45 protein-coding genes and 1 pseudogene (1 of these 46 running past the window's edge) are annotated in these 57671 nt (G+C 70.5%); 28 read left to right on the forward strand and 18 right to left on the reverse strand.

Going from position 1 to position 57671, the window contains the following annotated elements:
- From LY13_RS18795 to mftR, 4 genes and pseudogenes are all read right to left on the reverse strand, one after another.
- A pseudogene (locus tag LY13_RS18795) lies at positions 1-199 on the reverse strand (IS5/IS1182 family transposase); the annotation flags it as partial.
- A 780-nt stretch (positions 200-979) separates the two neighbouring features.
- Positions 980-2803: an NPCBM/NEW2 domain-containing protein gene (locus LY13_RS18800; RefSeq protein ID WP_253829911.1), complete on the reverse strand. Its 1824-nt coding sequence runs from the start codon at positions 2801-2803 to the stop codon at positions 980-982.
- Positions 2804-2996: 193 nt separating this feature from the next.
- Positions 2997-3830 carry an alpha/beta fold hydrolase gene (locus LY13_RS18805; protein WP_253829912.1) on the reverse strand — a complete coding sequence of 278 codons (834 nt, stop codon included), beginning with the start codon at positions 3828-3830 and terminating at the stop codon, positions 2997-2999.
- Positions 3821-4435: a mycofactocin system transcriptional regulator MftR gene (mftR, locus tag LY13_RS18810; RefSeq protein WP_253829913.1), complete on the reverse strand. Its 615-nt coding sequence runs from the start codon at positions 4433-4435 to the stop codon at positions 3821-3823. Before mftR ends, LY13_RS18805 begins: the two co-directional genes overlap by 10 nt.
- Positions 4436-4514: 79 nt before the next feature.
- Between mftR and mftA the strand changes: the two genes are divergently transcribed.
- From mftA to mftE, 7 genes are read left to right on the forward strand one after another with little or no spacing between them, the layout of a single operon-like run.
- Positions 4515-4613, forward strand: coding sequence for a mycofactocin precursor MftA (gene mftA / locus LY13_RS18815; RefSeq protein ID WP_183655698.1), 99 nt, complete (start codon positions 4515-4517; stop codon positions 4611-4613).
- Positions 4603-4884: a mycofactocin biosynthesis chaperone MftB gene (mftB, locus tag LY13_RS18820; protein ID WP_253829914.1), complete on the forward strand. Its 282-nt coding sequence runs from the start codon at positions 4603-4605 to the stop codon at positions 4882-4884. Before mftA ends, mftB begins: the two co-directional genes overlap by 11 nt.
- Positions 4885-6102 (forward strand): mycofactocin radical SAM maturase, encoded by a 1218-nt coding sequence (gene mftC, locus LY13_RS18825; RefSeq protein WP_253829915.1) that lies wholly within the window; start codon positions 4885-4887, stop codon positions 6100-6102.
- Positions 6102-7274 (forward strand): pre-mycofactocin synthase MftD, encoded by a 1173-nt coding sequence (gene mftD / locus LY13_RS18830; protein WP_253829916.1) that lies wholly within the window; start codon positions 6102-6104, stop codon positions 7272-7274. Before mftC ends, mftD begins: the two co-directional genes overlap by 1 nt.
- A 6-nt stretch (positions 7275-7280) precedes the next feature.
- Entirely contained in the window at positions 7281-8072 is a 792-nt protein-coding gene (locus LY13_RS18835) for a mycofactocin-coupled SDR family oxidoreductase (RefSeq protein ID WP_253829917.1), read from the forward strand.
- Complete coding sequence (gene mftF, locus LY13_RS18840; RefSeq protein ID WP_253829918.1) at positions 8069-9403, forward strand: mycofactocin biosynthesis glycosyltransferase MftF; 1335 nt, start codon at positions 8069-8071, stop codon at positions 9401-9403. Before LY13_RS18835 ends, mftF begins: the two co-directional genes overlap by 4 nt.
- Positions 9400-10104, forward strand: coding sequence for a mycofactocin biosynthesis peptidyl-dipeptidase MftE (gene mftE, locus LY13_RS18845; RefSeq protein WP_253829919.1), 705 nt, complete (start codon positions 9400-9402; stop codon positions 10102-10104). Before mftF ends, mftE begins: the two co-directional genes overlap by 4 nt.
- Here mftE and LY13_RS18850 read toward each other — a convergent pair.
- Positions 10092-10325 carry a hypothetical protein gene (locus LY13_RS18850; protein WP_253829920.1) on the reverse strand — a complete coding sequence of 78 codons (234 nt, stop codon included), beginning with the start codon at positions 10323-10325 and terminating at the stop codon, positions 10092-10094. The genes mftE and LY13_RS18850 overlap by 13 nt on opposite strands.
- A gap of 323 nt (positions 10326-10648) precedes the next feature.
- Between LY13_RS18850 and LY13_RS18855 the strand changes: the two genes are divergently transcribed.
- From LY13_RS18855 to LY13_RS18875, 5 genes are all read left to right on the forward strand, one after another.
- A complete protein-coding gene (locus LY13_RS18855; protein ID WP_253829921.1) occupies positions 10649-11500 on the forward strand; it encodes an SAM-dependent methyltransferase in 852 nt (283 codons plus the stop codon).
- A gap of 282 nt (positions 11501-11782) precedes the next feature.
- On the forward strand, positions 11783-13177 hold the full coding sequence (locus tag LY13_RS18860; RefSeq protein WP_253829922.1) for an FAD-binding oxidoreductase: 1395 nt from the start codon (positions 11783-11785) through the stop codon (positions 13175-13177).
- Positions 13178-13184: 7 nt separating this feature from the next.
- On the forward strand, positions 13185-14516 hold the full coding sequence (locus LY13_RS18865) for a class I SAM-dependent methyltransferase (RefSeq protein ID WP_253829923.1): 1332 nt from the start codon (positions 13185-13187) through the stop codon (positions 14514-14516).
- A gap of 151 nt (positions 14517-14667) precedes the next feature.
- Positions 14668-15498, forward strand: a complete 831-nt coding sequence (locus tag LY13_RS18870; RefSeq protein WP_253829924.1) for an alpha/beta fold hydrolase — start codon at positions 14668-14670, stop codon at positions 15496-15498.
- 148 nt (positions 15499-15646) lie between these two features.
- Positions 15647-17695, forward strand: coding sequence for a neutral/alkaline ceramidase (locus LY13_RS18875; RefSeq protein WP_253829925.1), 2049 nt, complete (start codon positions 15647-15649; stop codon positions 17693-17695).
- Between the two features lie 229 nt (positions 17696-17924).
- Here LY13_RS18875 and LY13_RS18880 read toward each other — a convergent pair whose 3' ends face one another.
- Both LY13_RS18880 and LY13_RS18885 read right to left on the reverse strand, forming a co-directional pair.
- Positions 17925-18953, reverse strand: a complete 1029-nt coding sequence (locus LY13_RS18880) for a serine hydrolase domain-containing protein (protein ID WP_253829926.1) — start codon at positions 18951-18953, stop codon at positions 17925-17927.
- Positions 18954-19190: 237 nt separating this feature from the next.
- Entirely contained in the window at positions 19191-20117 is a 927-nt protein-coding gene (locus tag LY13_RS18885; protein ID WP_253829927.1) for an NADP-dependent oxidoreductase, read from the reverse strand.
- A 143-nt stretch (positions 20118-20260) separates the two neighbouring features.
- On the opposite strand from LY13_RS18885, the gene LY13_RS18890 reads away from it, so the two are divergent.
- The 4 genes from LY13_RS18890 (at position 20261) to LY13_RS18905 (ending at position 24505) form a co-directional block, all read left to right on the forward strand.
- Complete coding sequence (locus tag LY13_RS18890) at positions 20261-20872, forward strand: TetR family transcriptional regulator (RefSeq protein ID WP_253829928.1); 612 nt, start codon at positions 20261-20263, stop codon at positions 20870-20872.
- 64 nt (positions 20873-20936) lie between these two features.
- A complete protein-coding gene (locus LY13_RS18895; RefSeq protein ID WP_253829929.1) occupies positions 20937-22601 on the forward strand; it encodes an MFS transporter in 1665 nt (554 codons plus the stop codon).
- Between the two features lie 177 nt (positions 22602-22778).
- Entirely contained in the window at positions 22779-23885 is a 1107-nt protein-coding gene (locus LY13_RS18900; RefSeq protein ID WP_253829930.1) for an LLM class flavin-dependent oxidoreductase, read from the forward strand.
- Positions 23882-24505 carry an FMN reductase gene (locus LY13_RS18905; protein WP_253829931.1) on the forward strand — a complete coding sequence of 208 codons (624 nt, stop codon included), beginning with the start codon at positions 23882-23884 and terminating at the stop codon, positions 24503-24505. Before LY13_RS18900 ends, LY13_RS18905 begins: the two co-directional genes overlap by 4 nt.
- A gap of 75 nt (positions 24506-24580) precedes the next feature.
- Here the strand turns inward: LY13_RS18905 and LY13_RS18910 are convergent, their stop codons facing one another.
- The 6 genes from LY13_RS18910 to LY13_RS18935 form a co-directional block, all read right to left on the reverse strand.
- On the reverse strand, positions 24581-25642 hold the full coding sequence (locus tag LY13_RS18910) for a polyhydroxyalkanoate synthase family protein (RefSeq protein ID WP_253829932.1): 1062 nt from the start codon (positions 25640-25642) through the stop codon (positions 24581-24583).
- Between the two features lie 24 nt (positions 25643-25666).
- A complete protein-coding gene (gene map / locus LY13_RS18915; RefSeq protein WP_253829933.1) occupies positions 25667-26449 on the reverse strand; it encodes a type I methionyl aminopeptidase in 783 nt (260 codons plus the stop codon).
- Between the two features lie 109 nt (positions 26450-26558).
- Positions 26559-27713: an acyl-CoA dehydrogenase family protein gene (locus LY13_RS18920; protein ID WP_253829934.1), complete on the reverse strand. Its 1155-nt coding sequence runs from the start codon at positions 27711-27713 to the stop codon at positions 26559-26561.
- Positions 27710-29704, reverse strand: a complete 1995-nt coding sequence (locus LY13_RS18925; protein ID WP_253829935.1) for an acetyl/propionyl/methylcrotonyl-CoA carboxylase subunit alpha — start codon at positions 29702-29704, stop codon at positions 27710-27712. The genes LY13_RS18920 and LY13_RS18925 overlap by 4 nt, the downstream gene beginning before the upstream one ends.
- Positions 29705-29724: 20 nt before the next feature.
- A complete protein-coding gene (locus LY13_RS18930) occupies positions 29725-31338 on the reverse strand; it encodes a carboxyl transferase domain-containing protein (protein WP_253829936.1) in 1614 nt (537 codons plus the stop codon).
- Between the two features lie 101 nt (positions 31339-31439).
- A complete protein-coding gene (locus tag LY13_RS18935) occupies positions 31440-32237 on the reverse strand; it encodes an SGNH/GDSL hydrolase family protein (protein ID WP_253829937.1) in 798 nt (265 codons plus the stop codon).
- 156 nt (positions 32238-32393) lie between these two features.
- Between LY13_RS18935 and LY13_RS18940 the strand changes: the two genes are divergently transcribed.
- The 3 genes from LY13_RS18940 (at position 32394) to LY13_RS18950 (ending at position 35285) form a co-directional block, all read left to right on the forward strand.
- Complete coding sequence (locus LY13_RS18940) at positions 32394-33059, forward strand: SACE_7040 family transcriptional regulator (RefSeq protein ID WP_253829938.1); 666 nt, start codon at positions 32394-32396, stop codon at positions 33057-33059.
- Positions 33060-33132: 73 nt separating this feature from the next.
- The gene (locus LY13_RS18945; RefSeq protein ID WP_372493858.1) at positions 33133-33621 is read left to right on the forward strand and encodes a hypothetical protein; all 489 of its coding nucleotides are present in this window, start codon (positions 33133-33135) and stop codon (positions 33619-33621) included.
- Positions 33622-33725: 104 nt separating this feature from the next.
- On the forward strand, positions 33726-35285 hold the full coding sequence (locus LY13_RS18950) for a PucR family transcriptional regulator (RefSeq protein ID WP_253829973.1): 1560 nt from the start codon (positions 33726-33728) through the stop codon (positions 35283-35285).
- 112 nt (positions 35286-35397) lie between these two features.
- Here LY13_RS18950 and LY13_RS18955 read toward each other — a convergent pair whose 3' ends face one another.
- On the reverse strand, positions 35398-36363 hold the full coding sequence (locus LY13_RS18955) for a zinc-binding dehydrogenase (RefSeq protein ID WP_253829939.1): 966 nt from the start codon (positions 36361-36363) through the stop codon (positions 35398-35400).
- A 199-nt stretch (positions 36364-36562) separates the two neighbouring features.
- Between LY13_RS18955 and ald the strand changes: the two genes are divergently transcribed.
- From ald to LY13_RS18980, 5 genes are all read left to right on the forward strand, one after another.
- Positions 36563-37669 carry an alanine dehydrogenase gene (gene ald, locus LY13_RS18960; RefSeq protein WP_253829940.1) on the forward strand — a complete coding sequence of 369 codons (1107 nt, stop codon included), beginning with the start codon at positions 36563-36565 and terminating at the stop codon, positions 37667-37669.
- A gap of 764 nt (positions 37670-38433) precedes the next feature.
- Positions 38434-39513 carry an ABC transporter ATP-binding protein gene (locus tag LY13_RS18965; RefSeq protein WP_253829941.1) on the forward strand — a complete coding sequence of 360 codons (1080 nt, stop codon included), beginning with the start codon at positions 38434-38436 and terminating at the stop codon, positions 39511-39513.
- On the forward strand, positions 39513-40403 hold the full coding sequence (locus LY13_RS18970; RefSeq protein WP_253829942.1) for an ABC-2 transporter permease: 891 nt from the start codon (positions 39513-39515) through the stop codon (positions 40401-40403). Before LY13_RS18965 ends, LY13_RS18970 begins: the two co-directional genes overlap by 1 nt.
- Before the next feature lie 126 nt (positions 40404-40529).
- Positions 40530-44318 (forward strand): ABC transporter ATP-binding protein, encoded by a 3789-nt coding sequence (locus tag LY13_RS18975; RefSeq protein WP_253829974.1) that lies wholly within the window; start codon positions 40530-40532, stop codon positions 44316-44318.
- A 245-nt stretch (positions 44319-44563) separates the two neighbouring features.
- Positions 44564-48382, forward strand: coding sequence for a multifunctional oxoglutarate decarboxylase/oxoglutarate dehydrogenase thiamine pyrophosphate-binding subunit/dihydrolipoyllysine-residue succinyltransferase subunit (locus LY13_RS18980; RefSeq protein ID WP_253829943.1), 3819 nt, complete (start codon positions 44564-44566; stop codon positions 48380-48382).
- A gap of 217 nt (positions 48383-48599) precedes the next feature.
- On the opposite strand, the gene LY13_RS18985 is transcribed toward LY13_RS18980, so the two are convergent.
- Positions 48600-50087: a S8 family peptidase gene (locus LY13_RS18985; protein WP_253829975.1), complete on the reverse strand. Its 1488-nt coding sequence runs from the start codon at positions 50085-50087 to the stop codon at positions 48600-48602.
- A 729-nt stretch (positions 50088-50816) separates the two neighbouring features.
- On the opposite strand from LY13_RS18985, the gene LY13_RS18990 reads away from it, so the two are divergent.
- Complete coding sequence (locus LY13_RS18990) at positions 50817-52244, forward strand: bis-aminopropyl spermidine synthase family protein (RefSeq protein WP_253829944.1); 1428 nt, start codon at positions 50817-50819, stop codon at positions 52242-52244.
- Between the two features lie 87 nt (positions 52245-52331).
- Here the strand turns inward: LY13_RS18990 and LY13_RS18995 are convergent, their stop codons facing one another.
- Complete coding sequence (locus tag LY13_RS18995) at positions 52332-53540, reverse strand: NAD(P)-dependent malic enzyme (RefSeq protein ID WP_253829945.1); 1209 nt, start codon at positions 53538-53540, stop codon at positions 52332-52334.
- A 383-nt stretch (positions 53541-53923) separates the two neighbouring features.
- Between LY13_RS18995 and LY13_RS19000 the strand changes: the two genes are divergently transcribed.
- Positions 53924-54535: a dTDP-4-dehydrorhamnose 3,5-epimerase family protein gene (locus tag LY13_RS19000; RefSeq protein WP_253829946.1), complete on the forward strand. Its 612-nt coding sequence runs from the start codon at positions 53924-53926 to the stop codon at positions 54533-54535.
- Between the two features lie 32 nt (positions 54536-54567).
- On the opposite strand, the gene LY13_RS19005 is transcribed toward LY13_RS19000, so the two are convergent.
- Together LY13_RS19005 and LY13_RS19010 are read right to left on the reverse strand one after the other, a co-directional pair.
- Positions 54568-56202: a GMC oxidoreductase gene (locus LY13_RS19005; RefSeq protein ID WP_253829947.1), complete on the reverse strand. Its 1635-nt coding sequence runs from the start codon at positions 56200-56202 to the stop codon at positions 54568-54570.
- A gap of 187 nt (positions 56203-56389) precedes the next feature.
- Positions 56390-56890, reverse strand: coding sequence for a hotdog fold domain-containing protein (locus LY13_RS19010; protein WP_253829948.1), 501 nt, complete (start codon positions 56888-56890; stop codon positions 56390-56392).
- Between LY13_RS19010 and LY13_RS19015 the strand changes: the two genes are divergently transcribed.
- Together LY13_RS19015 and LY13_RS19020 are read left to right on the forward strand one after the other, a co-directional pair.
- Entirely contained in the window at positions 56889-57530 is a 642-nt protein-coding gene (locus LY13_RS19015; protein ID WP_253829949.1) for a histidine phosphatase family protein, read from the forward strand. The genes LY13_RS19010 and LY13_RS19015 overlap by 2 nt on opposite strands.
- A 51-nt stretch (positions 57531-57581) precedes the next feature.
- Positions 57582-57671 carry the start of a GNAT family N-acetyltransferase gene (locus LY13_RS19020; protein WP_253829950.1) on the forward strand. 387 nt of this gene lie beyond the right edge of the window, so the window shows 90 of its 477 coding nt (coding positions 1-90); the start codon lies at positions 57582-57584; its stop codon lies off the right edge, out of view.

A 57671-nucleotide genomic window follows, 5' to 3' on the forward strand; every position in this document is an offset into this window, starting at 1 on the left:
CGACGCCATTGTCTCGTGCCAGGCGCGCGACCTGTGTGGACTCACGAAACCAGCGCAGCACCAGAACCGCCTGGCTGAACACGCCCAGCGCCCGCCGGCCTCGACGTGTGCCCCGTTCACCCCGTTCGAGCAGCAACAACCGGGCCAGGTACTGGGCAAGTGCGCGCGGCACATCGAGCGTGGCACGATAAGTAATCACGTAGAGCCTCTGGTTCTCGGACTTGATCTTCGCAAATCCAGTCCTACCAGGGGCTCTACGCCTATCCACAGCCAGGCTTGACCCCAGCCGGTCGACGACAGCCAGCAAAGATCAACTTACCGAGAAAACCTCAATACCGGACCTTCCAGCAGTGCCCGATACTCGTTATCGACTCGGAGCGACCCGAATCCCGACGATGACCAGCGAAAACGGTGGCAAACTGCAGTGACTTCGCCGACCCTGTCACGCCCAGACGCGTCGTGTAGCCGAGATCACGTAACAGCACGGGTCTGCACGAGAAATCCAGAGACGCAATGCGTCCGCAAGCCGCCGATGTCCGTACCCGTAGTGCTCCGTTCAGCGGATCCGCCGTCCCGCAACGGATTCTGTCCTCCTCAAGACGGACTCAAGCTCGTGAACGTCGTAACGATCATGTGACGGCGCGTAGCTCCAACGTTCCTGTGGAGGGGTGGCGTGGTTCTGACGGCGCTACTCGCCTGGCCGGAGTGCCAAACGTGCCCCCAACCGTCACCCCTGACTGCGAGGGACTCGTTCCCTCGATGGGCAGCAGCGGCGACTGCTACGACAAGGCGATGATGGAGTCCTTCTGGTCCCCGCGGCACCACCGCGGCCGCGGGCGTCGTTGCCACGGAATGAGCCGGCCCGGTCCCCGCCACCGCTGTCGCGGCAGGGGAACCGGGCCGGCTCACCGGGTTCTGTCGACCGGACCCGCGCGGCCCTGGCGGTGTGGCTCCGGCGGTGTAGCCCTGGCGGTGTGACTCAGCCTGCGCAGGTCAGGGTCGCTTCACCCCAGTCGGCGTAGTCCCAGGACGACGAACCGTCGGCGTCCTCGGCGATCAGCCGCACAGTGTCGGCACCGTCGATGGCCGCATCCACCGTCACCGCGGCCTCGCCCTGCCGGACCACGCCGCTGCGATACACCTCCTCGCCGTCGGCCTCGACGACGAACTCGACATCCCCGACATCGTCGCCGGGGAGCGGACGCCGCTGCGAACCCTGCGGGATGTTGTCGTCCAGCCCGGCCTCCGCGGTCAGCCGCGAACACCGGCCACCCGCGTAGACCGTGGCCGAAGCCGGGGCGAGCATGCCGAGACCGTGCTCGTAAGTCTCGCCGTCGATCGTGATCGCGCCGCGGTCGGCGGGCGCCGGGCCGCCGTTGGTGCGGTCACGCTCGACCGGACCGTGGGTGTTGTTCTCGGCGAGGAAGGGCAACGCCGAGACGCGGGTCTTGCCGCTCGGTGCCTCGGCGACCGCCACGTCCAGCGACGTTCCGGCGACCTGTCGGCCCGCCCGGTCCCGTGTCGCGACGTCGATGCGCGCGGTCCCGGACGTCTCCGGCGCCTGCAGTGTCCAGGTCAGCCGCTTGCGCTCTCCCGACTTCACGCGGCCGACCGAACGCGTCGTGTCCGCGTCGGTCGCCCAGCCGTCCGGCAGGTCCAGGTCGACGGTCCCGCCGCCGAGCGCTCCGTTGCCCAGCCGGGCCACCGTCGCCGTGACGTCCACCTGCCGTCCCGGCGCCACGGCCTCGGTCGGCGTGTCCAGCGTGACCGTTGTCCGCCCGGCGCCCTGTTCCGCCTTCGGCACGGTCAGCTCGTTGATCACCGTGCCGTTCTGCGCATCGCGTGCACGGACGACGGCGCCCTGGGGGCCGGTCGTGACCTGGATGTACTGCCGGTTCAGCACTGCACCGGTGTCGACCGCCGTGAAGCCGTCGGGGTGACCGCCGGGAACGTGGACCCGCTCGGCCCACCAGTCCTGGCCGATGTCCGCGTGGGTGTGGGACGTGAAGAGCACGGCCTGGGGATAGTCTCCCAGGATCTCGCGGATCTGCTCCTCCATCAGGTGGTAGCGGCCGGCGTCACCGTCCGACTGGGTGACGGTGTTCGACAGCGGGTAGTGCGTGAAGACGAAGAACGGCTCGCCGGAGCGGCCGCGGGTCTCCACCCGGTCCCGGAACCACTCCAGCTGCTCCTCGCCGATGTGGACGTGGTCGTCGAGGTTCGCATCCTCCCACCACATCAGCTTGTCCGGGCCGATGCCGATCAGCGGAACCCCGTTCACGACGCGCTCGCCGTACACCTTGTCGGTTCCGGCGAAGTCGAAGTACGTGCCGTAGAGGTCCTCGGGCGTGAAGCCGTTCGGCCAGCTGGGCTGGCACAGCGTCTGCTGGTCGCACCATGCGGGTGCGTACGCCTCGTGGTTGCCGAACGACGTCAGCAGCGGTTGGTCGCGCTCGTGGGCATCCATGACGTCGCGGACCTCGGCGTACTCCTCGGCGTAGCCGCGGTCGACGATGTCGCCGTTGATCACCGTGGCGGCCGAGTCCGGTGCGGCCTGCTCGGCGTCGGTGAGCACCGCGTCCCAGTCGTCGATGTGTCCCTGGATGTCGCTGAAGACGTCGAAGGTGGTCGTGCCCGGGTCGCCGGGCCGGTGGTCGGCCGCGGCGGGAGCCGCGGCTCGCTCCGGTTCGTCGGCCGCGGCGAGACCGGGCTGTGCCAGCAGGGTCGCGCCTGCGGCCACGGCGAGCAGGGCACGCAGCCGGGGCCGGCGTGTCGGGGTTCGGGGAGTGTATTGCTGGGCCATGTCGTCAGCATGGCTAACGAACGGGACCGGTTACCGACGTCGAAACGATCCGGCGGCTACCACCGGGTGAACGGAGAGGTTCGTTCCGATCGACCGGTATGCCCGGCCGACGGGTACGGCCGCACCCGAGGTCGGCGGCGGCCGTGGGCTGCGCCGGTCGCGACGCGTGCACCGGTCGCGACGCGCGCGCCGATCACGCCGTCCGGCCGATCGCCTGCGCGGCGAGCCACCGGTGCAGCCGGGTCGCCAGGCGCGCGGGCTGGTCGAGCTGGACGAGATGCCCCGCGTCGTCGACGAGCTCCAGCTCCGCGTCCGGGATCGTGGCGGCGAGCCGGTGGGCCCTGTCGACCGGGATCCACGTGTCCTCGCGCCCCCAGACGACGAGCACCGGCAGGTCGAGTTCGCCGTACCGGGGCTGCACGGCGTCGGTGTAGGCCTGGTCGGCCTCCGCCATCTGCCGGTAGAAGGCCTGCTGTCCGACCCCGCCGAGCCACGGCGTGACGAGCGCCGCGAGGTCGGCGTCGCGCAGCCCGCGATGGCTCGCCCCGCCGATGTAGGTACGGACGAGGCTTTCGTGAATGTCCGGGGTGAGGGTCGTGAACGCCTCGGGGGTGTCGCGCACCTGGCGGAAGAACTCCGACCCCCACGGGGCGAGCGCGACGACGTCGATCAGCGCGAGGGAGGCGTAGGCCGAGCCGTGCAGGAGGTGCGCCCGCAGGGACACCGCCCCGCCGTAGTCGTGGGTGACCAGGTGCGGGCGGTCGAGGTTCCAGTGGTCGAGCAGGTCGGCGAGCAGCTCGCCCTGAACGTCGAGCGACACGGCGTGTTCGGGGAGTTTCGACGATGCCCCGTAGCCCGGCATGTCCCACAGGTAGACGGTGAACTCGGCCGACAGCGCGTCCGCGAACGGCTCCCACAGCCTCGACGACCACGGGGTGCCGTGGCAGAACACCACGGGCGGGCCACTGCCGCGCGAGGCCCAGCGGACGGTGCGGCCCCGCCAGTCGAACGTCTCGGTCAGCTGCATCGGGACTCCTCTCCGAAACCAACGGCCAGCTCGGCGAAGGCGGTGTCCAGCACGGCGCACAGGTCACTTCCCGGGTCTCCGAGCCAGTGTTCGTACGCTGCGAGCGCGGTGCCGAGCGCCGCGTGGGCGATCGCCTGCGGTCGCAGGTCGCCGGGGTGCGCGCCGGTCCGGTGTGCGGCGAACTCGGCGACCACCGCGCGCCAGTCCGCGTAGCGCAGCGTCGAATGCGCCTGGAGTGCGGGAACCCGCAGGATCAGTTCGAGACGTCTGCGATGCCGGTCGGTCTCACCCTCGTCGACCCGGTTGAAGTCGACGACCACCGCACGCAGCGATTCCATGACCGGCTCACCCGCGGGCCGGGCGGCGAACCGCTCGCGCATGTATTCGAGGTGGCCGGTGAAGGCACCCCACACCACGTCGTTCTTCGAGTCGAAGTACCGGAAGAACGTGCGCCTGCCGATGCCCGCTGCCTTCGCGATGTCGTCGACGGTGGTGGCGTCGAACCCGTCCCGCTCGAACAGGCGGAACGCGACGTTCTCGAGTTCGACCTGACTGGTCGAAGGGCGGCGACCCGGCCGTCCGGGTGGACTCGCGGCGGTACTCACCTGACCCCTTCCATTTGACACCGGGTGCCATTAACCTCGTGTGCGCTGTCCCACACAACGACGTGAAAGGTAGCGTGCCATGTCCGAGAACCACACGGTCACCACCGCCGAGGCGGACATCGAGGAGGACCTGCTCGTCGAAGAGGTCTCCATCGACGGAATGTGCGGTGTCTACTGAGACATTCGCCCCGGACCGGCCGTACCGGCTCTCACCGAGTGTCGCTCTGCGGCCGGAACCGTTCGGGGCGCTCGTCTACGACTTCACCACGCGGAAGCTCTCCTTCCTGAAGACCCGACTGCTCGTCGACGTCGTCCGCGCGCTGGACGACGCGCCGGACGCACACGCGGCGCTGCGGTCGGCCGAGGTACCCGACGACGACCACGACCGGTACCTCGACGCCCTCGCGGGGCTCGTCTCCGCGGGCACGATCGAAGTCAGAGGTGACTGAATGAAACTCGTCGAGCATTTCCAGCACGGACTCGACGCACCGATCTGCCTGACGTGGGAACTGACCTACGCCTGCAATCTCTCGTGCGTGCACTGCCTGTCCTCCTCCGGCCGCCGCGATCCTCGTGAACTGTCCACAGAGGAATGCAAAGCGGTGATCGACGAACTGCAGCGGCTGCAGGTGTTCTACGTGAACATCGGCGGCGGCGAACCCACCGTGCGCTCCGATTTCTGGGAGATCGTCGAGTACGCGGTCGACCACCAGGTCGGTGTGAAGTTCTCCACCAACGGGGTGCGGATCACGCCGGAACGCGCCCGATGGCTGGCCGAATCGGACTACGTCGACGTGCAGCTCTCGCTCGACGGCGCCACTCCCGAGGTCAACGACCCGGTCCGGGGCGACGGCTCGTTCGAGACGACCATGACCGCGATGCGCAACCTGCGCGACGCCGGGTTCACCGGGTTCAAGATCAGCGTGGTCATGACCCGGCACAACATCGGCCAGCTGGACGAGTTCAAGCGCATCGCCGACGAGTTCGACGCCCAGCTGCGGATCACGCGGTTGCGTCCGTCCGGGCGGGGCGCGGACACCTGGGACGAGCTGCACCCGCTGCCGGAGCAGCAGCTCGAACTCTACGACTGGCTCGTCGCCCACGGTGAGGACGTGCTCACCGGCGACTCGTTCTTCCACCTCAACGCGCTGGGATCGACGCCGCTGCCGGGACTGAACCTGTGCGGCGCGGGACGCGTGGTGTGCCTGATCGACCCGGTCGGCGACGTGTACGCCTGCCCGTTCGCGATCCACGAGGAGTTCCGCGGCGGCAACGTGCGCGACGAGGGCGGCTTCACGGCCGTATGGCGGGGATCGGACCTGTTCGCCCGCCTGCGCGAGCCACAGACCGGCGGCGCGTGCAGTTCGTGCTCGGCCTTCGACTCGTGCCAGGGCGGCTGCATGGCGGCGAAGTTCTTCACCGGCCTGCCGCTGGACGGCCCCGATCCCGAATGCGTCAAGGGCAACGGCGAGCGCGCGCTCGAACTCGTGGGAGCGGGCGCGCCGAAACCGACGCCCGACAAGGACCACTCCCGCACGGGCAAGAAGAAACAGACGGGCGTGCCGGTCGCGATCGGCTGGGGCCCGCCCGAACCCGAACGGCTCCCCGACCGTGCGTGTGACACGAGCCCGCTGGCCGGCATGCCCGCACCGAGGGAGGTCCGCTGATGGCCAGCACGAAGGACTGGTTCGAAACCGTCGCCGAGGCACGCGAACGTGCGCGCAAACGGCTGCCCCGGTCGGTGTTCCTGGCCCTGCACGCGGGGTCCGAGGCGGGCGGAACACTGGCCGACAACACGGCGGCGTTCGCCGAACTCGGCTTGCGCCCGCGGATCGCCGACCTGCCGCCCGAACGGGAGCAGGCGACCAGAGTCCTCGGCAGCGACATCTCGTTGCCGGTGATCGTCTCGCCCACGGGTGTGCAGGCGGTGCACCCGGACGGCGAGGTGGCGGTCGCCAAGGGCGCGGCGCAGTCGGGCACGGCGATCGGGTTGAGCTCGTTCGCCTCCAAACCCGTCGAGGACGTCGCGGCGGTCAACGACAACACGCACTTCCAGGTGTACTGGCAGGGCAGCCGCGACGACATGCTCGCGCGCATGGAGCGTGCCAAGCGTGCAGGCGCGACGGCGCTCATCGTCACGCTGGACTGGGTGTTCGCGACCGCCCGCGACTGGGGGTCGCCGCCGATCCCGGAGAAGGTCGATCTGAAGACCGCCGTGAAGTTCGCCCCGGAGGTGCTGCGCAAACCCGGTTGGCTCGGCACGTATCTGCGGTCGGGGTCGCTGCCGGACCTGACCACGCCGAACATCGTGCCCCAGGGACAGCAGGGACCGCCGTTCTTCGGCGCCTACGGTGAGTGGATGGGCACCACGCCGCCGTCCTGGGACGATCTGGCGTGGCTGCGCAGCCAGTGGGACGGCCCGTTCGTGGTCAAGGGCGTCTACCGGCCCGACGACGCGAAGCGTGCCGTCGACATCGGGGCGAGCGCGATCTCGGTGTCCAACCACGGCGGCAACAACCTCGACTCGACGCCCGCGACGATCCGCACCCTGCCCGGTGTCTCGAAGGCCGTCGGCGGACAGGTCGAGGTGCTGCTGGACGGCGGTATCCGCCGGGGCAGCGACGTCGTCAAGGCCCTGGCGCTCGGTGCGAACGCGGTCATGATCGGCCGTGCCTACCTGTGGGGCCTGGCCGCGGGCGGTGAGCGCGGCGTGCACAACGTGCTCGAGATCCTGCGTCAGGGCATCGACAGCACGCTGTATGGGCTCGGCAAGAAGTCGGTGCACGACCTGGAGCCGAGCGACGTGGTCGTGCCGGACGACTTCACGCGAGGCATGTGACCCGCCGTGGGGGTCGCGCTGGTGACGGGGGCGGCGCGCGGGATCGGCGCCGCGGTGGTCCGCAGGCTCGCCTCGGCGGGCTGGCGGGTCGTGGCGGTCGACATCGCCGCCGAACCCGGCGGTGATCCCGCCGCGCTGCCCGACGTCACGTATCCCCTCGGCACCCGGGAACAACTGTCCACTCTGGCCGGCGAGTTCCCCGATGCCGTCGTCGACGTCGTGACGGACGTGCGTGACGCCGACGCGCTGCGCTCGGCCGTCGCCACCGCCGAGGCCGAGTTCGGCGGACTCGACGCGGCGGTCGCGTGCGCCGCGGTGATGGCGGGCGGCACACCGCTGTGGGAGACCACCGACGCCGAGTGGTCGGCGCTGTTCGACACCGGCGTGACGGGGGTCGCCAACCTGGCCAGAGCGGCCGTGCCCGCGCTGCTGCGGTCGCAGCAGGGCCGGTTCGTCGCGCTGGCGTCGTCGGCGGCCCACCACGGCCTGTGGCATCTGGCGGGCTACAACGCGGCCAAGCACGCCGTCGTCGGGCTGATCAAGGGGTTGGCGGAGGACCTGCGGGGCACCGGCGTGTGCGCGACCGCCGTCTCGCCGGGGTCGACCCGCACCGACCTCCTCGACGCCACGGCACGCCTCTACGATCTGGGGAATATGGACGAGTTCGCGAGCCACCAACTGCACGAGCGCCTCCTCGACCCCGACGAGGTGGCCGCGGTCGTGGCGTTCCTGTGCTCGGCCGAGTCGTCGGCGGTCACGGGAACCGTCGTGCACGCGGACGGCGGGTTCCGGCCGTGAAGCCCGGCACCCGGTTCACGCTGGACGTCTCCGCCCGCCGCACCGGCGCCGTCGTGATCGGCGGCTCGCCGTTGCGCCTGGTGCGGCTCGGCTCCGCCGGTACGCGGATGCTCGACCGCTGGACCTCGGGCGAGCCGCTCACCGAGTCGCCCGGCCAGGTGCGCCTCGCGCGCAAACTGGTCGACGCGGGCATCCTGCACCCGAAACCGCCCGCGGGTCCGACGCCCGCCGACGTGACCGTCGTCGTGCCGGTGAAGGACGATGCCACCCGCGCGCGGCGGCTGCGGGAGGCGACGGGCGAGTGCGGCGGGCACGTCGTCGTCGACGACGGCTCGGCCGAGCCCGTGCCGGGCGCCGACGTCCGCCACGAGTCCCCTCGCGGCCCGGCCGCGGCGCGCAACTCGGGAAGCCGCCGCGCGACCACGGAGTTCGTGGCGTTCCTCGACGCCGACACGGTGCCCGAAGCGGGCTGGCTCGAAGCACTGCTCCCTCACTTCAGCGACCCGTCGGTGGTGGCGGTCGCGCCGCGGGTGCGCAGCTCCCCCGGCGACGGCCTGCTCGCGCGATACGAACTCGAACAGTCCAGTTTGGACCTCGGCGCCAAGCCCGCCCCGGTCCGCCCGATGAGCAAGGTCAGTTATGTGCCCACGGCCGCGCTCGTGGTGCGCCGCGGCGCGCTGGCGGCCGCGGGCGACTTCGACGAGCAGCTGCGCTACGGCGAGGACGTCGACCTCGTGTGGCGGCTGCTCGACGTCGGCGCGGTGCGGTACGAGCCGGCGTCGGTGGTGCGGCACGAACCCCGCCCGACGGTGCGGTCGTGGCTGCGGCAGCGGTTCGACTACGGCACGTCCGCGGCCCCACTGTCGCAACGGCATCCGGAACGCCTCGCCCCGGCGCGCGTGTCCGCGGTCACGACGGCCGCCTGGGCGTTGGCCGCCGTGGGACGCCCGCTGCCTGCGGCCGCCGTCGCCGCGGGCGCGACCGCCCTGTTGGCCCGGAGGCTGTCGACCTCCACGCGCGACGTGCCCACCTCCGAAGTCGTCCGGCTCGCCGCCCGCGGCCAGCTCGGCGCGGGCAGACTGCTCGCGGCCGCGTCGCGCCGGGTGTGGTGGCCTCTGCTGCTGCCGACCCGGCGCGGCCGCCGCGCGCTGGCGGCCGCGTACCTGCCGTTCGCCGCGCAGACCGGCTCACCGGGACGGTTGGCCCTGCGCATCGCCGACGACGTGGCCTACGGCGCGGGCGTGTGGACCGGATGCGTGCGGCACCGGACGGCCACTCCCCTGTTGCCGCAGTTCACCGAGCGGCCGTTCGCGCAGGGACGCGGCCGGTGACCGTCGGGCCCGGCGGTGACCGGCCCGGCGCGGAACTGGGCAGAGCACGTTGGCCGGAGGTCGGGGAGTCGGTGCTGGCCGTGCCACTCGGGTCGACCGAACAGCACGGGCCGCACCTGCCGTTGGACACCGACACGACGATCGCCGCCGCGCTGGCGCGTGGCCTCGCCGCGCGGGTCCCCGACGTCGTCGTGGCACCCGCGGTGCCGTACGGCGCGAGCGGCGAGCACGCGGGGTTCCCCGGCACGCTGTCGATCGGCACGCAGGCGCTGGAACGGCTGCTCGTCGAACTAGGCCGGTCTGCGGACCGGTTCCGCGGCGTCGTGTTCGTCAACGGCCACGGCGGCAACGTCGAGGCACTGCACGCGGCCGTACGGCTGTTGCGTTCCGAGGGGCGCCGGGTCCTCGCGTGGGCACCGTCGGGGCAGCCGGACGACAGCCACGCGGGCCGCACCGAGACGTCGGCGATGCTGCGGCTGCGACCGGACGACGTGCGGCTCGACGTCGCGGAGGCCGGCACCACCGCACCGCTGCCGGAACTGCTGGACGCACTGCGCGACGGCGGGGTCGGCGCGGTGAGCGCGAACGGCGTGCTGGGCGACCCGGCGGGCGCCTCCGCCGACGACGGTGCCCGGCGCCTCGACGGCTGGGCCGACGACCTCGCGTCCGCCGTGCGGAGCTGGCTGACTCACGAGTCCTGAACCCGCGCCGTCGCCGCTTCGAGTTCGTCGGCGCGGTCGAGTTCGTCGGCGCGGGTGAGCAGCCGCGTCGCCACGTGCTGCAGGTTGTCGCCCAGCGCGCGCAGTCCGGCTGCGGGCAGCTCCCCGCCGTCCTGGTGAGCACACAGCTCGACGACGGCCTCGCCGAGCCGCGTGTTCACCGCGGAGAGATTTACGAGCAATTCCCTGTCACGCCGGATCATCCGACCCCCTCGGTTCCTCGGGCCCGTGTCACTGCAGCTCGGTCGCCGCTGCAGTTGTGTCCCTGCGCGTTCACCCCTGCAGCGTGCCGTCGCCGGAGTGCTCCCGCAGCGCGTCGCCGTGGGAGTGCCCCTGCAGTGCGAGCATCGTTCCCAGCCACACTAGCAGAGCGGACCGACGCGGTGCAGCGCGGTGCGCTCCACTCGTGTGAGACGTACCGTTGCGCCGGATGCGACGATCACTCCGACGAGGGAAGCGACGTTCCGCGGAGCGGACGCCGCACCGAGGCGGAGACGACGGTGAAGTCAGAGGCGGTGGAGGAACAGTGAGCGCAGGACCCGACGACGCGCTGCGCGCGATCAACGAGAGCCTGGACAAGCCGTCCGCGGCCCGGGTCTACGACTACTTCATCGGCGGCGAGACGAACTACGCGATCGACCGCGCCTTCGCCGAGAAGGCCCGCGAGCGCATCCCGCAGCTCGGCGAGTACTGCCGTACCAGCAGGCAGTTCCTCGGCCGCACGGTGCGCTGGTGTGCCGCCGAGGCGGGGATGCGCCAGTTCGTCGACCTGGGCTCGGGACTGCCGACGGTGGGCAACGTCCACGAGGTCGCCGACGAGGCGCGGCCGCAGTGCGACACCCGCGTCGTGTACACCGACAACGAGCCGATCGCGCTCACCCACTCGGAGATGCTGCTGGCCGACACGGCCGACAGCGAGCGGCACGTGGCCATCGCCGCCGACCTGATGCAGCCCGACCAGCTGTGGTCCCGCGTCATGGCGACCGGCCTGATCGACCGCCAGGAACCCGTCGTACTGCTGGTCAACGCGGTGCTGCACTTCATCAAGGACGAGTCCGGCCCCGACCGGCTGTTGGACTTCTACCGCAAGCAGCTGCCGCCGGGATCGCTGCTCGTGCTGTCGCAGATGACCAACGAGAACCCGGCGAGCGAGGCCGAACGCGCAGCGCTCGACGACCTCGTCGACTACTACGAGAACACGACGAACCCCGGCCAGCTGCGCACCTCCGACGAGTTCGTCCGGTTCTTCGGCGACTTCGAACTCGTCGACCCCGGGCTGGTCTACGCGCCCGCGTGGCGCCCCGACCCCGACACCCTGTTCGCGCGGGTCCCGTCGGAGTCCCGCGTCCTCGGCGGCGTCGCCCGCAAACCCGCCTGACCCGCAGAACCGACCACCGAGGGACGCCGTGTTGCAGATCCCGGGGCCCGTGTTGCGGATCCCGGAGGCCGTGTTGCGGATCCCGGGGACCGTGTTGCAGTTTCCGGAGGCCGTGTTGCGGATCCGGGGGATTGTGTTGCAGTTTCCGGGACGCCTGCCGTGCCCAGGTTCGACCCGCAGGCGCACCGAAACCGCCGCGTGAGGGCACGTGCGCGACATCCCGTTCGTCCGAGTGCATGACACGAACTGGCAGGGCACGGCGTTCGGGGTCATGATCGGGGTATGCGCTCCAGTGGTGCCGCCGATCCGACCGGGTGCGGACACGCCGAGCTCGCCGCCCACAGCGGGTACGCCCGGCGCGTGGCGGTGCTGCGCGCGGAACTGGCGACGCTGCCGGCCGGCACCCCCGTACGGCTGGCGAAGCGGACGTCGAATCTCTTCCGTCCGCGAGCCCGGGCCGGGGCGGGGCTCGACGTGTCGGCGTTCGACCACGTGCTGTCGGTCGACCCGGTCGCCCGCACGGCCGACGTCGAGGGCATGGTCACCTATGAACAGCTCGTCGACGCGACGCTGCCCCACGGCTTGATGCCGCTCGTCGTTCCGCAGCTGAAGACGATCACGCTCGGCGGCGCTGTCACGGGCCTGGGGATCGAATCGTCGTCGTTCCGCGCCGGGATGCCGCACGAGTCGGTGCTGGAGATGGACATCCTGACCGGCGACGGGGACATCGTCACGGCCACACCCGACGGCGAGCACAGCGACCTGTTCTTCGCGTTCCCGAACTCCTACGGCACGCTCGGCTACGCGCTGCGGCTGCGGATCGAACTCGCGCCGGTGCGTCCGTACGTCCGGCTCGAGCACGTGCGGTTCTCCGATCAGCGGGCGTTCTTCGACCGGCTCACCCGCGCCTGCCTCGACCGCGAGGCGGATTTCGTCGACGGCACCGTGTTCTCGCCGAACGAGCTGTACCTGACGCTCGCATCGCTGGAGGGGGAGCCCGACCGGGTCAGCGACTACACGTGGCTCGACATCTACTACCGCTCGATCCGCGAGCGTCCGGTCGACCACCTGCCGATCCGCGACTACCTGTGGCGCTGGGACACCGACTGGTTCTGGTGTTCCCGGGCGCTGGGCGCGCAGCACCGCCTCGTACGCCTGCTCGCGGGTCCACGGCTGCTGCGGTCCGATGTGTACTGGAAAGTGGTGAACGCCGTGCGACGCCGGGGCCTGCTCTCCCGGTTCTCCCGCATGCTCGGCAGACCAGGCCGCGAGTCGGTAATGCAGGACGTCGAGGTCCCGGTCGGCAGAGCCGGGAGGTTTCTTTCCTTCCTGCACCGGGAAATCCCGCTTAGTCCGATCTGGATCTGCCCGCTGCGACAGCGGGACGACCGGCGGTGGCCGTTGTACGAACTGGACCCCGGCGAGCTGTACGTCAACTTCGGCTTCTGGGGCACGGTGCCGCTCGCCGACGGCGAGGCGCAAGGGTCGCACAACCGGCGCATCGAGGACGTCGTGACGACGCTCGGCGGACGGAAATCGCTGTACTCGGAGAGTTTCTACGATCCGGACACGTTCTGGCGACTCTACAACGGGTCCGCGTACCGCGCCGTCAAGCAGCGCTACGACCCCGACGGGCGATTGCTCGACCTCTACGCGAAGTGCGTGCAAGCGAGGTGATGAGACCATGGCGGCGACACGTCCCCTCTCCGCGGTGCCCACGCCCGCGGGGCCGTCCGAACGCGGCGGCGCATCCGGTGCCGGACCACCGTTGACCGCGCTGCTCACCCGGCTGCTCGGCGACGATCCTCCGGTGACCGTGACGGCCTACGACGGCACGGTGGTCGGCGATCCGGACGCGCAACTGCGCATCCACGTCCGTACCCCGGAGGCACTGAGCTACGTGCTGACGGCGCCCAACGAACTGGGTGTCGCCCGCGCGTACGTCACGGGCAGGCTCGACGTGGACGGCGACGTGTACGCCGTGCTGCGGGCGGTCGACGACATGTCGCTGAGCGTGGCCGACAAGGCGGCGGTGGCGCGGGAGCTGGCCGGTCACGCACGTGAACTGCTGCGGCCGGTGCCGATCCCGGTCGAGGAGGCGCCGTCGCGGGCGCGCCGCGTGCTGCACGGCCTGCGGCATTCGAAGCTGCGCGACAGCGAGGCGATCTCCCGCCACTACGACGTGTCCAACCGCTTCTACGAACTCGTGCTGGGCCCGTCGATGGCGTACACGTGCGCCTGCTATCCCGACGACGACGCCAGCCTCGAGGAGGCGCAGCTGCACAAGTTCGACCTGGTCTGCCGCAAGCTCGGACTGCGGCCCGGGATGCGCCTGCTCGACGTCGGGTGCGGCTGGGGCGGCATGGTCGCCCACGCCGCGGAGCACTACGGCGTGGAGGTGCTCGGCGTGACACTGTCGCGCCAGCAGGCCGAGTGGGCGCAGCGGGACCTCGCCGCACGGGGCCTGGCGGGCCGCGCCGAGGTGCGCCACCTCGACTACCGTGACGTCACCGAGACCGGCTTCGACGTGGTGTCGTCGATAGGGCTGACCGAGCACATCGGGGCGAAGGCCCTGCCGTCGTACTTCCGGTTCCTGTGGTCGAAACTGCGTCCCGGCGGGAGGCTGCTCAACCACTGCATCGTGCGGCCGCACACCTACGACTCCCACCGCACGGGGCCGTTCATCGACCGGTACGTCTTCCCCGACGGGGAGCTCGAAGGGGTGGGCACGATCATCTCGGCCATGCAGGACAACGGGTTCGAGGTGCGGCACGCCGAGAACCTGCGGGAGCACTACGGCCGCACCCTCGCCGCGTGGTGCCGCAACCTCGATGCCCACTGGGACGAGGCGGTGGCCGAATCCGGCGTGCAGCGCGCCCGCGTGTGGGCGCTGTACATGGCGGCCTCGCGGCTGGCGTTCGAACGGCACCGGCTCGAGTTGCAGCAGGTGCTGGGCGTGAAGGTCGGCGAGCACGGCGACGCGTCGATGCCGCTGCGGCCGGACTGGGGAGTGTGAGGCGACTCGCCCGCGTTCGACGGAGCGAGCGTTCGACGGACCGGGCGCTCGGCGGAGCGGGCGTCGACGGACCGGGCGCTCGGCGGGCCGAGCGTTCGCTGCTCCGCGGAGGAGTGACCCCGGTGTCGGTGCCGTCCGCTACCGTGCGGGCGTGATCGAGTACCTGAGCATCCCCACGTCCGCGGGCGTGTTCGACGCGATCGCCGCGGGTCCGCGCGACGGTCGTCCGGTGTTGCTGCTGCACGGTTTCCCCGAGGCGGCCGTCGAGTGGGAGCACCAGGTCGCACGCCTGGGCGACGAGGGATACCGCGCCGTGGCGCCCGATCAGCGCGGCTACTCGCCCGGTGTCCGGCCGACCGACGTCGCCGACTACGAGATGGACCACCTGGTCGACGACGTCGTCGCGATGGCAGGCGCGCTCGAGTGGTCACGGTTCGACCTGGTGGGTCACGACTGGGGCGGGGCCGTCGCGTGGTGGGCCGCCGATCGGCACCCCGACCGCCTCCGCACCCTGACCGCGGTGTCGACGCCACATCCACGGGCCCTCGGCGACGCGCTCCGCACCGACGAGGACCAGGCGATGCGCTCGCAGTACATGCGCGACTGGCGCAACTCCGGCACCGAGAAGCGCATGCTCGCCGACGGTGGTGAGCCGCTGCGCCGCATGTTCGAGTGGAAGATCCCTCGCGGCCGGGTAGACGACTACCTCACGCGGCTGTCCGAGCCGGGCGCGCTGACCGCGGCGCTGAACTGGTACCGGGCGGGCAGCCCGAAGGCCGCGATCGACGCGGTGAGCGTGCCGACGCTGTACGTCTGGAGCACCGAGGACGTCGCGTTCGGGTCGACGGCGGCGCTGGCGACCGAGCAGTGGGTGAGCGGGCCGTACGAGTTCCAGATGCTCGAGGACGTCACGCACTGGGTGCCGGAGGAGGCACCGGAGCAGTTGACCGCGCTGTTGCTCGACCACCTGCACCGGCACTGACGAGCCCGTCCCCGTGCCGCCACCCGGGTGAACCGGGCCGACCTTCACCCGGTCGTGCGCACGTTCCCGCCGGTTCACCCTTGCGCGACGGGACCTCGACGCCGAAAATTCGAAACTCATTCACGTTTAGCCGGCGGGTGGGTGACGGATGACGAAACGCGCGTTGGTCCTGGTCATGACGGTGCTCCTCGGTGCGTCGCTGCTCACCGCTCCCGCCGGAGCGACCCCATCCGACGGGGAGGATTCCGTGGACGAGGGTTCCGTGGGCGAGCCGTACCTCGTGGGACGCGGCATCGCCGATGCGACCGGCGAGATCGCCGAGGTCGGGCTGATGGGGTACGGCCGCATCGACCAGCAGGCCGCGGGACTGCACAACCGGCAGCGTTCACGGGCGTTCGTCATCGCCGACCGCGCCACCGACGAGCGCGTACTGCTGGTCGTCGTGGACGCACCGATGATCTTCAACAGCGTGCGCCAGGAGGTCCTGCGGACACTGTCGGAGCGCTACGGCAACACCTACACCGAGCGCAACGTGATGCTGACCGCCACGCACACCCACGCGGCGCCGGGGGGCCATTCGCACCACCTGCTGTACAACATCACCACGCTGGGCTTCCACCGGAAGACGTTCGAAGCGGTCACGTCCGGCATCGTCGAATCGGTCGACCGCGCCCACGCCGATCTCGCTCCGGCGTCGCTGACGCTCACCCACGACGAACTCACCGGCGCGAGCGCCAACCGCTCCCGCGAGGCGTTCGACCGCAACCCGGCCCGCGACCGGCAGCACTTCCCCGACGCCGTCGACCCGCAGACCTCGCTCCTGCGGATCGAACGCGACGGCAGGCCCGTCGGAGCGATCAACTGGTTCCCGGTCCACGCCACGAGCATGTCCGGTGACAACCGGCTCGTCAGTTCCGACAACAAGGGTTACGCCGCGTACCGGTGGGAACGCGATGACGCGGGTGTCGACTACCGCGCCGACCGGGCGCCGTCGTTCGTCTCCGCGTTCGCCCAGACGAACGCGGGCGATCTGACACCCAACGTCGACCTGACTCCACCCGGCACCCCCGAGGACTTCCAGCGCACCACGGCCAACGGCGAGCAGCAGTACCGCGCGGCGAAACGCCAGGTGGACGCCGACGGCACCGCCCTCGCCGGCGGTGTCGACTCCCGCCTCGTCCACGTGGATCTGTCCGATGTGGAGGTACGCCCGGAGTTCACCGGCGACGGGCGGACCCACCACACCTGCAAACCCGCCGTCGGCGCCTCCATGGCCGCGGGCAGCCTGGAGGACGGCCCGGGCTTCCCGGGTTTCGACGAGGGTGAGAATCCGTTGTGGGACAAGGTGTCCCACTCGGTGCTGTACCGCGCGTCGGCGAAACTCGAGGAGTGCCAGGCGCCGAAGGGCGTGTTCGCTCCGGTGGGTGCGATGAACAGGGTCTACCCGTGGGTGCAGGAGATCGTGCCGGTGCAGCTGATGCGGGTCGGCGAACTGTATCTCGTCGGCATTCCCGGCGAGGTGACGATCACCGCGGGGCTGCGGCTGCGGCGGACCGTCGCCGAGGCCGTCGGCGCGGAGCTGCGGAACGTGCTCGTCGCCGGCTACGCCAACTCCTACTTCCACTACCTGACCACCCCCGAGGAGTACGACGTCCAGCACTACGAGGGCGGGAGCACGCTGTTCGGCCGGTGGCAGCTGCCCGCGTTGCAGCAGACCGCCCGCGGCCTCGCGACCGCGATGCGCGACGGCCGCGACGTGCCGTCCGGAGAGCCGTCCCCGGATCTGTCCGGCAGGCAGCTGCGGCTCCAACCGGGTGTCGTGCTCGACACTCCCCCGATCGGCAAGCGCTTCGGCGACGTACTCGACCAACCCGCGGAGGCCTATTCCGCGGGAGAACAGGTCTCCGCCGCGTTCGCGGGCGCCCACCCGAGCAACGACCTGCACCGCGGGGGCACGTATCTCGAGGTGCAGCGCTGGGACGGACGAGCCTGGCGGACGGTCGCCGACGACGGCGACTGGTCGACGACGCTGCACTGGAAACGCCGCGGGGTGTCGGCCTCGCGCGTCACGGTCACGTGGCAGCCGCCCACGGATGCCGCAGGCACCTACCGGATCCGCTACCGCGGTGACGCCAAGAACGCCCTCGGCCGCGTCACCCCGTTCACCGGCGTGACGAGAACCTTCACGATCCGCTGACCCACATGCCCGTGTTGCGGTTCCCGGGGACCGTGTTGCGCTCCCAGGGGACCGTGTTGCGGTTCACGGGGACCGTGTTGCGGATTCCGGAGCCTGTGTTGCGGTTCCAGGGGACCGTGTTGCGCCGAATCCGGCGAGGCGACACATCGCCACCGCCCCACGCTGCGCCGGGCCGAAGCCGGTCGACGGGACCCGCCGAGCGGCCCGGCGACCTCGACGCCGTCGACCGTCACACCGTGATCGCGTCCGAGACGTCACGGACGAGAGTCCCCGGGGAATCGGACCAGTGAGAAGCGATGACCAGGTCGCGGTCGGGGTCGACCCACAGGAGATGCCGACTGCTGCACCCCCTTGCGCACTTCCCCGAGGCAGGGGCCTCGGGGAACACGTGTCGCCGATGGTTCAGCCACCACAGGAAGCCGTAGTCCGGGTTGACGGGGCACGGCCGCCAGCTCGCGTCGATCCACGCGGTGCTCAGCAGTCGCCTGCCATGCCGTGACCCGCATCCGAGGAACAGTTCGCCCAACCGAGTCAGGTCGGTGGCCGATGCCCACAGGCCACCGCCCCAGTGCGCCCCACCGGAGACGACCGGTAGATCGATGCCGTCCACCGTGACCACCGAATCGCGGTAGCCGTGCCACGACCAGGTGTCCGAGAATCCGAGCGGGCCGAACAGTTCGGTGCGAGCGACGTCGTCCAACCTGCGGCGCCACAGCACGGTGAGTGCGAGCGCGAGCAGGTTGACCCGGACGTCGTTGTACGCCCATTCGGCCCCGGGCTCCGCACAGGCGGCCGAACCGCCGTCACGGAGGCTCTGCGCGTCGACGTGGGCCGGCTTGCCCCAGAGCTCGCCCGCCCACCCACTCGTCTGCTGGAGCAGATGCGTCCATGTCACGTGCGGACCGATGCGGACCGGAAGGTCGACCGTGTCCTCGACGGGCTTCTCCACGTCGGGGATAAGTCCGCGGTCGAATGCCACACCCGCGATCACGGACAGAACCGTTTTGGTCAGGCTGAAGCACATCTCGGGCCTGTCGACGTCGCCCCACGTGGCGACGATCCGGCCTCGGAAGCTCACCGCGCCGCTCGCACCGCTACCGGGCAGGAGCGGCCCGGTGACGTCGCGATGGGACAGGTCGGCGACCTGTGCCGCGTGGAACGCGGCGATGTCGTCGATTCCGGGCGTGACCCGACGTTCGGCCCGGCGGACAGCCTCGTGAAGCGCGTCGAGGTCCGCCGGCTGCTGGTCCTGTCCCATGCCACGGCAAGGTGCCGCAACCATGCCGCCACGGCAACGCATCGGTGGCCGGTCCGCCCCGGTGACACGACGCGGCGACCTCGACGCCGGCACGACCACACGCCGGTACGTCAACGGGCCGGTACGTCAACGGGGCGGCGACCCCGCAACCCGCAACACGGGGCCCGCAAAGCGCAACACGATCCCCTCAAACCGCAACACGCGGCCCCGAAACTGCAACACGGGGCCGCGGACGCGTCAGCCGACCGTCAGGACGAGTTTGCCGCGCACGTTGCCCGCCTGGCTCACCCGCCACGCGACGGCGGCCTCGGCGAGCGGATACGTGCGGTCCACGTGGACGGTCAGCGTGCCCGCGTCGGCGAGCTTGCCCAGTTCGGTGAGGTCCTCGGCGCTCGGCCGCACCCACATGTACCGGCCGCCGTACTCGGTCACTCCCGCGTCGGCGATCGACCCGACGTGCGCGGGATCCTTGGTGACCTGCCGCGACACCTCGACGGCTTCTTCTCCGCCGACGAAGTCGACCGCCGCGTCGACCCCGTCCGGGGCCAGTTCCCGCACCCGGTCGGCCAGTCCCTCGCCGTAGGACACGGGCTCGGCGCCCAACTCGGCCAGGAAGGCGTGGTTGCGCTCGCTGGCCGTGCCGATCACGCGGGCGCCGAACGCGTTCGCCAACTGGACGCCCAGTGCGCCGACACCGCCCGCGGCGGCGTGGATCAGCACCGTCTGACCGGAACCGACGTTCAGCCTCCGCAGCGCCTGCATCGCGGCCAGTCCGGCCAACGGCAGTCCGGCGGCCTGCGACCAGTCGAGGGAGGCCGGTTTCGGCGCCAACAGGCGCACGTTGGCCGAGACCAGCTCCGCGTACGACCCCAGTTGGACGTGGTCCTTGCGGACGTAACCGATGACCTCGTCGCCGACGGCGTACTCCTCGACGTCCAGGCCGACCGCCTCGACGACACCGGCCACGTCCCAGCCCGGGATCAGCGGGAAGTGGGTCTCCATCATCGCGTCGAGCCCACCCGCTGCGAGTTTCCAGTCCACCGGGTTGACGCCTGCCGCCTTGACGCGCACCAGCACCTCGCCGGGCGCCACCTTCGGGTCCGGCCGGTCGGCCACGGTCAGCTCGTCGGGTCCGCCGTACTGATTGAGAACGATCGCCTTCATGTGCCGGGCAACAAGGCGGGTCCGGAGCGGCATTCCCGACGTCGCCTCACCGGGTGGGCACGGTCGGCTGTCGCTGTGTCGTCGCTTACACCTGCACCGGAATTTTGCACTCGAGTGCACACTTCGGATGTATCGTTGACGGCATGCAGCCAGGTGTCCGGGAGACCAAACGTGTGCAAACGCGGCTCGCGCTGTGCCGTGCGGCCGTCGACCTGGCCACCGAGGCGGGCGGTGCCGAGGACGTCACCGTCGACGCGATCACCGAGCGGGCGCAGACCTCCCGGCGCACGTTCTTCAACTACTTCCCCACCAAGGAGGCGGCGTTCGTCTGGCCGCTGTACGCCCTCACGGCGGCGTTCACCGACGCCTTCACCGAGCGTCCGGACGACGAGCCCGTGTGGGAGGCGCTCCGCAGTGCGCTGTACGCGGCGCTGACCGCACCGGAGGCCGACCCTGAACTCATCGCGGCCGTGGACGCCCTCGTCACCGCCTCGCCCGCGATGGTGCTCGCCACCGAGGCGTATGCGACGAGTGAACCGAGCGCGCCCGACCTGCACCGCCGGGCGAAGGCGCACGTCGCACGGCTGACCGGCGGCGATCCCGACCGGGACGTCTACCCGCAGCTGGTCCTCGAAGCGGCGGGCATGGCGCTGCGGGTGGCGGGCCGCGCCTGGGTGGCCCGCGGCGGCGATCCGCGCCACCACGTCGACACCGTGGTCGACATGCTCCGCGACGGCATCCGCCCGTCGCACTGACCACGCCGGCACTCCGGGTTCTCCGCACGAACCGAGAACCCGCACGACCGTACCGAGGAGAACCATGACCGAGCCCGGCGCGTCCGCCACGGCGGCCGAGTCGACACAGGACTCGAAGCAGGAGCAACGGCGGCGGCAACTGGAGGAGGCCGTCGCCGAGGGCATTCCACTCGACGTGTTCCACCGGCGATGGATCATCGTCGCCGCGATGTGCACGAGCCTGCTGGCCGTGATGCTGGCGAACTCGAGCATGAACCTCGCGCTGCCCGGCATGACCAGCGATCTGCGCATCACCCAGGCCGAGCAGACCTGGATCGTCGACCTCTTCTCACTCGTGTTCGCGGCGTTGCTGTTCACCGCGGGCGCCATCGGTGACCGCTACGGCCGCAAGCTGGTGCTGCAGATCGGCATGGTGCTGTTCACGGTGCCGTCGTTGTATGCGGGACTGATCGCCGACAGCGGGGCCGAGCTCATCGTCGCCCGTGGGGTGATGGGCATCGGCGCCGCGATGGTCATGCCCTCGACACTGTCGATCATCAACACGACGTTCCCCCGCGGGCAACGGGCCGGAGCGATCGCCGTGTGGACGGGCGTCGCAGGCGCGGGCGCCGGACTGGGGACCGTGTTCTCCGGAGTACTGCTGGAGTTCTGGAGCTGGCGGTCGGCGTTCCTGATGAGCGTGGCCTTCGGCGTCGTCGCATTCGTCGCCAACCAGATCCTGTCCCACGAGTCGAAGGACGAGAAGCGGACGCCGATCGACTGGCTCGGCGGACTGCTGTCGACGGTGGGCGTCCTCGGTCTCGTCTACGCCATCATCGAGGGCCCGCACGACGGCTGGACGCAGCCCGCGGTGCTGGTCGCCGTCGCGACCGCGGTCGTCGGCATCGGACTGTTCGTCTGGTGGGAACGGCGCACACCGCATCCGATGTTGGACATGACGCTGTTCCGCAACCCGCTGTTCTCGTCGTCGTCGGCGGCGGTAACGGTCGCGTTCTTCGCCCTCGGCGGGTCGTTCTTCCTGCTGGCGCAGCTGTTCCAGCTGGTGCTCGAGTACAGCGAGCTGGAGTCGGCACTGGCGACCCTGCCGATCATGCTGCCGATGCTGCTGCTGTCGCCGTGGGTGCCGAAGGTCGCGGCGGCGATCGGTTCGCGGTTCACCGTCGGGTCCGGGCTGGCGATCATCGCGGCCGGTTTCCTGCTGTGTTCGACGTGGGACGGCGACACCGGCTACTGGGGCATTCTGCTGCCGCTGTTCGTGGTGATCCTCGGGATGGTGTTCGTGATGCCGCCCGCAACGAACCTGATCATCGCGTCGGTCCCGAAGAACCGTTCCGGCATGGGGTCGGCGATGAACGACACGGTGCGGGAACTCGGCGTCTCCATCGGCATCGCTGTGCTGGGCTCGCTGATCGCGCGGGGCTACAGCAGCGGGATCGGCGAGGCGACCCGCGGGCTGCCGCCGGAGGCCGCCGCGGCCGCGGAGAGCAGCTTCCCGGCGGCGGTGCAGGGCGTGGCGCCCGTGCTGGAGCAGGAGGCCGGCCCCGCGGCGACCGAACGGTTCGTGGGGTTGGCCACCGACGCCTGGATGACGGGCATGAACTGGGCGATGCTCGCGGCGGCCGCGATCGCGGCGGTGGCGGCGGTCGGCACGCTGATCGCCATGCCGAACAAGCGACGCGAACCCGAGTTCATCGTCACCCCGCAGGACGGCCCGCCCGCCCACGCCTGACGAGCGCACCGCCGGTGTCCGGACGTTCGCCTCGCACGGTGACGACCCTCCTGACACCGCCCGCACCCGCGCCGGACCTGCACGTCCGGGGCGTCCACGGGCCCGGGAATAGCTCCCGCGCCACAGCCGTTAGGGTTGATAGTTGAACGCACAACTACCTGAGGCAGGGTGACAGCGATGCAGTTCGGGATCTTCTCCGTCGGGGACGTCACCACGGACCCGACCACCGGCACGACGCCGACCGAGAACGAGCGGATCAAGGCGATGGTCCGCATCGCGCGCAAGGCCGAGGAGGTCGGTCTCGACGTCTTCGCCACCGGCGAGCACCACAACCCGCCGTTCGCCGCCCCGCCGAACCCGACGGTGCTGCTCGCCAACATCGCCGCGCAGACCGAGCGGATCGTCCTGTCCACGGCGACGACGCTGATCACCACGAACGACCCGGTGCGCCTCGCCGAGGACTACGCCTACCTGCAGCACCTCGCGGACGGCCGCGTCGACCTGATCATGGGCCGCGGCAACACCGGCCCGGTCTACCCGTGGTTCGGCAAGGACATCCGCCAGGGCGTCCCGCTGGCCATCGAGAACTACGCCCTGCTGCACAAGTTGTGGCGCGAGGACGTCGTCGACTGGGAGGGCAAGTTCCGCACGCCGCTGCAGAGCTTCACCTCGACGCCGCGTCCGCTCGACGGCGTGCCGCCGTTCGTCTGGCACGGGTCGATCCGCACCCCGGAGATCGCCGAGCAGGCCGCCTACTACGGCGACGGTTTCTTCCACAACCACATCTTCTGGCCGTTCGAGCACACGCGCCGGATGGTCGAGTTCTACCGGCAGCGCTGGGAGCACTACGGTCACGGCCCGGCCGACCGCGCGATCGTCGGCCTCGGCGGACAGGTGTTCATGCGCAAGAACTCGCAGGACGCCGTCAGCGAGTTCCGGCCGTACTTCAACGACGCCCCGGTGTACGGCGGCGGGCCGTCGCTGGAGGAGTTCACCGAGCAGACCCCGCTCACGGTCGGCAGCCCGCAGCAGGTCATCGACCGCACGCTGACGTTCCGCGAGAACGTGGGCGACTACCAGCGCCAGCTGTTCCTCGTCGACCACGCCGGCCTGCCGCTCAAGACCGTGCTGGAACAGCTCGACATGCTCGGCGAGGAGGTCGTGCCGGTGCTGCGCGAGGAGTTCGCCAAGAACCGTCCCGCGCACGTGCCGGACGCCCCGACGCACGCCTCGCTGCTGGCCGCCAGGAACGCCGAGACCGTCACGGCAGGTGAGGCCCGATGAGGCTGACCGTCGTGTCCGCGGGCACCACGTCGCCGTCGTCGACCCGGTTGCTGGCCGACCGGCTCACGGAGTCACTCGTCAAGCAGCTCGGTGACGGCGACGGGCAGGAACTCGAGGTGCACGTGGTCGAACTGCGCGACGTGGCCGTCGACGTCGCCAAGAACATGGTGACGGGCTTCCCCAGCCCGGCGCTGCAGGCCGAACTCGACGCCGTGACCGGCGCCGACGGTGTGATCGCGGTGAGCCCGATCTACAGCGCGTCCTACAGCGGACTGTTCAAGTCGTTCTTCGACGTGCTCGACACGGGCGCCCTGACGGGGATGCCCGTGCTCATCGGAGCCACGGGCGGCACGCCCCGCCACTCGCTGGCCCTCGACCACGCCCTGCGGCCGCTGCTGTCGTACCTGCGGGCGACCGTGATGCCCACCGGCGTGTACGCGGCCTCGCAGGACTGGGGCGGCGAGGCCGCGGGCGAACTCCACGCGCGCATCGACCGTGCAGCGGGCGAGTTGGCGGGTGCCATGGCCGGAACGCCGAGAAGCCGCCGCGCCGGCGACGGCTTCTCGGACGTGGTCCCCTTCGAACAGCAGTTGGCCGACCTCGGTCAGCTCGACGTCTGAGCGAGCAGCCTGCCCGCACCCGGCACCGTCGCGGGCAGGCCGAGCTCACCGAGGATGCCGGAGCGGCGGTTGGTCCTACCGAGGACTTGCGTGCTCGTCGACGAACTCGTCGACATGGCGCCACGTCGTGTCGCGCGCACGGCGGCCGGTGAGGACACCGAGGTGCCCACCGGGCGCGGTACGGAAGCGCGTCTCGGGCGTGTTCTCGAGCAGGTCCACGAGCCGTTCCACGGCACGCCGCGGCGCGATGCTGTCGTTCTCCCCGGCGACGACCAGCGTCGGTATGTCCAGCTTGGACAGTGTGATGGTGCGGCCGTCGAGCGCGAACGTGCCCGCGGACAGGTCGTTGGCGCGGAAGAACCGGTGATAGATCTGCCCGAAGGTGCGCCCGGGGTACGCGAGCATGTTGGCCATGAAATGGTCGACGGCCTCGATCTGCGCCAGGTAGTCGCGGTCGTCGAGGTTGCGCAGGATGGCCAGCGGCTTCGTGATCTCCTTGTCGATCCCCGTCGCGCGGAACACCTGGGTCACCACGGCCGACGGCGCGCCGCCGAGCAGGCGGTAGAACGGCGTCAGGATGTGCCCGCCGGTGAACTCCACCAGTGGCCGGAACGGGGCCACCAGTGGGATCGCGGTGTAGTCGAACGGGGAGGCGATGGTGGTCAGCGACCCGATCGGCAACTCGGGCCGGTCGGCGGCCGTGAGCACGGAGAAGATGCCGCCGAGGCACCACGCGACGACGTGCACCGGCCTGCCGCCCGCATCCTCGCTCACCTTGCGGATCGTGCGGGGCAGCACCTCGTCGATCCAGTGCTCGATGCCCAGATTGCGGTCGGCGAACGCGACACTGCCGTAGTCGACGAGGTAGGTCGGCCTGCCCGCGTCCGTGAGATGCTCGGCGAGGCTGCACCCGCGCCGCAGGTCGAAGCACAGCGCCGGCGCGGCGAGCGGCGGCACCAGGAGCACCGGATCGCCCGACGGGGTCGCCTGCTGCCCCGTCATCCGGTAGACCGACCGGTTCGGACCACGGTCGATCAGCACCCGCGGCACGGGCCGGAGGTCCGCCACCCCACCCTTGGCGACCTTGTCGGCGACGTTCGCGGCCGCCGACGCCAGCTGTGACGGAATCGCGATCACCGGGGACCTCCAGCCGGCTCGGGTTCAGCTCGTGAGCGTCAGGATACGCGGCCCGTCCTCGGTGATCGCGATCGTGTGCTCACTGTGCGCGGTGCGCGAGCCGTCGGCCGAGCGGATCGTCCAGCCGTCCGGGTCGTAGACGATGCGGTCGGTGCCCGCGGCGAACCACGGCTCGATCGCGAGGGTCAGGCCCGGCCGCAGCGGCATCCCCCGACCGGGACGGCCCGCGTTCGGCACGTGCGGCTCCTCGTGCATCGTGCGGCCGAGGCCGTGCCCGCCGAACTCGGTGTTGACCGGGTACCCGTACCGCGACGCGACGTCGCCGACCGCCGCCGAGATGTCACCGAGCCGGTTGCCCGGCCGCGCCGCCGCGATCGCCTCGTCCAGCGCCCGTTCGGTCGCCTCCACGAGTCGCACGTCCTCGCGTCCCTGGTCACCGGGGCGCGGAGTGCCGACGATCACAGTACGCGCCGAGTCGGCCACCCAGCCGTCGATCGACACGGCCATGTCCATCGTCAGCACGTCACCGTCCCGCAGCTCGTAGTCGTGCGGCAGGCCGTGCAGCACGGCGTCGTTGACGGCCAGGCAGATCACGTTGCGGAACGGACCCTTGCCGAACGACGGTGCGTAGTCCCAGTAGCAGGACTCGGCACCCCGGTGCTTGATCATGTCGCGGGCGCGGTGCTCGAGGTCGAGCAGGTTCACACCGGGTTCCGCGCGCTGCGCCAGATCGCCGAGCACCTCGGCGACGAACGTGCCGGTCACGCTCATCGCCTCGATCTCGCCGGGGGTCTTCAGCTCCACCATCGCCTGCATCCTCCACCGCGGACCCGTACGCCCGCCACCGAACCCGAATACTTATACCGGTATTTCTATCACGCCGGGTCGGCCGTGGCGACGCGCCCGCGGGCCGGCCTCACGGCAGACCGAGCTCGCGCGCGATCAGCATCCGCTGGACCTCGCTCGTCCCCTCCCCGACCTCGAGAATCTTGGCGTCCCGGTAGAACCGGCCGACCGGGAACTCGTTCATGAACCCGTAGCCGCCGAAGATCTGCGTCGCGTCACGGGCATTGTCCATCGCGGCGTTCGACGACGCGAGTTTGGCGATCGCCGCCTCCTTCTTGAACGGCTCGCCGCGCAGCATCTTGGCCGCCGCCTGGTAGTACGCCAGGCGCGCGGAGTGGACCCGCGCCTCCATGTCGGCGATCTTGAACTGGATCGCCTGGTAGGCACCGATCTTGTTGCCGAACGCCTCGCGCTCACCCACGTACTGCAGGCATTCGTCGACACACCCCTGAGCGAGGCCGACACTCAGCGCCGCGATGGCGACCCGGCCCTCGTCGAGGATGCGCAGGAACTGCGCGTAGCCGCGCCCGCGCTCGCCTAGCAGGTTCTCCACCGGCACCCGGCAGTCGTCGAACGCCAGCTCGTGGGTGTCCGAGCAGTTCCAGCCGACCTTCGAGTACTTCGGTGCCACCGTGAACCCGGACGTGCCCGACGGCACGAGGATCGCCGAGATCTCCTTGCCGCCGTCGGGCTTCGTGCCCGTGACCGCCGTGACCGTGACGACACTCGTGATGTCGGTGCCCGAGTTGGTGATGAACGACTTGCTGCCGTTGATGACCCAGCTGTCGCCGTCCACCGTGGCGCGTGTCTTCGTCGCCCCGGCGTCCGATCCGCCACCCGGTTCGGTCAGCCCGAACGCGCCGAGCGCCTCGCCCGTGCACAGCGACGGCAACCACCGGCGCTTCTGCTCCTCGGTGCCGAACCGGTAGATCGGCATCGCACCCAGCGACACGCCCGCCTCGACCGTGACCGCCACCGAGGAGTCCACCCGGGCCAGCTCCTCGAGCGCCAGACAGAGGGCGAAGTAGTCACCGCCCATGCCGCCGTACTCCTCGGCGACCGGCAGGCCGAACAGGCCCATCTCGCCCATCTTGGCGACGATCTCGTAGGGGAACTCCTCGCGGATGTAGAAGTCCCCGATCACCGGCTTCACCTCGGACTGGGCGAAGTCGTGGACCGTCTTGCGCAGCGCTTCGTACTCGTCGTCGAGCCGGAAGTCGATCATGATGTCTGCTCCTGAGGGGTGACCAGTGCGAGTTTCTCGTCGAGCGCGACCTGTTGGCCCGCCCGCACGGGGAGTTCGGTGACGACGCCGTCGACCGGCGCGGTGATCGTGTGCTCCATCTTCATCGCCTCGACGACCAGCAACGGCGTTCCCGCCGTGACCTCGTCGCCCTGAGCGGCCTTGACGACCAGCACGGTGCCCGGCATCGGGCTCGTCACCGGTCCCGCGTCGACGTCGTCGGCGCGCGCGGCCAGCAGGTTCGGCCGTTCCCCGACAGCCAGTCCGGCGCCGTCACGGCTCAACCACACGGTGCCGTCGGGTGCCTCCGCCCGCACGTAGCGCCGGTACTCGGATCCACAGTGGACGTCGAGGCCCGTCGCACGTCCGTCCGGACCACTGGGCACGCGGCGCGCCGACGCCGTGACCGGTTCGGCGTCACCCACCGTGACCCGGGCTCCGGAGGCAGGACCTTCGATCCGCACCAGCCGCTCGGTCTCGCCCGCACGCAGCAGGAACTCCACCCCGGCCGCGGCGCCCATCCGCCAGCCGCTCGGCACGTCCCACGGGTCCACGACCGGGCCGGCGGGTTCCAACGCGAGCAGCCGGTCGAGCGCCGCGGCGACGAAGAACTCCTCGGCCACGCCTCCGTCGGTGAGTTCGTCGAGTTTGCGCTCCACCATGCCCGTGTCGAGAGCACCCGAGCGGACGTCCTCATCGGACACGAGCCGTCGCAGGAACTCCACATTGGTCTGCAGCCCGAGAACGGCGGTGTCGGCCAGCGCCCGATCGAGCCGGTGCAGCGCTGATCCACGGTCGGGTCCCCACGCGATGACCTTGGCGAGCATGGGGTCGTAGTCGGACCCGACCCGGGTACCCTCGGACACGCCCGAGTCGACCCGCACGTGCGGCCCCGACGCCTCGACCAGTCCCAGCACGGTGCCGCCGGTGGGGACGAAGCCGCGAGCGGGATCCTCGGCGTAGACCCTCGCCTCCACGGCGTGCCCGTCGAGACGCACGTCGTCCTGGCCGATCGTGAGCGGTTCACCCGCGGCGATCCGCACCTGCCATTCGACCAGGTCGACGCCCGTGACCGCCTCGGTCACCGGATGCTCCACCTGCAGCCGGGTGTTCATCTCCATGAAGAAGAACTCGTCGGGGTCGGTCGCGGACACGATGAACTCGACCGTGCCCGCGCCCACGTAGCCGACCGACCGTGCCGCCTCGGCAGCCGACGCTCCCATGCGCGCCCTGGCATCGGCGTCGAGCAGCGGCGACGGCGCCTCCTCGATGATCTTCTGGTGCCTGCGCTGCAGGCTGCACTCACGCTCACCGAGGTGCAGCACCGTGCCGTGGGCATCGGCCAGCACCTGGATCTCGATGTGCCGCGGTGTGTCGACGAACCGCTCCATCAACAACCGGTCGTCACCGAACGCCCCACGTGCCTCGCGCTGCGCCGCCTCGACCGCGGCCGCCAGTTCGCCGGGCTCGGTGACCAGCCGCATACCCTTGCCGCCGCCGCCCGCGGACGGTTTCAGCAGCACCGGATAGCCGACCTCCTCGGCGGCCGCGGCGTAGTCGACCACCTCGGACTTGCCCGGCACCACGGGCACACCCGCCGCCGACACCGTGGCCTTCGCGCGGATCTTGTCCCCCATGGCGTCGATCGCCGAGGTCGGCGGGCCGATGAACACGATGCCCGCATCGCCGCAGGCCGCCGCGAACTCCGCGTTCTCGGCCAGGAAGCCGTAGCCGGGGTGCACCGCCTGCGCTCCGGTGTCGACCGCCGCCTTCACGACGTCCGGAACGGACAGATAGCTCCGGGCCGCCTCCGCCGGACCGAGGCGCACGGCCACGTCCGCCTCACGGGTGTGCCGGGCGTCGGCGTCGGCGTCGCTGTAGACGGCCACCGAACGGATCCCCATGCGCCGCAACGTGGCGATGACGCGGACGGCGATCTCGCCGCGATTGGCCACCAGAACCGTGTCGAACATGCCTGTCGAACCGCCCTCTCTCACATCCGGAAGACGCCGTAGCCGACCGGCTCCAGCGGTGCGTTGGCCGACGCCGACAGGGCCAGGCCCAGCACCGTCCTGGTGTCGGCGGGATCGATGACGCCGTCGTCCCACAGCCGCGCGGTCGAGTAGTAGGGATTGCCCTGCTCCTCGTACTGCTCGCGGATCGGCTCCTTGAACGACTCCTCCTCGTCGGCGGACCACTCCTCGCCGCGAGCCTCGATGGTGTCCCGCCGCACGGTCGAGAGCACCGACGCGGCCTGCTCGCCGCCCATCACCGAGATGCGCGCGTTCGGCCACATCCACAGGAACCGCGGCGAGTACGCCCGGCCGCACATCGAATAGTTACCGGCACCGAACGAACCGCCGATGATCACCGTGAACTTCGGCACCCGCGCGCAGGCCACCGCGGTGACCATCTTCGCGCCGTGCTTGGCGATCCCGCCTGCCTCGTAGTCCTTGCCGACCATGAAGCCCGTGATGTTCTGCAGGAACACGAGCGGAATCGAGCGCTTGTCGCACAGTTCGATGAAGTGGGCGCCCTTCATGGCCGACTCGGCGAACAGCACGCCGTTGTTGGCGATGATCCCGACCGGATGCCCGTGGATGCGGGCGAACCCGGTGACGAGCGTCGTGCCGTACTCCTTCTTGAACTCGGCGAACCTGCTGCCGTCGACGACGCGGGCGATCACCTCGCGCACGTCGTAGGGCGTCCGCGAGTCGGTGGGCACGACGCCGTACAGCTCGCGCGGGTCGGCGGCGGGCTCCTCGACGGGCTCGACGTCCCACGGCTTCGATTCCCGCGGCCCGAGCGTCGAGACGATCGAGCGCACGATCCGCAGCGCGTCGGCGTCGTCGGTGGCGAGATGGTCGGTGACACCGGACTGTCGCGAGTGGACATCCCCGCCGCCGAGCTCCTCGGCCGTGACGACCTCACCGGTCGCCGCCTTCACCAGCGGCGGCCCGCCCAGGAAGATCGTGCCCTGGTTGCGCACGATCACCGCCTCGTCGCTCATCGCGGGCACGTACGCGCCACCCGCGGTGCACGATCCGAGGACGGCGGCGATCTGCGGGATGCCGCGGGCCGACATCGTGGCCTGGTTGTAGAAGATGCGGCCGAAGTGCTCCCGGTCGGGGAACACCTCGTCCTGCCGCGGAAGGAACGCTCCGCCGGAGTCGACGAGGTAGAGGCACGGCAGGTTGTTGTGCAACGCCACTTCCTGCGCGCGCAGGTGCTTCTTGACCGTCAGCGGGTAGTACGTTCCGCCCTTGACGGTGGCGTCGTTGGCGACGATCACGCATTCACGCCCGGACACGCGGCCGATGCCGGCGATGATGCCCGCGGCGGGCGCCTCGTCGTCGTAGAGCCCGGTCGCCGCGAGCGGAGACAGCTCGAGGAACGCCGAACCCGGGTCCAGCAGCGCGTCGACCCGGTCGCGCGGCAGCAGCTTGCCACGTTCCACATGCCGGGAGCGCGCCTTCTCCGGCCCGCCCAGCCGGGTGGCGGCGAGCCGCTTGCGCAGATCTTCGACCAACTCACCGTGTCCTGCGACGTTGCGGGAGTACGCCTCGCTGTTCGGATCAGCGTGGCTGGCGAGCGCCGGACCGTCCATGACACACCTCAGGGTTAGCAGCCGTTAACACCGGATCCGATGTTAGAGGCTACTAACCCTGAGGTCCAGGCATTCGGCGGGAAAACCCGCCGTAATCCACGTCAACCTGCCGCGCCCTCCAGTGCGGACAGGTAACCGTGCTCCTGACCGGCGGCGTTCGGGTGATACGACTCGTCGATCGGCCACGTCACACTGTGCAGCCACCAGTCGCCCGAGCAGATCTCGTGACCGTCGAACTCGTCACGAACGTCCACGAACGTGAAGCCGGCCGCGGCGGCACGCTCGGAGATCGTGTCCACGAGAGCGTCGGCCCCCGAGTTGATGGCCGCCCGCTTGGTGTCGCTCAGCCCGGCGTTGCAGGAACCGCCGATCTCGTAGAAGTTCGGATAGCCGAGGACGAACACCTCGGCGTTCGGCGCTTCGGCCCTGATCTCGTCATACACGCCGTCGAGCAGGCCCGGCAGCGTGGTGCGGACATATTCCTTGGCCCGGTCGACCCGGTCGACACAACCCTGGTCGAAGCTCGTCGTGCAGTCGATCATGACGTCGACGAAGCCGGCGTCGTTGCCACCGACCGACACCGTGACGAGATCGGTGTCGGCGGAGAGCGTGTCGGCCTGCGCGAGCACGTCGCCGGTGCGCGCCCCCAGGCAGGCCGCGAAGTCGAAGTCACCGATGCCGTTGGAGTCCGCGTAGAGCTGCGGGTAGGCGTTCGCGCTGCGCTTGCAGCCACCCGAATCGCCGTAGTCGCCCGCACCGACGCCGCTGGAGTAGGAGTCGCCGAGGGCGACGTAGCTGTCGTAGGCGGTCGCCTCGACCGCTCCTGCCGTTGCCGTGCCGCCGACCATCGCCAGTGCGGCGACCGCCGCCGCGGTGACGATGCGGGAACCTTTGACCATCTCGGGCCGCCTTTCCGTTTGCCGTTGGCCGGACAGACGAATACCAGCGGCGACGGCCCGAAAAGGAGGGAAAGTTCCCGAGTTACCTCGCACGGATCAAATCGGAAGTCGCACAGGAGGTTAGCGTTCACTAACTTCGTCCCGTACAGTGACATCATGATCCCCAGCGCCGCGTCGGGCTCCGCAGCCGGCTCCACCGCTTCAGCAGGGTCCGCAGCTTCGCCCTCCGGGGCCTCGCCGTCCGCAGCGTCGCCGTCGGGCGGCGGGAAGCCGTCCCGGCGGGATCAGATCCTGGCCGCGGCCGCCGAACTGTTCGCCCAGCACGGCTTCCGCGGGGTCGGGATCGACGACATCGGCGCGGCCGTCGGGATCACCGGTCCGGCACTGTACCGCCACTTCCGCAGCAAGGACGCCATGTTGGGCGAAATGCTGACGGGCATCAGCGAATACCTGCTGGCGGGCGGCACGGAACGCGTCGGCAGGCCGGGCGACCCCGACGAGGTCCTGGCGGGCCTCGTCCGGTTCCACGTGGACTTCGCGCTGCAGCAACCCGCGCTGATCACCGTCCACGAACGCAGCCTGGCGAGCCTCGCCGACGAGGACCGCAGGCGCGTGCGCCGCCTGCAGCGGCAGTACGTCGAAGCGTGGGTCACGGCGCTGCGCGCGGCCGTCCCCCGCCTGGACGAACCTCACGCCCGCTCCGCGGCGCACGCGGTGTTCGGGCTCATCAACTCGACCCCGCACAACCGGCACCTTCCCCACGAGGACCTGGCGGAACTGCTCACCCGGCTCGCGCTCGGAGCGCTGTACGCGGCGAAATGACGCGCCCGTGGCCGGCGTCGCGACGACGATCACCCCTGCGGGCGCGCGACGATCACGGCGCGTCTGGTGTTTGATGACACCCGTGCACGAGGAAGGAACGCCGTCACGGCTCGTCGAAACCGCGCAGCGGGCGCTGCTCGCCATGCGCCTGGGCGACGACGCCGGTGCGATCGAAGCGGCGGCGCTCGAAGCGCTCGCCACCGACGACACGCGCGCGCTCATGCTGCTGTTGTTCCGCACCTGCAGCGACATGGTCACGACCCTCGGCGACGGGGGCGCCGCGCCGGTCAAGGTGCAGGTCTTCGACTCCGAGGGCGAAGAGGTCACGATCGACGACGCCGAGCCGCCCGTGCGCACCGCCGTCCGCACGCTGCTGGCGGAGGTCCACGGCAACACCGACGACGCGAGCGAGCAGCTGGAGATCGCGCTCGCCAACGCCTCGCCGGACGAGGTGGAGAGCCTGGTCGTGCAGGCGCTGCGCTGGACGATGCGACTGTCGACCGCGTGCCTGGAACGGGATCTGCCCGTCGAACCGTGGATCGCCGAGGCCCTCCTCGACTGAACCCCGCCCAGCACCATCCGGCGCGCTCCGGGGCGACGTGAGGCTTCGGCCGAGATCGCGGCGGTATGCTCGCCGCCCATGACGAGCAGTACGTCCGGCAGCCGATGATCACCGTCCGCACGGTCGTCGACCGCGTGGGGCCGACGCTGCTGCACGCGCTGCACCTGCCGGACGAGTCGGCCGCGGTCACCGACGTCGTCATCGCCGAACCCGCCGCCACCACACCGGGCGCGGGCGATCTCGTGCTGGGCGTCGCCGTCCCGGACACCGACGCGGCCGTAGCGCTGCTGAAGGACTCGGCACGGCGTGACGCCACGGCGGTGTTGATCAAGACCCCGGTCGCGCAGGAGCCTGCGGTCCGCGGGGCCGCCAGGCGCGCGGGCATCGGCCTGGTCGAGGTGCACGAGGCCACGGCCTGGGCCCAGCTCGTGTGGCTGCTGCGCACCGTGCTGGACGCCGAGGCCGACGAGTCCGACACACTCGAGGCGGACCCTGCCGCGGGCGACCTGTTCCGGCTCGCCGACGCGGTGGCCTCGGTCGTCGACGCTCCGGTGACGATCGAGGACACCAACTCGCGCGTGCTGGCCTACTCCGCGCGGCAGGACCTCACCGACCCGGCACGCGTGGCCACGATCGTCGGCAGGCGCATCCCCGACGACGTGCTCGCCCGGTTCCGCTCCCGCGGCGTCTTCCGCGACCTCACCCGCGGCAGGCAGACGATCTTCGTGCCCGGCCAGAAGGACGGGACACTGCCGCGGCTGATCGCGCCGGTGCGCATGGGCGGCGAACTGCTCGGCTCGATGTGGGCCGTCGTCGACGGTCCCGTGCCCGACGAGCGGGCCGCCGCGTTCGCCGACACCGCCCCGGTCGTGGCGCTGCACCTGCTACGGCGGCGGGCCCACTCCGACGTCCGCCGCCGCGCCTACGCCGAGGTCCTACGGGAGCTGCTGCACGGCGAGGCCGGGCCGCGCAAGGCCGTCGCGGAACTGGGACTGACCGAGCAGCCGCACCGCGTCGTCGTCATCGACACGCCGGGAGGGGACACGCTCGACGGCGAGGGCATGCGGCTCGCGCTGCTGGAACGGCTGTCCCAGGGCATCGGCAGGCAGCCCGTGGCGGCCGAGCACGCCGGTCTGCTGTACGCGGTCGTCCCCGAGGAGGGAGGCGCTGGAGCGTGGCCTCAGCTGCGGTCGGCGCTCGAGGACATGCAGGCAGGGCCGAAGGCGGGCGAGGTACGTGCGGCCGCGGGCGGTGCCTACGAACTGGGCGAGCTGCCCGCGTCCCGCGCCGAGGCCGACGAGGCGCTGGGACTGCTGCGGGCGGACATCGTGCCGGGCCGGACCGTCACGTTCGACGAGGTGTGGACCCCTCTGACGCTGCACCGCACGGCCACGGCCGCCCACTCCGCACACGTGACCGCCCTGGGCCCGCTGCCCACGCTCGTCGAACACGACCAGGCGCACGGCACCGAGTACGTCGACACGCTGTACCACTGGCTGCGCCATCCCGGCGATCCGCGCAGCGCGGCCGCGGCCCTCCAGGTGCACCCCAACACGCTGCGGTACCGCATGCGCAAGCTGCTGGACCTCGCCGGTCTGGACCTCGACGATCCCGATGTCCGGCTGGCCCTCGTCGCGCAGCTGCTCACCCTCCGCTGGTCGTGATCACCACGCCCCGACGGTCACCACGCCCCGACGGTCACCGGGCACGACCGGGCACCACGGGGCACCACGGCCACGACAGCGAGCGTGGTCACGAGTGGCTCCGAGTCCCCGGTCACGTCGGCGGGTTCACGGCGAGCAGGGTCTTGCCCGCCGTGGACCGGTCGTCGATGGCGGCGTGGGCGTCGGCAGCGCGTTCCAGCGGGTGGACCGCTCCGATCCGCGGCCGCAACCGACCTGCCGCCACCTCCGCGAGGGCCTCGCGCGCGCAGGCGTGCAGTGTCTCCGGCGCGGCGTCGAGCCCGCCCGTGACGGTGACACCCCGCGCCCGCGCCTGCTCGGCGGGTATGTCGGTCATGGCGCCGCTCGCCATCCCGTGGACGACCATGCGGCCGCCGGGTGCGAGCAGGCCGAACGCCGCGTGCCCGACGTCGCCGCCGACCCCGTCGTAGACGACGTCGACCTCGCCGACCGCGTCCCGCACGGCGTCCGTCCACCGCGGGTCGCGGTAGTCGACGGCGTGGGACGCGCCCGCGTCCCGGGCGAGCCTGCCCTTACGTTCACCGCCCGCCGCGGCGACCACGACCGCCCCCGCGCCGGCCGCGAGCTGCACGAGCAGACCACCCACGCCGCCCGCGGCCGCCTCCACGAGCACCCGCTCCCCCGGCCGCGGCGCGGCGGCGCGGTGCAGCAGCACCGCCGTCCGCCCGTCGGCGAGGACCGCCACCGCGTCCGTCATCGCCACTCCGTCGGGCACGGGCAGGAGCCGGTCGGCCGCGGCGACCGCGTGCTCGGCGTAGCCGCCGCTGCCCGACAGACCGCTCACCACGCGGGATCCGACGAGTGCGGGATCGACACCGTCGCCGATCCGCGCCACCACGCCCCCGACGCCGTTTCCCGGGATGAGCGGCGGCTGCCACGCGAACGGCCCACGTCCGGCGCGCAGCTGCGTCTCGACGAACGTGACCCCCGCGTACTCGACGTCGATCAGCACCTCACCGCGTCGTGGCTCCGGGATCGCCGCCTCGCCGGGCCGCAGTACGTCGGGGCCGCCCGGCTTCGTCCACCACACCGCTCGCATGACGATCACTCTGCGACCTCCAGTCGACTGAAGGTCAAGTGTTGTCATTCGAGGACCACTCGACCCGCCGATGATTGTCTTCGCAGCACGATGACACCGCCGTCCGGGTGGTTCACCGTGGTCGGAGACACCATTCCCACAAGGAAGCGCAAAGCAGCGCCCGTCCCGCCGACAGGTGGGCGCGATCGAGGAGGAAGCCGTGCGCATCGCCGTCCCGAAGGAAGTCAAGAAGCACGAGTACCGGGTTGCTCTGACCCCGGCGGGGGCTCACGAGCTGACCGCGCGCGGCCATCAGGTCTTCGTGGAGGCCGACGCCGGCCTGGGCTCGGCGATCAGGGACGACGAGTACGTCGCCGCGGGCGCGAAGATCCTGCCGACGGCCGACGACACGTGGTCCGAGGGCGATGTCGTGCTGAAGGTCAAGGAGCCGATCAGCGAGGAGTACGGCAGGCTGCGCTCGAACCAGGTGCTGTTCACGTATCTGCACCTGGCTGCGGACCGGGCGCTGACCGAGGCGCTGATGTCCGCGGGCACGACGTCGATCGCGTACGAGACGGTGCAGCTGCCGAACGGGTCGTTGCCGCTGCTGGCTCCGATGTCGGAGGTGGCGGGCAGGCTGGCTCCGCAGGTGGGTGCGTACTCGCTGATGCAGCCCGGTGGTGGCCGTGGCGTGCTGATCGGCGGTGTTCCCGGTGTGCACCCCGCGCGGGTGGTCGTGATCGGCGGCGGTGTGGCCGGTCTGAACGCGGCGCGGATCGCACTGGGCCTGGGCGCCGACGTCGAGGTGCTGGACACGAACGTGGACCGGCTGCGGCAGATCGACAGCGACTTCGGCGGGCGGATCCGTACGGTGACGTCGAACGCGTTCTCCCTCGAGCAGGCCGTGCTGGAGGCGGATCTGGTGGTCGGCGCCGTACTGGTGGCGGGCGCGAAGGCGCCGAAGTTGGTGTCGAACGATCTCGTGTCGCGGATGAAGCCGGGCAGTGTGCTGGTGGACATCTCGATCGACCAGGGCGGGTGCTTCGCGGATTCGCGTCCGACGACGCACGACGAGCCGACGTACCGGGTGCACGACTCGGTGTTCTACTGCGTGGCCAACATGCCGGGCGCGGTGCCGCGGACGTCGACGTACGGCCTGACGAACGTGACGTTGCCGTACGTGCTGCGGCTCGCCGAGGACGGCTGGGAGGGTGCGCTGCGTGCGGATCCGAACCTGGCGAAGGGGCTGAACACGCACGCGGGCGCGTTGACGAACGCTCCGGTCGCGACGGCACACGGTCTGACCCACACGCCCGCCGACCTGTAAACCGAGCCTCGCGGAGCGGGCCGGTGTCCACGGCGGCACCGGCCCGCTCCGCGACCACGCATCGTGCAAGCCGTCACGTCCCGAACGCCGCCCACTCGCACCGCAGCAGGTTCTCAGCGCGATTCCCCCGCATGCGGGTGGTGCCCCCATCCGAGGACAGCGACGAGGTGGTGAATCGGCACGGTTCGTGCACGACGGGGTTCCGCAACCCGACACCCGCCCACGACACGGATCCGCCGACCTACGGGGGTCCGGGGGCGAAGCCCTCCGGCCGGGTCCGGGGTCGGACCCCGGAAGACACGAGGTTGAGCGACGCAGGAGCGTGAAAACGCAGCGTCACGCGACTAGGGGCGGCCCGCTCAACCAGCCTGGGGGTCACCGGGAGCGGGCCGCCACGTACCAGCTTAAGTCGTCGCTCGGCGGTTCGCCGCCCCGGGGTCGGCAAGTCGCGGCGTTTTTTGTTCACGAATCACCGCTGTTTCCGGGTAACCGTGGACGTCGATACGGCGGATTCCGGCATCGACACACAGAGTGACCGTTTTCGGACGCGGGCTCGTGGTCGGGCGCCGCGAATCGGCGACCTCTCCATTCTCGACGCGGGCCATGGGGCAGGATGGCGACCGCCACAGTGACGGACACCGCGTCCGCCGGTGCTGCGGACCGTCCGGCAGCCCTCGCGGGGCCGGGGTGCCTTGCCGTCGCGTGGTGCGACCGCACGTCAGGCGCGGTCGCAGGGGCCACAGCGCACCACAAGGGGATGGACAATGCACGACGGCAGTGGCCGCATCGCGGTGCAGAACCTCACCAAACACTTCGGGATCGTTCCGGCGGTCCAGAACCTGAGCTTCACCGTGGAACCGGGCTCGGTCACCGGGTTCCTCGGGCCGAACGGCGCGGGGAAGACGACGACCCTGCGCATGCTGCTCGGACTGGTGACACCGACATCGGGTGCGGCGACCATCAACGGACGTCCGTATGCACAGCTCGGCAACCCGGCACGGGTCGTCGGGGCCGTGCTGGAGAACGAGGGCTTCCACTCGGGCCGCACCGCGCGGAACCACCTGCGGGCGTACGCGGCCGCGATCGGTGTTCCGGATCAGCGCGTGGACGAGCTGCTCGGACTCGTGGGCCTCACCCCCGCGGCGGACCGTCCGGCCGGCAGCTACTCGCTGGGTATGCGGCAGCGGCTGTCACTCGCCACGGCACTGCTGGGCGATCCGCAGGTGCTGGTGCTCGACGAACCGTCGAACGGCCTGGACCCGGAGGGCATCGCGTGGCTGCGGGGATTCCTGCAGTCGTTCGCGAAGCAGGGCCGCACGGTGCTGGTGTCGAGTCACCTGCTCTCCGAGGTGGAGCAGATGATCGACCAGGTCGTGATCGTCAGCGCCGGGATGACGCGCTACTACGGCCCGCTCGAACAGTTGCGCGGCGCGCAGCGTTCCCGGGTGCTGGTGCAGCCCGCCGACGCGAACGCCCTCGTGACCGCGCTGCAGGAGGCGGGCGTCGGCGAGGTGCAGCCGGCCCACGACGGACGGGTCGCCGTGACGAACGCCACCGTGCAGCAGATCGGTGACGTCGCCGCGAACGCGGGCGTGGCGGTCTACGGCATGGAGGAGGAAAAGGCCGATCTCGAGCAGCTGTTCTTCCAGCTGACCAGCCCGCAGTACGTCGGCGGCTCGCTGCCACCTGGCCAACCTCCCCAGCAACCTCCACAGCCGCCACACCAACCGCCGGGGCCGCCACCCGGGTTCCCACCGGGGCCGCCCGCGGGGCAGCCGCAGAATCCGTACCAGGCCCCGGGCTACCAGCAGCCGGGCCAGCAGGGCTGGGGAGGTGGCCAGTGATGGGCAACCTGATCAAGGCCGAAATGCGCAAGATCATCACCACGAAGAGCTGGTGGGCGCTGCTCATCCCCGCGTTCTTCGCCTCGCTGCTGTTCGCACTCGGCTGGGGTGCGTTCACCAACGAGGTCGGTGAAGTGCTCAGCAGCACGGAAACCCAGACGATCACCGGGGCGCTCGGCATCGAGACCGGCGAACTCCCGATGGGCCTGCTCGCCATCGGTCACGGCATCAACGTCGGCCTGCTGTTCGCGGTGATCCTCGGCGTACTGGCCGTCGCAGGCGAGTACGGCAAGAAGACCATCACGACGACGTTCCTGACGGCCCCGAACCGCGCGATGGCACTCGGGGCGAAGATGCTCACCTACAGCGGCTGGGGCGCGCTGTACGGCCTGGTCGTGTCCGCGGCCGCGAGCCTCGGCATCGCCTTCGTCGTCGACGGCGACCGGATGCCGTCGAGCGGGCAGTGGCTCGCCGTCATCGGCACCTCGCTGCTCGCGGGCATGCTGGCGACGCTGTTCGGCATCGGTGTCGGTGCCCTGTGGAAGAGTGTGGCGGGCAGCGTCGTCACGATCACCATCTACATGCTGCTGATCGAGAACGTGTGGGTCTTCGTCAGCTTCGGGTTGTGGCAGGAGAACGTCGCCTGGATGGGCGGCGTGCTGCCGAACGGCACGCTGAACGGCATCGTCGGTGCAATCGGTGCCGAGGCGTTCGGCGCCGCCGGGGTGAAGATCCCGGGTCTCGAGGCCGAGACCGCATGGGGCCTGCAGTACATCGCAGGCGCACCGGGGGCATTCTCGTGGTGGGCGTCCGCACTGATCTTCTTCGGCTGGACCATGCTCTTCTTCGGCAGCGGCTGGGCCGTGAACCAAAAGCGCGACATCACGTAACAGGCAGGCGACAAGGAGGAACCGGGAGTGTCGGGGCGGATCGGCAGCGCGGACAGCGACACCGCGGACACCACCGATCCGCCCGCCGCTCCCGGACCCTCCGGCAGCGGCGGCTGGGTACGGCGCATCGCCGCGGCGTGCTGGCGGCACCCGGCCCTGGTCGTCCTCGCGTTCGGTGCCGCCGTCCTCGGCGTCGGCGTGCAGGCCGCGAGCCCGCTGCTGATCCGCGAGGGCGTCGACGGCGCCGTAGCCGGGTCGACCGCCGACCTGCCGTGGCTGGCCGCCGCGCTCCTCGCGTTGCACCTGCTGGCGTTCGGCGCCGCGTTCGGCAGGCGCTACGTCGGCGGCAGGCTCGCCCTCGACGTCCAGCACGATCTCCGGCAGTCGGTGTTCGCCGCGGTGTCCCGACTCGACGGCGGCACACAGGACTCGCTGCGCACCGGGCAGATCGTCTCGCGCGCCATCACCGACTTGCAGCTCGTCACCGGGTTCCTGATGCAGGTGCCGCTCTCGGCCGGGTCGGTCGTGTTCGCGGTGCTGGCGCTCGGCGCGATGCTGTGGATGTCGCCGCTGCTGACGGTGATCGCACTGATCGTCGGCCCCGCGGTCGCGATCGTCCTCGCGGTGAGCAGGCGCAAGCTGTTCCCCGCGACGTGGTCGGCCCAGCAGCGTGCCGCCGAGATCGCCCAGCACGTCGAGGAGACCGTCACCGGCGTGCGCGTCGTCAAGGGCTTCGGCCAGGAGCAACGTGAGACCGGCAGGCTCTCCGACTCGGCGCGCAGGCTGTTCGCCGAACGGCTCCGCGCCGCGAAACTGTCGGCCGTTCCCACCGCGACGACCGGCGCACTGCCCGCGGCGGGCCAGATCGCCGTACTCGCGGTCGGCGGCATCCTCGCCCTCAGGGGTCAGATCAGTCTCGGCACCTTCCTGGCGTTCGCCACGTACGTCTCGTCGCTCACCGGACCGGCACGCATGCTCGCGAGCCTCGTCGTGCAGGCGCAGCTCACGCGCGCGGGTGCGGAACGCGTACACGAGCTCATCGACGCCCAGCCCGAGGTGCGGGAGCGGGCCGACCCGGAACCGGTCCCCGACGGGCCGCTCGACGTCGAACTGGACGACGTGCGGTTCGGCTATACTCGGTCCGAACCGGTTCTCGACGGCTTGTCCCTGCGCGCCGAACCCGGCGAGACCCTCGCAGTCGTCGGCACCGCCGGTTCCGGCAAGTCGACGATCTCGCTGCTGCTCCCCCGCTTCTACGACGTGCACGAGGGTGCGGTGCGCCTCGGCGGCGCCGACGTGCGCGAGCTCGGGCTGACCGACCTGCGCCGCACCGTGGGCGTGGTGTTCGAAGAGGCGTTCCTGTTCTCGACGTCCGTGCGGGACAACATCGCCTACGGCAGGCCGGACGCCTCCGACGAGGAGGTGATCGCTGCGGCCAGGGCGGCCGAGGCCCACGAGTTCATCGCCGCACTCCCCGACGGGTACGACACCCAGGTGGGCGAGCGCGGGCTCACGCTGTCCGGCGGACAGCGGCAGCGCCTCGGCCTGGCACGGGCACTCCTCACCGATCCGCGCGTGCTGATCCTCGACGACGCGACGTCGGCCGTCGACACCGCCACCGAGGCCGCCATCCACGACACGCTGCGCGGCGTCATGCGCGACCGCACGACGCTGTTGATCGCCCACCGTCGCTCCACCCTCGCGCTGGCCGACCGGATCGCGGTGCTCGACGGGGGCCGCGTCGTCGACGTGGGCACCGCCGGGGAGCTCGAGGCGCGCTGCCCGCTGTACCGCGAACTGGTGTCCGGCCCCGGCGACGACGCCGAGGAACCCGGTCACCGCGTGCCGCCCGAGCCCGGCGAGGGCGGCATCACCCCGGACCTGTGGCCCCGAGCCGCTACCGGACAGGCCGATGCAGGCCGCGCGGACGCGGAACCGGCCGGGCCCGATTCGTCGAGACCGGCGGTGTCGACGAGGTCGCAGGCCACGGGCCGGGGCGGCGGCCCCGGCGGGCACGCCTCGCTCGACCTGCCACCGACGCCGGAGCTGCTCGACAGGGTCAGCGCACTCCCGCCCGCCACGGACCGGCCCGACCTCGGCGAGCTCGACCCCACCGCGCCCGATCCTCGGTTCCGGCTCGCGAGCCTGCTGCGCCCGGTCCGCGGACTGCTGGCCGCGGTCATCGCGTTCGTGGCGATCGACGCACTGGCGACGATCGCCGTACCCGCCCTCTACCAACGCGGTGTCGACGACGGCGTGCGCACCGGCGCCGAGTCCGTCGTCCTCGTCGCGGCCGCGATCGGCCTCGTGGTGATCGCGGCGGACTGGCTCGCGATCGCGCTGCAGACCCGGCTGACCGCCCGTACCGGCGAGTCGGTGCTGTACCTGTTGCGGGTGCGCAGCTACGCCCACCTGCAACGACTCGGGCTCGACTACTACGAGCGCGAGCTGTCGGGACGGATCATGACGCGCATGACCACCGACGTCGACGCGCTGTCGACGTTCCTGCAGACCGGCCTCGCCACGGCCGTCGTCAGCGTGCTGACCCTGGCGGGCATCAGCGTGGCCCTCGTCGTCACCGCGCCAGGACTGTCGCTGTACGTGTTCGCCGTACTGCCGGTGCTCCTGGTCGCGACGGTGCTGTTCCGCAGACGTGCCTCGGCCGCCTACACCGAGGCACGCGAACGGGTCAGCGCCGTGAACGCCGACATGCAGGAGAACGTCAGCGGGCTCCGCGTCGCCCAGGCCTACACGCGTGAGGAGCGCTCGGCCCGCGACTTCGCCTCCCGCAGCGACGCCTACCGCCGCTCCCGCCTGCGCGCGCAGCGGTACGTCGCGACGTACTTCCCGTTCGTGACCCTGCTGTCCGGCATCGCGGAGGTCCTGGTGCTCACGGCGGGGGCGACCGGGGTGGCGAGCGGAGAACTCTCCCCCGGCGTGCTGATGGCCTTCCTGCTCTACCTCGGGCTGTTCTTCTCGCCGGTGCAGCAGCTGTCGACGGTGTTCGACGGCTATCAGCAGGCGAAGGTCGGCCTGCGGCGGATCGGCGACCTGCTGCGCACGCCGACGTCGGTGCCACCGCCCGAACACCCGGTCACCGTCCCCGAACGGCTGCGCGGCGACGTCGAGCTCGACGACGTCGGCTTCCACTACCCCGGCACCGAGACGCCCGCGCTCGCCGGCGTCTCGCTGACCGTGCCCGCGGGCACCACGATCGCGTTCGTCGGTGCGACCGGTGCCGGCAAGTCGACGGCCGTCAAGCTGCTCGCCCGCTTCTACGACGCCACGACCGGCACGGTGCGGATCGACGGCGTCGACGTGCGGGACTACGACCCGGCGGCCCTGCGCGCCCGCGTGGGCGTCGTGCCGCAGGAGCCGCACCTGTTCGTCGGTTCCGTGGCCGACAACGTCCGCTACGGCAGACCCGACGCCACCGACGCGGAGGTGGAGGCGGCCGTCCGTGCGGTGGGCGCGATCGAGGGCGTCGCCGCACTGCCGGAAGGGTTCGCCCAGCAGGTCGGCGAACGTGGGCGCTCGTTGTCGGCGGGGCAGCGGCAGCTCGTCGCGCTCGCCAGGGCCGAGCTCGTCGACCCCGACGTGCTGCTCCTCGACGAGGCGACCGCCGCACTCGACCCCGCAACCGAGGACGCCGTCCTGCGCGCCACCGACCGCCTCGCGGCCACGCGCACCACGTTCGTCGTCGCCCACCGGCTCGCGACGGCCGCGCGCGCCGACCGCATCGTCGTGCTCGACCACGGCCGGGTCGTCGAGGACGGCTCGCACGCCGAACTGCTCGCCGCCGACGGGGCGTACGCCCGGCTGTGGCGCCTCGGCGACGGCGCGGCGGCCGACACCTCTGGCGAGGGCGCCCCCGCGACCGGGTCAGCGGCGGCAGGTTCCCCACCGTCCGGCTGATCGGCCGCGACCGACCCCAGCGAAACCGGCATGAGACCGGTCACGAAAACCTGCGCCGGTCGCGGGGGTCGGCGAGGGTCAGGTGTACGCCCGACGACCGGTATCGATTCAGTGAGAAATCCGGGTTGCCCCACGCCGGCGGATCCGGCGTCAAGTGCGAGTTCGGTGACCGAGCCGGCAGCACGGGGGTTAGCCTGGTACGCGCGTAATTGGCACATCGAGACAGATAGAGGCGAGTCCAAGCCGTGTCCAGCAGCAGCCCTGCGTCACAGTTCGGCCCCAACGAATGGCTCGTCGAGGAAATGTACGACCAGTTCCTCGCCGACCCTTCTTCCGTCGACGCCGCGTGGCATGAGTTCTTTGCCGACTTCTCCCCCACGCAAGAGCGAAAGCCGGACACGACGGCAGCCGACCCGTCGGCCAACGGCCAGGCGCAGGCTCCGGCGCAGGCGCAAGGTAATGGCCGTGCCACCGGGCCGCAGGCCCCGAAGCACGTGGCGCCATCGGACCAGGCGTCCTCGGCCCAGCAGTCGTCGGCCCAGCAGTCGGCCGGCGAGGCCCCCGCGAAGGCCTCCGCTCCCGCGAAGCAGGCGCCCGCGAAGGCCTCCGCTCCCGCACCCGAGGCCCCGGCCACCGGCGACAAGAAGGCCGACGCCGCGAAGAGCGACAAGGCGGCCACCGGCAAGGCGGACAAGGCCGAGAAGCCGGAGAAGAGCGAGCCCGAGTCGAAGGTGCTCCGCGGCCCCGCCGCGGCGATCGCCAAGAACATGGACGCCTCGCTGAGCGTCCCGACGGCCACCAGCGTGCGCGCGGTGCCGGCGAAGCTGATGGCCGACAACCGCATCGTCATCAACAACCACTTGAAGCGCTCGCGCGGCGGGAAGATCTCGTTCACGCACCTCATCGGCTACGCCATGATCCGTGCGCTGCACGCCTACCCGAACATGAACCGGCACTACAAGGTCATCGACGGCAAGCCGCACGCCGTCACGCCGGAGCACGTCAACATCGGCCTGGCGATCGACATGCCGGGCAAGGACGGCGCGCGCAACCTCGTCGTCGCCTCCATCAAGAACTGCGAGAGCATGACGTTCCTGCAGTTCTGGCAGTCCTACGAGGACATCGTCCGCAAGGCCCGCAACAACAAGCTCACCGCCGACGACTTCGCCGGCACCACGATCTCGCTGACCAACCCGGGCGGCATCGGCACCAACCACTCGGTGCCGCGGCTACAGTCGGGTCAGGGCACGATCATCGGCGTCGGTGCGATGCAGTACCCGGCCCACTACGAGGGCACCAGCGAGAAGACCCTCATCGCCCTGGGTGTCAGCAAGATCATGACGCTCACGTCGACCTACGACCACCGCATCATCCAGGGCGCCGAGTCGGGCGAGTTCCTCAAGCGCATCCACGAGCTGCTGCTGGGCGCCGACGGGTTCTACGACGACATCTTCACCTCCCTGCGGATCCCGTACGAGCCGGTGCGCTGGGTCTCGGACATCCCCGAGGGCGAGATCGACAAGACCGCCCGGGTGCTCGAGCTCATCGAGTCGTACCGCATGCGCGGCCACCTGATGGCCGACACCGACCCGCTGAACTACCGCCAGCGCCGCCACGAGGACCTCGACGTCCTCTCGCACGGGCTGACGCTGTGGGACCTGGACCGGGAGTTCGCCGTCGGCGGGTTCGCGGGCCAGGAGAAGATGAAGCTGCGCGACGTCCTCGGCGTGCTCCGCGACTCGTACTGCCGCACGGTCGGCGTCGAGTACACCCACATCCTCGACCCGGACGAGCGCCGCTGGATCCAGGACCGCGTCGAGATCCCGCACGACAAGCCCGAACCCACGGTCCAGAAGTACGTGCTGAGCAAGCTCAACGCGGCCGAGGCGTTCGAGACGTTCCTGCAGACCAAGTACGTCGGGCAGAAGCGGTTCTCGCTCGAAGGCGGCGAGACGGTCATCCCGATGCTGGACACGCTGCTGGACAAGGCCGCCGAGCACAACCTCGACGAGGTCGTCGTCGGCATGCCGCACCGCGGCAGGCTGAACGTGCTGGCCAACATCGTGGGCAAGCCGATCTCGCAGATCTTCCGTGAGTTCGAGGGCAACCTCGACCCGGGCCAGGCCCACGGCTCCGGCGACGTCAAGTACCACCTGGGCGCCGAGGGCAAGTACTTCCGCATGTTCGGCGACGGTGAGACGCGCGTGTCGCTGACGGCGAACCCGTCGCACCTGGAGACGGTCGACCCGGTGCTCGAGGGCATCGTCCGCGCCAAGCAGGACATCCTCGACAAGGGCGGCGACGTCGACGGCTTCACGGTGCTGCCGGTGCTGCTGCACGGTGACGCCGCGTTCGCGGGCCAGGGCGTGGTCGCCGAGACGCTGAACCTCTCGCTGCTGCGCGGCTACCGCACCGGCGGCACCGTGCACGTGATCATCAACAACCAGGTCGGCTTCACGACCGCGCCGGAGCACGCGCGGTCCTCGAAGTACGCCACCGATGTCGCCAAGATGATCGGCGCACCGATCATCCACGTGAACGGCGACGACCCGGAGGCCGCCTACTGGGTCGCGCGGCTGGCGGTGGACTACCGCCAGGCGTTCAACAAGGACATCGTGATCGACATGATCTGCTACCGGCGCCGCGGTCACAACGAGGGCGACGATCCCTCGATGACCCAGCCCGGGATGTACGACATCATCGACAAGAAGCGCAGCGTCCGGAAGACCTACACCGAGGCGCTCATCGGCCGCGGCGACATCTCGATGGAAGAGGCCGAGGCCGCGCTGCGGGACTTCTCCAGCCAGCTCGAGCACGTCTTCAACGAGGTGCGCGAACTCGAGAAGCACCCGGTCACGCCGAGCCCGTCGGTCGAGGAGGAGCAGCAGGTCCCGGCGAACCTGCCGACCGCCGTCTCCCGCGAGACCGTCGAGCACATCGGCGACGCGTTCGTCAACGTGCCCGAGGGCTTCAACCCGCACCCGCGCGTCAAGCCGGTCATGGACCGCCGCGCCAAGATGGCGCGCGAGGGCAACATCGACTGGGCCTTCGGTGAACTGCTGGCGTTCGGGTCGCTCGCTCTGCAGGACAAGCTCGTGCGACTGTCGGGCCAGGACTCGCGCCGCGGCACGTTCACCCAGCGCCACTCCGTGCTGATCGACCGCGACAGCGGCAAGGAGTACTCGCCGCTGCAGCACCTCGGTGACGGCCAGGGCCGCGTGATGATCTACGACTCGGCGCTGTCCGAGTACGCGGCGGTCGGCTTCGAGTACGGCTACTCGGTGGCCAACTCGGACGCGCTGGTGATGTGGGAGGCGCAGTTCGGCGACTTCGTCAACGGTGCCCAGTCGGTCATCGACGAGTACATCTCCTCCGGCGAGGCCAAGTGGGGCCAGCTCTCCGACGTCGTGCTGCTGCTGCCGCACGGTCACGAGGGCCAGGGCCCCGACCACACGTCGGGCCGGATCGAGCGTTTCCTGCAGCTGTGCGCGGAGGGGTCGATGACGGTGGCCGTGCCGTCGACGCCCGCGAACTACTTCCACCTGCTGCGCCGCCACGCCCTCGACGGTGTCAAGCGGCCGCTGATCGTCTTCACGCCGAAGTCGATGCTGCGCAACAAGGCCGCCACGTCGAACGTAGAGGACTTCACCGGTGACTCGAAGTTCCTGTCCGTCATCGACGACGCCGACGTCGACCCGTCGAAGGCCCGCAAGGTGCTGCTGACCTCCGGCAAGCTGTACTGGGAGATGGTGGCCGAGCGGACGAAGCGAGAGATCGACGACGTCGCGATCGTGCGGGTCGAGCAGTACTACCCGCTGCCGAAGAAGAAGCTCGCCGAGGCGCTCGGCCGGTTCACCGCCGCCCAGCAGGTCGTGTGGGTGCAGGAGGAGCCGGAGAACCAGGGCGCCTGGCCGTACTTCGGCCTGAACCTGCCGCGCAAGCTGCCCGAGGTGCTGGGCAACCTGGACGTCGTGGCGCGCAGGCCGATGGCGGCTCCGTCGGCGGGCTCGTCGAAGGTGCACGAGGTCGAGCAGAAGGCGCTCATCACGAAGGCGTTCGAGTAGGCCACGATCCACGAAGAGCGGCCCGGCGGAGCAGGTGTTGCTCCGCCGGGCCGCTTTTTGTACCACCCACCCGGTGACGAGTAGCCGATACGCCACGTGACCACCCGATGCCCCAAGGGCACCTTGGTGGCGTTGAGTGCCACCAAGGTGCCCTTGGGGGTTTTCAGGGATGTACCCGGTCGGGGGTGTGAACCGGGGACGGTGCGTCAGGCCGGTCTCACAGAGTGAGGGTCCAGCTGTTCAGCGAACCGGTGTCCCACGAGAAGGCGTCGGTCACGCGCAGCGTCCACTCGCCGTTCGGCTCGGAAACGCCAGACAGGTCGACCGTGTACGTCTCGTTGATGTCGTTGCCGGAGTCGTACGCCGACGACTTCAGGTTGTACTCCGAACCGTCCGGGGCGACCAGGTCCAGCGCGATGTCGCCGCGGTAGGAGTGGGTGATGTCCACGGCCACCGTGGCGTCGGCCGACGCGGCCTCACAGCCGGAGATCGAGACCGTGCTGGTCGTCGAACCGGCGTCCGGGATGGCGGTCGTCTCGTTGTTCGTGACGGCCTCGCAGTTGCCCGGCTCGGGGTCCGGCTCGTCCGGCGGCGTGGAGCCGTCGGCGACCACGTTCAGGAGCACGTTCGGCGAACCGCTGCCCGGGTTGGACACGACACCCTCGGAACCGCCGGAGACCAGCGCGTCACCGACCTGCTGCGGGGACGCACCCTGGTTCGCGGACAGGTAGACCGCGGCCGCGCCCACGACGTGCGGGGTCGCCATCGACGTGCCGGAGATCGTGTTCTCCGAGGTGTCGCTGTCGATCCACGCCGAGGTGATGTCACTGCCCGGGGCGAAGATGTCCACACAGGACCCGATGTTGGAGAAGCTCGAACGGGCGTCGGTGTCGGTCGTGGAGCCGACCGTGATGCCCTCCGGGGTGCGGGCGGGCGACGAGTTGCACGCGTCGGCGCCGTAGTCGTTGCCCGCGGCCAGACCGTAGGTCACGCCGGAGGCGATGGAGTTCTGGACGGCCTCGTCGATGGCGGCCGAGGCGCCGCCGCCGAGGCTCATGTTCGCGACCGACGGGCCCGAAGAGTTCTCCGTGACCCAGTCGATGCCCGCGATGACACCCGCGTTGGTGCCGCTGCCCTGGCAGTTCAGCACCCGCACGCCGACCAGGTCGACGTTCTTGGCGACGCCGTAGTCGGTGCCGCCGACGGTGCCGGCGACGTGCGTGCCGTGGCCGTTGCAGTCGGTCGCGTCGTTGTCACCGTCGACCGCGTCGTAGCCGTGGGAGGCCCGGCCGCCGAAGTCCTCGTGGGAGGTGAGGATGCCGGTGTCGATGATGTAGGCCGTGACGCCGTCACCGTCGTTCGGCGACGAGTAGTTGTCGTCCAGCGGCAGGTCGGGCTGGTCGATGCGGTCCAGGCCCCACGACGGCGGGTTCGCCTGGTCCGCCGCGGTGTGCATGGTCTGCACCTGCTCGACGTAGTCGACGGCCGGATCGGCCGCGATGCGCTTGGCCAGCGCCTCGGACATCTCCGCCGAATAGCCGTTCAGCACACTCGAGAACGTGTGCTTGACGTCGCCGCCGAGGTCGGCGGCCGTGGTCATGACGCCGTCCTTCAGCTTGACGATGTAGTTGCCCTCGACTGCGGTCTCTGCGTTGGCACCGATGATGGTGCCCTCCTGCGGTGCCGCGCCCGCGGTGCCCGCCATGCCCAGCACGAGTGCCGCGGCGGCTGTGCCCACCCCGACGGCCGTGCCGGCCTTTCGCTTGTCGCTACGCACGGTTTTCCCTTCCGTTCGAACTTTGTCCGGAATAACTCGAGACAGTAACGAGACCGAAGCGAGAACAAATCCCCCCGATTTTTCATGGAATTGCAACCAAAGTCGGATTGCTGCTCCGTTTGCAGCAAGCGCAGCGGCGCAATGGTCCACTCCTCGAGGCGGAACGGTTTCGATTCGTGACCGTGCGGCGCGACCTCCGTTGCATCGCACAGGCAGAACCATTCGTTCAGCCCCCTCCGAAGGTCTGGAACGAAGGTCGTAGCGGCGAGCTTCGTGACGAGAAAGACACCTCGTGGCCACCCGGCACACTTTCCGCCAAGCGGAAGGAACACGGCAGATGACATCCCGGATGCGCGATTCTTCCGAAGATCGGACGCCCGCGACCGATGCGGAAGCGATCCGCGTCCCTGCCCTCCCGGCGGGACACTCCGGCGGGCACGGAACCGCGGGCGGAACCCGAGACCATTCGGACGGAAGTCGATTCCCCGTTCGATATCGCACCGCGGCGCCTGCGCCCGCGCCGCGGTGCGACAGAGCGTCTCCTCCACCGGGGACGGGGTCCGCGAGACGTCGCGGACCGCAGTGTCGTCGGCGACCGCGCGTAACCGGCCGATCCTGGCGCCGACCGCGACCTGCGGAGCCAATAGGGTAGGCGCCATGAATTCGGTGCGTCAGGTGTTCGGCGTGGACGCGAAGTCGCTGCGATCCGCCATCGCGTTACTGGCCGAGCGCAGCTGGCAGTTCGACGATCTCGTGCGCGAACTGGCCGCTCCCCGGCGCACGGTCGAGGAACTGCTCCAGGCCCTCGGCGACGACCTCGAACGCGACGGCGACCACGTCCGGCTACGGCCCGACGTGGTCGACGCCCACCGCGAGGAGGCGGGCAGCCCGCACGCCACCGACGGGCTCGAAGCGGAGGTGGCGCGCCACATCGCGCACGTACCGCCGCCGCTGCCCGCGCTCGACCACGTGCAGGCCACCGCCGACACGGTCGTGCGCCGCGCCCGCTGGCTCGACGAACACTACGACCTGCGCACCACCCGGCTGACGTTCCTCGGCGACCACGACCTGACGTCCCTGGCGGTACGGGCGCTGCGCCCCGAGTCCGACCTGACCGTGATCGACGTCGACGACCGGATCCTCGACTACGTCGACCGCCAGAGCTCCCGCACGATCCGGACCGTCCACGCAGACCTGCGATTCGGCCTTCCACTGTCGGTGATGGGCAAGGCCGACATCGTGTTCAGCGACCCGCCGTACACCCCGGAGGGCATGGCGTTGTTCGCCACACGTGGCCTCGAATGCCTCGCCGATCCGCCCGCGGGCCGCCTGGTGCTCGCCTACGGCTACAGCCCCCGCCACCCCGCGCTCGGCCACCGCACGCAGCGGGCGCTGGTCGGACTGGGCCTCGCCTTCGAGTCGATCGTGCCCGGCTTCCACCGCTACAGCGGTGCACAGGCGATCGGCAGCGCAGCGGACCTGTACGTCTGCCAGCCCACCACGAAGGCCCGCAAAGGCGGCAGGAAGACCAGCAAACAGACGATCTACACGCGCGGTGCCCAGTCGCTCGAGGCGGGTGAGACCACGAACGAACTGCTGACGGCGCTGCGGACCATCGCCGGCCAGAACGGGCTGGACGTCGAGGAACGCGGCGCCGACTGGACGAAACCGGTCACGACCAAGCCGGGCACGGCCGTGGCCGTCGACCTCGGGGCGGACCCCGGGCCGTGGCTGCTGCGCACGCTGCTGGCCGTCAACGCCGACCGCGTGGCGGTGCTGCTGCCCAACTCGCACCCCGACCTCGCCGACGCCGCGTCGCAACGCGGCCTCACCGAACTGATCGGGCCGAAGTACCGTCTCCGCCTGTTGCGCAGCACGCCGGACAACACGCACGCGGTGGTCGTGGCCGAGCCGCCCGCCACCGCGACCGGTCACACCGACGCGGCGGCCCGTGCCGTGCTCACACGGGCACACGGGCGACTGGGCAACATCTGGCCGGACGCCCCCGACGACGTGTCCGACGACCGGCTCATCGACCTGCCGCGCCACCGCGTCGCCGAGGTCCGTCACGAACTCGCCGACTGACGACGTGAAGCCCCCAGGGGCACTTTGGTTGCGTTCAACGCCACCAAAGTGCCCTTGGGGGCAGTGCCCGGTACCTGGTTCGCGGCGTCAGCCGACGACGCCGTCGGCCTCCGCTGCCTTGGTGACGGCCGTGGCGACCTCCTCGGCCACCCTCGGGTCGAGCGGACTCGGCACGATGCGATCGGCCGACAGCTCGTCGGCGGCCACCGACACGATCGCCTCGGCCGCCGCGAGCTTCATGTTCTCCGTAATCGCCCGCGCACCGGCGTCCAGCGCGCCGCGGAACACACCCGGGAACGCCAGCACGTTGTTGATCTGGTTCGGGAAGTCACTGCGGCCGGTCGCCACGACGGACGCGTACTTCGCCGCGACGTCCGGGTGAACCTCCGGGTCCGGATTGGACAGTGCGAACACGATCGGCTGCGGCGCCATGGTCGCGAGCAGGTTCTCGTCGATCGTCGCACTCGACAGGCCGATGAACACGTCCGCACCGGCCATCGCCTCGTCGATCCCGCCGCGCAGGCCCGCCGCGTTGGTCGTCTCGGCCAGCTCGGACTTGATCGCGTTGAGATTGTCCCTGCCCGCGTGGATGATCCCGCGCGAGTCGAGCATCGTCACGTCGCCGACACCCGCGGCCTGCAGGATCTTCGCGCACGCCACCCCCGCGGCGCCCGCGCCGGAGATCACCACACGCTGGTCGGCGATGTCCCGGCCGGCCACGAGGTTCGCGCCCCGCAGCGCGGCAAGCACCACGATGGCCGTGCCGTGCTGGTCGTCGTGCATGACCGGACAGTCCAGCGCGTCCTTGAGCTTGTCCTCGAGCTCGAAGCACCGCGGCGCCGACACGTCCTCCAGGTTCACCGCACCGAACGACGGGCGCAGCCGCACCAGGGTCTCGACGATCTCGTCGACGTTGCTGGTGTCCAGCACGAGCGGGATCGAGTCCAACCCGGCGAACGTCTTGAACAGAACCGACTTGCCCTCCATGACCGGCAGCGATGCGCTCGCGCCGATGTCACCGAGTCCGAGTACCGCCGTGCCGTCGCTGACCACTGCCACGAGCCGGTCGGCCCACGTGTACCGCTTCGCGAGCTCGGGCTGCTGCTCGATCGCGCGGCTGACCTTCGCTACCCCGGGGGTGTAGGCGATGGACAGGTCACGCGCCTGCGTGATGGGCCGAGTGGCCGACACGGAGAGCTTGCCGCCCTCGTGTCCGCCGAAGATGTCGTCGTCACTCACCTGAGCTTGGGACACGTCTATCTCCAGGGCTGAAAAAGGGAAATCACCGACGGGCATCCCGTCGGTTCGCGTGGGCTCCTTGGTCCCGGCGACTCGGCGCGGTAGCACCGTCTGCCGGCAAGGTGTCCGTCATAAGGCCCTTGGTTCAGGCGTAGCCGCGGACGCGGCGGTTCGCCCAGTGTGACATCTCCGCGGGCGATCGGCCGTGCCGGTGCGGCCCGGATCACAAAGATCGACCCGTTTTCGCAGGTCACATCGCCAATAGCAAGACGGACATCCGACTTGCGTGGCACGTGAAGCCCGCTACGCGGGGCTGCCTACGGCCCTCCCGTCATCCTCCGCCACCCGACCGGACCCGCTACGCAGGGCTCCATAGGGCCCTCCCGTCGCCCGCCACCACCCAACCGGACCCGCTACGCGGGGCTGCCTACGATTCAGGCATGCACGCCCGCGCGCTGGCCGTTCCGCACGCCATGGAGTTCACCCCGCCCGTCTTCCCCGATCACCGTGGGCTGTTCACCGCCCCGTTCCAGGAACCGGCGTTCCTCGACGCCGTCGGGCACCCCATGACGGTGGCGCAGACGAACCACAGCGTGTCGCGGCGCGGCACGGTCCGCGGGATCCACTTCACCGACGTGCCCCCCGGCCAGGGCAAGTACGTCTACTGCCCCAAGGGCTCCCTGCTGGACGTCGTCGTGGACCTGCGCACGGGCTCGCCCACGTTCGGCGCATGGGACACGGTGACGCTCGACAGTCACACGTTCCGAGGGGTGTACATCGCCGAAGGACTGGGCCACGGCTTCATCGCGCTGGACGACGACACCGTGATGTCGTACCTGTGCTCGACGTCGTACAACCCGCCCGCCGAGCACGGCATCGACCCGCTCGACCCGGCCCTCGGCCTGCCGTGGCCCGACGACGTCGAGTACGTCCTCTCCGACAAGGACCGCGCGGCGCCGTCACTCGCCGAGGCCCGCGACGCCGGCCTGCTGCCCCGCTACGAGGACTGCCTCGCCCGCTACGCCGAGCTCCGCGCGAACGCACCCGCCTGAGGTCCGTCTCCTTTGGGGCGAGACGCCGGCGATCAGCGGCGGATGTCCTCCGCGAGGACGCGGTCGACGTTGCGCTCGGCCAGGGCGGTGATCGTGACGAACGGGTTCACCCCGGTGCTGCCGGGGATCAACGACCCGTCGGTGACGTACAGGTTGTCGTAGCCCTTCACGCGTCCGTACAGATCGGTCGCCTCGCCGAGGACGGCGCCGCCCAGCGGGTGGTAGGTGAACCGGTTCTCGAACGCCCGCGTGTCCCCGAACAGGTCGTGGCGGTACACCGTGTTGTTGACGCCGTTGATGCGGTCGAAGTGCACCTTCGCCGCGTCGATCGAGGCCTGCCCCTGCTCGGCGGTCCAGTGCAGTCGCGCCGAGTCGGACGCCGCATCGTAGGTGAAGTGGCCGCGTGCGGGGTTCTTCGTGATCGCGAGATACAGGCTCACCCACAGTTCGATCCCGGCCGGCATCGGCGCGATCTCGGCGAACACCGGGTTGTCCGGGTCGTCCCAGGCGTCGATCCCCAGCGCGGGCATCCCCGACTGCAGCGTGCCCGTGAGGTCCCAGGCGTGGTTGGCGCGGCCCACCATGACGTTGCCGTTCGGCCCCCAGCCCTGCCCGATCTCCTCACCGAGGCGGGGCAGGGTGCCGGTGTCCCTCGCCCGCACCAGCAGCTCGGTGGACCCGATGCTGCCCGCGCCGAGGAACAGATGCCGCGCGCCCATCTCCCGTCGCGCGACGGTGCCGCCCGTCTCGTCGAGCTCGCGCACGGTGAGCCGGTACGTGCCGTCGGCGCTCCTGCGGATGTCCCGCACCTCCTGCAACGTCTTGATCGTGACGTTGCCCGTGCCCAGCGCCGCGGCCAGGTACGTCTTGTCGAGCGAGCGTTTGCCGTGGTTGTTGCCGAAGATGACCTCGAAGTCGAGCGCCGACCGTGGCACCTCGCCCGCCTCTTCGCGGCGCATGTAGTCGAAGTCGTAGACGCTCGGCACGAACGCGGTCCGGTAGCCGGCCTTCTCGGCGTGCTTCCGCGACAGCCGCGCGTACCGGTACGACTCGCAGCTCTCGAACCAGTCCCTGTCGATCTCGTTGACGCCGAGTGCCGTGTTGGCGCGCGGAAAGTAGGTGCCGTACATCTCGTCGGCGTCGACGTCGGGGAGGATCTCCTCGAAGTACGACCGCCGCGGGGTCACGGCCATCGCGCCGTTGACCAGCGACCCGCCGCCGACGCCGCGGCCGAGGTAGACCGACATGTCGCCGTAGTGCACGCGATCGAGCACACCGGCGTAGCGCTCGATGCGGGTGTTGATGTCGATCCACAGGAACGACGCGAGCGGCATCTCGCTGCGGTCCTTGAGCCACATGGACCGTTTGTCGGGCGAGAGCATCGGCGAGAAGATCGACCCGTCGGCGGTGGGCGTGTCCCACAGCTGCCCCATCTCGAGCATGACCGTCGGGATACCGGCCTCACCGAGACGGAGTGCCGTCACCGCCGCGCCGTAGCCCGTGCCGATCACGACGGCGGGCGAGAACTCCGGCAGGCCGTCGCGGGCGTCGGCCGCGTGTGCCTGCCTGGCGGAGATGGTCGTGAGGCCGTAGGCGGCGGCCGAGCTCAGGGCCGTGTAGCCGAGGAACTGCCTGCGGGACATTGTCCGGCGGGACGACTGTGTCATGGGTCGAGATGCTGGCCCGGTTACCGCAGAGTAGGCAACGGTAAACACGAGGATCTTTCACATCGCTACCGAAGTTCATCCGGTCAGCTTAATGGCGCCGCGCCAACAAGGTGTCACCTGCGCCCTGTGATCCTCGGCCTACCCGGCGTGCGGCTCTCCGCCGACCCGGCGCGCCCGACCGCAGTGCTCACGTCCTCGGCGTGAGCCAGATCGTGATCTCGGCGGTGACGACCGTCCGACCCGCACGATCCCGGACGTCGACCGGCACGATCACCTCGACACCGTCGCCGCCGGCCGGAAGCTCCGGCAGTTCCGACAGCTCGGCAACGGCGGTCAGCGACGTCCGGGCCTTCGCGACGTACGACACCGACATCCCCTTCGGGATCCAGCGGTGAGTGGTCGGAACGGTCGCCTCGGCGAGCATGCCCATGGCGATCTCGGCGAGGTTGCAGGCGGCGATGGCGTGGAACGTGCCCAGGTGGTTGTGCACTCCCCACCACTTCGGGGCCGCCACCTCGCAACGGCCGGGCCGCATGTCCCGCACCCTCGGCAGCACCGAGCCGAAGTACGGCACGCGCAGGCACATCGCGGCGGAGAACACGCCCCTGCCGATCGCCGAGTCGGAGAGCTTCCGCCACATCGCATAGGTCGGGTTCGTCGCCGGGCCCGCCACGTCCTGAGAGGTCATGTCGGCATATTACCGACCGGTAACCTTCGTGTCGGGATACGGTTCCCGCGTGTCCGAACACTCGATCCTGCTCATCCGGCACGGCCAGACCGAGTGGTCGGCCGCGGGCAAACACACCAGCCACACCGACGTCCCCCTGACCGGCGTCGGTGAGCGACAGGCACACGCGGCCGGCCGCACCTACGCCGTCCTGCACGGAGGCCGCCATCCGGCGCTGGTGCTGTCCAGCCCGCGGCTGCGCGCGGAGCACACGGCGAGACTGGCCGGCATCGACGTCGACGAGGCCACGGAGGACCTCGCCGAGTGGGACTACGGCCGGTACGAGGGCACCACCACGGACGAGATCCACCGCACCGTCCCCGACTGGACACTGTGGACCGACGGCGCGCCGGACGGCGAGACCCCCGCACAGGTCGCGGCACGCGGCGACCGCGTTCTCGACCGTGCCCGCGCGGCCCTGGCCGACGGCGACGTCGTACTCGTCGGGCACGGCCACTTCAGCCGCGTACTGATCGCCCGCTGGCTCGGCCTCGACGTGGCACTCGGGGAAGGCTTCCGCGTCGACCCGGCGAGCATCTCCGCACTCGGCTACGACCGTGGTGCGCCGCAGATCCGCCATCTCAACGTCCCGCCGACCTGAACCCCGACCTCGCCCCCGGCGGGCGAGGGCCACGGTGCGAAGCTCGACACCATGACGATCCGCCGCATCCGCACCGACGACGTCGACGCCGTCGTCGATCTGGTCCACGCGCTGGCCGCGTACGAGAAGGCGCCCGACGAG

The sequence above is a fragment of the Prauserella aidingensis genome (assembly GCF_024171865.1).
In the GTDB taxonomy this organism is placed as follows: Bacteria; Actinomycetota; Actinomycetes; order Mycobacteriales; family Pseudonocardiaceae; genus Prauserella; species Prauserella aidingensis.

What these genes read in the sequence shown, in the direction of transcription:
- LY13_RS18930 (WP_253829936.1), bottom strand. Translation starts at nt 31,338, where the DNA reads ATGGACGGTCCGGCGCTCGCCAGCCACGCTGATCCGAACAGCGAGGCG.
- LY13_RS18865 (WP_253829923.1), top strand. Translation starts at nt 13,185, where the DNA reads ATGGCGGCGACACGTCCCCTCTCCGCGGTGCCCACGCCCGCGGGGCCG.
- LY13_RS18990 (WP_253829944.1), top strand. Translation starts at nt 50,817, where the DNA reads ATGAATTCGGTGCGTCAGGTGTTCGGCGTGGACGCGAAGTCGCTGCGA.
- LY13_RS19000 (WP_253829946.1), top strand. Translation starts at nt 53,924, where the DNA reads ATGCACGCCCGCGCGCTGGCCGTTCCGCACGCCATGGAGTTCACCCCG.
- LY13_RS18850 (WP_253829920.1), bottom strand. Translation starts at nt 10,325, where the DNA reads ATGATCCGGCGTGACAGGGAATTGCTCGTAAATCTCTCCGCGGTGAAC.
- LY13_RS18935 (WP_253829937.1), bottom strand. Translation starts at nt 32,237, where the DNA reads ATGGTCAAAGGTTCCCGCATCGTCACCGCGGCGGCGGTCGCCGCACTG.
- LY13_RS19010 (WP_253829948.1), bottom strand. Translation starts at nt 56,890, where the DNA reads ATGACCTCTCAGGACGTGGCGGGCCCGGCGACGAACCCGACCTATGCG.
- LY13_RS18920 (WP_253829934.1), bottom strand. Translation starts at nt 27,713, where the DNA reads ATGATCGACTTCCGGCTCGACGACGAGTACGAAGCGCTGCGCAAGACG.
- LY13_RS18895 (WP_253829929.1), top strand. Translation starts at nt 20,937, where the DNA reads ATGACCGAGCCCGGCGCGTCCGCCACGGCGGCCGAGTCGACACAGGAC.
- LY13_RS18880 (WP_253829926.1), bottom strand. Translation starts at nt 18,953, where the DNA reads ATGGGACAGGACCAGCAGCCGGCGGACCTCGACGCGCTTCACGAGGCT.
- LY13_RS18965 (WP_253829941.1), top strand. Translation starts at nt 38,434, where the DNA reads ATGCACGACGGCAGTGGCCGCATCGCGGTGCAGAACCTCACCAAACAC.
- LY13_RS18940 (WP_253829938.1), top strand. Translation starts at nt 32,394, where the DNA reads ATGATCCCCAGCGCCGCGTCGGGCTCCGCAGCCGGCTCCACCGCTTCA.
- LY13_RS18805 (WP_253829912.1), bottom strand. Translation starts at nt 3,830, where the DNA reads ATGCAGCTGACCGAGACGTTCGACTGGCGGGGCCGCACCGTCCGCTGG.
- LY13_RS18970 (WP_253829942.1), top strand. Translation starts at nt 39,513, where the DNA reads ATGGGCAACCTGATCAAGGCCGAAATGCGCAAGATCATCACCACGAAG.
- LY13_RS18890 (WP_253829928.1), top strand. Translation starts at nt 20,261, where the DNA reads ATGCAGCCAGGTGTCCGGGAGACCAAACGTGTGCAAACGCGGCTCGCG.
- LY13_RS18905 (WP_253829931.1), top strand. Translation starts at nt 23,882, where the DNA reads ATGAGGCTGACCGTCGTGTCCGCGGGCACCACGTCGCCGTCGTCGACC.
- mftD (WP_253829916.1), top strand. Translation starts at nt 6,102, where the DNA reads ATGGCCAGCACGAAGGACTGGTTCGAAACCGTCGCCGAGGCACGCGAA.
- map (WP_253829933.1), bottom strand. Translation starts at nt 26,449, where the DNA reads ATGGTGGAGCTGAAGACCCCCGGCGAGATCGAGGCGATGAGCGTGACC.
- LY13_RS18995 (WP_253829945.1), bottom strand. Translation starts at nt 53,540, where the DNA reads ATGCCCGTCGGTGATTTCCCTTTTTCAGCCCTGGAGATAGACGTGTCC.
- LY13_RS18885 (WP_253829927.1), bottom strand. Translation starts at nt 20,117, where the DNA reads ATGAAGGCGATCGTTCTCAATCAGTACGGCGGACCCGACGAGCTGACC.
- LY13_RS18955 (WP_253829939.1), bottom strand. Translation starts at nt 36,363, where the DNA reads ATGCGAGCGGTGTGGTGGACGAAGCCGGGCGGCCCCGACGTACTGCGG.
- LY13_RS18925 (WP_253829935.1), bottom strand. Translation starts at nt 29,704, where the DNA reads ATGTTCGACACGGTTCTGGTGGCCAATCGCGGCGAGATCGCCGTCCGC.
- LY13_RS18875 (WP_253829925.1), top strand. Translation starts at nt 15,647, where the DNA reads ATGACGAAACGCGCGTTGGTCCTGGTCATGACGGTGCTCCTCGGTGCG.
- LY13_RS18985 (WP_253829975.1), bottom strand. Translation starts at nt 50,087, where the DNA reads ATGGCGGGCACCGCGGGCGCGGCACCGCAGGAGGGCACCATCATCGGT.
- LY13_RS19015 (WP_253829949.1), top strand. Translation starts at nt 56,889, where the DNA reads ATGTCGGCATATTACCGACCGGTAACCTTCGTGTCGGGATACGGTTCC.
- LY13_RS18800 (WP_253829911.1), bottom strand. Translation starts at nt 2,803, where the DNA reads ATGGCCCAGCAATACACTCCCCGAACCCCGACACGCCGGCCCCGGCTG.
- mftA (WP_183655698.1), top strand. Translation starts at nt 4,515, where the DNA reads ATGTCCGAGAACCACACGGTCACCACCGCCGAGGCGGACATCGAGGAG.
- LY13_RS18860 (WP_253829922.1), top strand. Translation starts at nt 11,783, where the DNA reads ATGCGCTCCAGTGGTGCCGCCGATCCGACCGGGTGCGGACACGCCGAG.
- LY13_RS18945 (WP_372493858.1), top strand. Translation starts at nt 33,133, where the DNA reads ATGACACCCGTGCACGAGGAAGGAACGCCGTCACGGCTCGTCGAAACC.
- mftC (WP_253829915.1), top strand. Translation starts at nt 4,885, where the DNA reads ATGAAACTCGTCGAGCATTTCCAGCACGGACTCGACGCACCGATCTGC.
- LY13_RS19005 (WP_253829947.1), bottom strand. Translation starts at nt 56,202, where the DNA reads ATGACACAGTCGTCCCGCCGGACAATGTCCCGCAGGCAGTTCCTCGGC.
- LY13_RS18950 (WP_253829973.1), top strand. Translation starts at nt 33,726, where the DNA reads ATGATCACCGTCCGCACGGTCGTCGACCGCGTGGGGCCGACGCTGCTG.
- LY13_RS18900 (WP_253829930.1), top strand. Translation starts at nt 22,779, where the DNA reads ATGCAGTTCGGGATCTTCTCCGTCGGGGACGTCACCACGGACCCGACC.